Here is a 55,720-nt window from a genome sequence, read left to right as displayed (position 1 = left end):
TCGGGCAGACCACCAGGGTGGGCCCGGCGGCGGCCGGGTCGGTCTGCCGGTGCAGGTGCAGGGCGATCAGCGTGATGGTCTTGCCGAGGCCCATGTCGTCGGCGAGGCAGCAGCCGAGGCCCAGTGACGTCATGCGGACCAGCCAGTTGAGCCCTCGCCGCTGGTAGTCGCGCAGTGTGGCGTCGAGCGCGGCGGGCTGCGGGACCGCCTCCTGCGCCTCGGGGTCGGCCAGCCGGTCCCGCAGCGTTGCCAGCCAGCCCGTGGGGCGCACCTCCACGCGGTGTCCGTCGACGTCCGTCGAGCCGGTGAGAACGGCCGCGAGCGCGTCCACCGGTGCGACCTTGTGGTCCTGCCGGGCGCGGGCGCGGTGGACCTCCCCGGGGTCGACCAGCACCCATTGGTCGCGCAGGCGCACGAGGGGCCGGCCTGCCTCGGCGAGCAGGTCCAGCTCCTCGCGCGTGAGGCTCTTGTCGCCCAGGGCGAACGTCCAGTTGAAGGCGAGCAGCGCGTCGGCGGACAGCAGTGAAGGGCCCCCCTCTGCGGCAGCCGCGAGGGGCGCCCGCGCGTCGTCCGGCGGTCCGACCTCCGCGCGTGCGGTCAGATCGCGGGCCAGCTCCTTCGGCCAGTGCACGTCGACCCCCGCGCCCGCGAGTGCCCGGGACCCCGTGCCCAGCAGCTCGGTCACGTCCGCGTCCGCGAGCTCGACGGCGTCCGGCACGGCCGGCGACAGCAGCGGAGTGAGCGCCGGCCAGGCCCGTGCCGCGCGGCGCAGCGCGAGCAGGGCGTCCATACGCGCGCGCGTGCCGAACGCCTCGCCCACGGTGCCGGCCCACACCTCGGCGGCGTCGGCGACGAGCGTGGGGTCGCTGACGCTGTGCACCTGGAGCACCGCCCGGAACGCCGGCTTCTCCTCGGGGGGAGCGTCGGCCGACAGGCCCCGCACCTCGACGCGCAAGGACAGCCGCACACCCGCGTCGTGTCCGGCGGCGACGTCGGCGGCCCACTCGCGCAGCTCGGGCATCCGCCGCGGTTCCCGTGAGGCGTAGGCGGGCCCGGCCGTCACCAGGGCGGCGGCGGGAGAACGGGGCAGTGTGTCCGCCACGGCGTCCAGGAAGGCGCGTACCAGCCGTTCCGGGTCGTGAAGCCGCGGCGGATCGGTGTCGTCGACCGGGACCGCGTGCGCCTCAGGCGGCATGGCGGCGGCGAGATGGCGGACCCGCTCGGTCTCCTCCGCGCCCAGCGGGCCGGCCCGCCAGGCATCGTGGTCGGTCGTGGACAGGCCGGGCAGCAGCAGCCCGCGCGCGACCAGGTGCAGGGCCTCGACGGCGACGGCGCCCCAGAACAGCGACGACCGGTGGGCGTGCGCGGAGGTACGCGCGCGCGTGAGGACCGGCAGGGCCGCCCGCAGCGGCAGCACCACCGCGGAAACGCTCACCCGTCCCACACCGTCGCCGTCGGGCAGGACGACGGTCAGGTCCTCGGCGGTCGGGTTCTCCCGGCCGCCCGGGGTGCTCACGGGTGTGGCGCCGTCGGGTCGCCAGAAGGCCACGGCGCCGGTGCGGCCGGGTTCACCGGGCAGGAAGACAGCGCAGCAGCCGACGAGCGCGGAGGTCTCGGAAGGGGTTTCCGGGAGAGCGATCTGCACGGTGATGATGTATTCCTCAAATTTGACTAGCCAGTATGCGGCGGCCGACTGTACACCACTCCTGAGGTCCCGGGGTGTGGATGATCTGTGGCATGGGTCACTATTCAAGTAGAGAGGTGTTCTCTCCCGGGATGGACGGATGGACGGATGGATGCGCCGACGAGCGGGCGGCTACGCCGACGGGTCCCTCAGGGGTGTCGGGGTCCGGACTCAGGGACGTCTCAGGGGCGCGGTACGGAACCGCCGGGAGCGCGGGCCCGTTTTCAGGACAGAGAGCGGCAGTGGCCGCGAAGGAGGCGACACCATGTCGAAGAACGCCAAGGTCGCAGCAGGTGGTGTGGCGGTCGGGCTCATCCTGCTGATCTGGCTGCCCTGGTGGGCCGCCCTGCTGATAGTTCTGGGAGTCCCGGCCGCCGCTTACCTCACCCTGGACCCTTCCCAGCGGCGCAGGCTGCGCAGGACCACGCGCAGGGAGATAGGGCGTTGACGCGCCGGCGCCGCTGCGTGCCCGGCTAGCGCAAGGGGCAGGAGTCGATCACGTCGCCGTCCGCGGACTCGCCGACCGTGTGGTCCGCGGGCGGCGGCGTGCCCCGCTCCACCCATGCGGTCAGGGCGTCGAAGGCCGAGCGGTAGCAGGGCAGGATCGGCCGCAGCCGGTCGGGATACGTGTCGTACAGCCCGTCGACATGGGTCCCGCCCCGGATCGTGTAGTAGCGGTGCAGCACGCCTCGCCCGCCCGCGTCGATCATGCGTGCGTACACGTCGGAGTCGGCGGCCTTGGGCAGCAGTGCGTCCAGATCGCCGTGCAGCGTGATCAAGGGCTTTCCGATGCGTCCGGTCAGTGCCACTCGGGCCACCGCGCGATGGACGGCGGCAGGCCGTGCGGCGTAGTCATAGGCCGCGTCGGAGGCGCACGGCGAGAGGATCTCCTCCAAGGAGGATCCTGCCGAGCTGCCCGGGCAGCGTGGGTCGTACGACGGATCGAACTCGGCCCGGTAGATCTTCTGCGTCACGCCCCAGTAGGCGTTCTCGTGGTACGGCCACAGAAACTCGGAGCCACGGGCGAACCCGGCGGCGTACAGGTCCTCGTCCCGGGCCGACCCGAGCGTCCGGGCGACCGCGGTCGGCAGCGAAGTGAGCAGGCTGGGTCCGTCCGCCGTCCACAGGGCTCCCTCCCAGTCCACGCCACCGTCGTAGAGCCCGGGGTGGTTCTCCAACTGCCAGCGGGTGAGATAGCCGCCGTTGGAGATGCCGGTGATGTACGTGCGGCGTGGCGCGTGGCCGTAGCGCTGGGCCGCCACCCGCCGGGCGGCCCGGGTCAGCTGGGTGGTGCGCGCGTTCCACTCAGCGACCGCGTCTCCGGGACGGACACCGTCCCGGTAGAAGTCGGTTCCGCTGTTCCCCTTGTCGGTGGCGGCGTACGCGTACCCCTGCGCGAGGACCCGGTCGGAGATCGCCTTGTCCGTGGCGTACTGCTTGCGGTTCCCGGGCGCTCCCGTCACGACCAGGCCACCGTTCCAGTGGTCCGGCAGCCGGATCACGAACTGCGCGTCGTGCCGCCAGCCGTGCGTTGTGTTGAAGCGGGAGGAGTCCGGGAAGTACCCGTCGAACTGGATGCCGGGAACGCCGGACGGCGTCCTGGTGTCGGCCGCCGTCAGTCCGGCCTGGTCGGCCAGGTCGGTGTACCGGGTGCCCGCCAGCCCGGTGGTGGTCAGATCGTCCAGGCAGGCGCCGCGTTGCAGGGCCGCGCCCGGCACCCGCACGCGCTCCAGCCGGGCACAGTGTCCGCCCGTCTCCGCCGCGGCGGTGGCAGCGGGAGCCGGCCCGGTGAGCGTGACGGCCGTCAGGACGGCGGCGAGGAACGGGACACCACGGGACAGACGCATCAGGGCCTCCGGACGCGACGGGGGAGTGAGGTCGAGGGCTGCCCCATGGTGCGGGCCCGCCACGACCCCTTCCATGGGCTGGAGCCACATGGAGAGGAGGCCGGTCATGGAGGTTGAAGACAGTCGGGACCTCTGCGCCCCTGGTCAGATCGGACGGACGGCCATCTTGTCGAGGGCCTCCAGGAGGCCGGGCAGCGACGGCCCCCGGCCCACCGGCAGGACCTCACCGGGTTCCTCGTCGAGCAGGATGAAGGCGATGTCGTCGGTCCGGGCGACGAGCGACCAGCCGGGGCCGTCGGCCCGCAGCGTCCGCGCGTCGCCCGGCGCGAACGACGACCGGACCCGGCCGAGCGGCGGGGGAGTGTCGACGTAGGAGCGGGCCTCCGCGAGCACCCGCCGGACCCCGCCGTGCCCCGAGGACGCCGCGTCGCCCTCGCCGTCCGCGACGCCGGTCGAGACTGCCGCTTCGTCGCGCGGGCCCTCTCCGGTACTCGCGTCGGCCTCCACGTCGCCGGAAGGCGTGTCGGACGAGGCACCGGCACCACCCGCCGCCGGGAACTCCGCGTCGTCGATCTGCTCCCGCCACTGCGCCCACTGCAGGGCGATCTCGTCGGCCCCCAGACGCCGCTGGGCGGGCCCCCACACCGTGGTGTCCGGCGGACACAGCGCGGGCTGGTCGGCGGACTCGGGCCCGGGGTCGTGCGGCGCGGGTACACCGGGTGCCGCCACGGCGACCGCCAGGGGCCAGCCGGGCAGCGCCGCGACGACCGTGCGCTCGTCCGGCGACAGGTCGTACTCCATGCCGCAGTCCCAGGAGGCCACGGCCACGGCCACCAGCGACACGTCGTCGACGACGACGGTCCACCGGGCACCGTCACCGTCCTGGCCGAGCACCAGTCCGTAGCCGTCGGCCAGTGGCGGGAGACCGAGCGCGGCGCACGCCTCCGGGTAGTCGTCGCCCAGCACACTCGGAAACTTCGCCGGCGTCAGCAGCACCGCCGTGAGCACATAGAGCGCGTCGTCCGCGGCGGCGACGGCGTCCTCATCCGTCCCGGCCATCCCAGCCTCCCCATCGGTTCGTCCAATGGCGCGCACCCTAGTGCGCCCGGGAATGCCTTGTCACGACTCCCAGACGCACCCGAGCTGCAGTTTTCCGGCTGGACGGGGGCGAATCGACCACGCGCCGCGGGGATCCGACGGTCAGGTCGCGGGCAGCCCCAGGAGTGCGCGGGCGACGTCCCGCGGCGACTGGTCGCGCTCCCGCGCGAGCGCGACCACGGCGCGGCACGCCAACTCGTTCACCCCGAACGACAGGGCCTCCGGCGACACCCATCCCGCCGCCTCGTCGATCCGGTCCTGATCGTCGTCCGCGCACGCGGCGACGTACGCGGCCGCGGCCTCGAACAGATTGTGCGACCTCGGTTCCCCTCCCGCCTTGCCCTCCGTGCGCCGGGCGGCGCGAGATCTGTCCCAAGCCTCGAGGATCCTGCTGAACAAGCGGACCACCCTCCCCTGCCGATCACCATGGCCGATCGTGCATCTCCTGCTACACAACGTAGAGTTGAAGCCTCGGCGGCAGAAGGGTATGGCCACGGTGAAGCGCTTCCAACGGCTGGCGGAGATCCGGCGTATGGACCCCCACGAGGACGCCGCCGAGATCTACCGGCTGTCCTCGGCCTACGAGTTCCCCTGGGACTTCAGCCGTGCCTTGGAGCTGGCCCTCTTCCGCACCTACGCCGTGCCGAGCATCGGCCGGCTGCTGGCCGAGACGGCGGAGTTCACCGACCGGGCGCAGAAGCGGTACGACGACACGGCACTGCTGCTCGACGCCGTCGTCGAGCACGGTTTCGGCAGCGAGCAGGGCCGCACCGCCATCCGTCGCATCAACCGGATGCACCGCAGCTACGACATCGCCAACGACGACATGCGGTATGTCCTGTGCACGTTCGTCGTGATCCCGAAACGCTGGATCGACGCCTACGCATGGCGCAGGATGTCGCGGCACGAGACCGTCGCCTCCGCCGTCCACTACCGCACGCTGGGACGGCACATGGGGATCCAGGACATCCCCGGGTCCTACGAGGAGTTCGAAGACTGCCTCGACGCCTACGAGGCAGCCCACTTCGCCTGGGACGAGCGCGCCCAAAGGGTCTCCGACGCCACCCTCGACCTCATGGCCTCCTGGTACCCGCGTCCCCTCGCGCCCCTCCTGCGCGCCGGGACACTCTCCCTGCTCGACGAGTCCCTGCTGCGCGCCTTCCGGTACACCCCGCCGAGCCCCACCACGCGTGCGATCGTGCGCCGCGCGGTGCGGCTGCGCGGGCGCGCCGTCCGGCTGATGCCCCCGAGGCGCGCCCCGCACCACGCCCGGCAGAACAGGGAGATCAAGGGCTACCCGAAGGGCTACCGGCTGACCGAGCTGGGCACCCGCCCGGTCCCCGGCGTGCGGGGCTGCCCGGTCCGCCACATCGACACGTCGTCAGCCGAGTGAGCCGATCGTCTGGCGCAGCGAGCCGAGGCCGGGCCGGGAGGCTCCGGAAGCCGCGGGCGTGCGCGGTCTCCGTCAGCTCTCGCGCACGGCCAGGGCCAGGAAGCGGTCGTCCTCGTCGACGTACGACGTCATGCGCCACCCCGAACCGGCCAGCAGCGGTTGCAGGTTGGCCTGCGCGCGCAGGTCGTCCGGTGTGATCCGCCGCCCCTGCCGTGCCGCGAGCGCCGCCCGGCCGATCGGATGGAAGAGGGCCAGCACACCGCCGGGCCGCACGACGCGCGCCAGTTCCCGCAGGTTCCCGCCGGGCTCGGGGAGGTGCGCGATGAGGCCCGCCGCGAACACGGCGTCGAGCGACCGCGCGCGCAACGGCAGCGCGGCGACATCGGTCAGCAGCAACCGTCCGTCACGGCCCCTCCCGGCCCGTACGGCGGCCTGGAGCATGGCCGGTGTCAGATCGGCCCCGAGAACCAGCCCCGACGGCCCCACGGCCGCCCGCAGCGGCGGCAGGGCACGTCCGGTGCCGCAACCCGCGTCGAGCACCCGGTCCCCGTCCCGCAACCCCAGCTCGGCCACCGCGGCCGAGTAGGCGGGCCCGTCGTCGGGGAAGCGGCTGTCCCAGTCGGCCGCGCGGGCGCCGAAGAACTCCTGGACGTGCGTGTGGTTGTCGCTCATGGTCCGCATGATTCCCCAAACGCGCGGGGGACGCCGAGGTGCACACGTTCGAGCGTGACGCGATCGTTCCAGCGCTTCTCTGTGTCAGATAGCAACACCTTTCGAAATGCGCCCCCGTTGTGCGCCCTGCCCGGTACTAGCGTCCCGGTGTCATGGGACACCTGGACCACGCCGCCCTCGGCTGGCTGACCCCGGTGCTGTCGTACGCGATGGCCTGCACCGGCGCGGCCCTCGGACTGCGCTGCACCGTGCGCGCCCTCGCCACCACCGGGCGCTCGCGCCGCAACTGGCTGCTGACCGCGGCCTCGGCCATCGGCACGGGCATCTGGACGATGCACTTCGTCGCCATGCTCGGCTTCCGGGTCAGCGGCACCGACATCCGCTACGACGTGCCGCTCACGCTTGCCAGCCTGCTCGTCGCGATGCTCGTCGTCTGCGCCGGCGTCTTCGCGGTCGGTTACGGCCGCGACCGCGCGCGGGCGCTCCTGCTCGGCGGACTCACCACGGGGATCGGCGTCGCGAGCATGCACTATCTGGGCATGGCGGCCGTGCGCCTGCACGGAGCCGTGAGCTACGACACGGTACGCGTCGCACTCTCCGTCCTCATCGCCGTCGCCGCGGCCACCGCGGCACTGTGGGCCGCGCTCAACATCAGGTCGCCCCTCGCGGTCACCGTCGCCTCACTGATCATGGGAGCGGCGGTGAGCAGCATGCACTACACAGGCATGTTCGCGGTGAGCGTGCGGGTCACACCCTCCGGCGAGACGCTCCCCGGGGCCACGGCGATGCAGTTCATCTTCCCCCTCGCCGTCGGCCTCGGGTCCTACCTCTTTCTGACCTCGGCCTTCGTCGCACTGTCACCGACGGCGGGGGAACGCGACGCGTCCGCCGCGGCCCGCCGCCCCGTCGGCAGCACCGCCCGGTGACGGCGGACCCGCGCCAACGGCCCGGCGACCACGCCCCGACCCCCGTCCCAAGCGAGGAGGCCATGCGTACACCCCGTACGACCCCCGCAAACGGCGCCGACACGCCGTCCCGGCGACCCGCGCGCGGACGTCGCGCGCACGCCGGACCACCTGCCGACGAGGGCCAGGCCGAGCCCACGGGCGAGGCACCCGAATCGGCCGCCACGCGTGCGTGGCGCGGGCGCGTCCAGCCCCGCACCGTGCGCGCCAGGATCGTCTGCCTGCTGATGGTGCCCGTCGTCTCCCTGCTGGCCCTGTGGGCGTACGCCACCGTCACCACCGCCCAGGACATCTCCCGGCTGCGGCAGGTGCAGCGCGTGGACGCCGGCGTCCGGGCCCCCGTCGGCGCGGCCGTGGCCGCCCTGCAGACCGAGCGTCTCGCGGCCGTGCGCCATGCCACCGACCCGTCGGCGGTGCCGGACGCCGACTACCGGGAACTGTCCGAGCGCACCGACCGCGCCGTGGCGAAGCTGCGGCTCGGCGACCGCCACACGGTCGCCGACGGCGAGGAACTGCCCGCCGGAGTGGCACGGCGGCTCGACGCGTTCGTGACCGGCGCCGAACGGCTGGGACCGCTGCGCACCGCCGTCCTGGACCGCCGCGCCGACTGGGAGAACACCTACCGCCGGTACACGACGGCCATCTCGGCCGCCTTCCGGGTGGGCGGCGCGCTGAGCGGAATCCAGGACGCGGATCTGGGCTCCGACGCGCGCGTGCTGGTCGAGTTCGCCCGCGCGGGCGAGGCCCTGGCCCAGGAGAACACCCTGCTCGCCGCCGCCCGCCTCGCCGGCCGCCTCGACGGCGAGCGGCTGACGCTGTTCACCGGCGCCGTCGAGACGCGACGGAGCCTCACCGAGTCCGCCGTCACCGACCTGCGCGGCTCCGAACGCGCGGCCTGGCAGGACCTCGCCCGCGACGCCGCCTACACGACCGTGGGAAAGGCCGAGGACGGCCTGCTGGACCCCTCGGTACAGGACCGCCCGGTCGAGGCGGCGGCACCCCTCGCCGCCTGGGACGGGGCCCACGCGCGCGTGCGGGACGGCATGCGGACGATCGAGCGGGACGCCGCGCGCGGAGTGGCCGACCGGGCCGATCCGTTCACCCGCGGTGCGCTCACCCCGGCCGGGGCCGCGGTCCTCCTCGGACTTCTCGCCGTCATCGCCTCGCTCGCCATCTCCGTCCGCATCGGCCGTGGCCTGGTGGTCGAGCTGGTGAGTCTGCGCAACAGCGCCCTGGAGATCGCCCGGCACAAGCTCCCGGAAGCCATGCGCAGACTGCGTGCGGGGGAGGAGATCGACGTCCGGTCCGAGGCGCCACCCGAACCTGCTGCCGAGGACGAGGCCGGTCAGGTCGCCGAAGCCCTGGGCACCGTGCACCGGGCGGCGCTGCGGGCCGCGGTGGAACGTGCCGAACTCGCCAGCGGCATCTCCGGCGTCTTCGTGAACCTCGCCCGCCGCAGCCAGGTCCTGGTCCACCGGCAACTGAGCCTCCTGGACAGCATGGAACGCCGCTCCGACGACCCGAACGAACTGAGCGACCTCTTCCGCCTCGACCACCTCACCACCCGCATGCGGCGCCACGCCGAGAGCCTGATCATCCTCTCCGGCGCGGCGCCCGGACGGGCCTGGCGCATGCCGGTCTCACTCACCGACGTGGTCCGTGCGGCGGTCTCCGAAGTGGAGGACTACGCGCGGGTGGAGGTAAGACAGCTCCCCGAGGCGTCCGTCGTCGGCGCGGCCGTCGCCGACCTCACGCACCTCTTGGCCGAGATCATCGAGAACGCCGCGCAGTTCTCCCCACCCCACACGCGCGTGCGTGTCACCGGAGAGCCCGTCGGCAACGGCTACGCGATCGAGGTCGAGGACCGCGGCCTCGGCATGGGCAAGGACAGTCTCGCCGAGGCCAACCACCGCATCACCCGCTCCGAGGCACTCGACCTGTTCGACAGCGACCGGCTCGGCCTGTTCGTCGTCAGCCGCCTGGCCGCCCGGCAGGACATCAAGGTCCACCTCAAGACCTCTCCCTACGGCGGTACCACCGCCGTCGTCCTGCTGCCCACCTCGCTCCTGCACAGCGGAACCGCGGAACGCTCCCCAGGGGCGGCACACGAGGCGGCTCCACCACCGGAGCGCCTGTACGCGCGCGTGCCGCACGCCGCCGCGCACCGGGAGACCGTGCCCGCACCGACCGGCCGCCCGGCACTGGCGTCCGCCGCACCAGCGACTGTGGAGACGACGGCGCCGGACCGGCCCCCAGGAGCCCCCGCCTTGCGACTGCACCGGTCCCCCGACGTCCCGGACGACCCCGCCGACTCCACCGACGGCGACGGAGACGGCACACCGGGCCCGGCCGAGGAGTCCGACAACCTGCCCCGGCGGGTACGCCAGGCCAGCCTCGCACCCCAACTGCGGGACGGGCGCCCCGCGGAACCCGCTCGGCCGCCCCAGGCGCGCGGCGACGAAGAGCGCACGCCCGAAGTGGTGCGGGACCGCATGACCGCCTACCGCGACGGCTGGACGCGCGGCGGTGGACGCCGGCCCGGCCACGCGGAGCAGTCGGCCCCGCAGGCCGGCCACAGCAGCGAAGGAGACCTCGCATGATCCACGACCCCGGCACGGGGACCGCCCGGCGGACCCGCGAAGTCGACTGGCTGCTGGACGACCTCGTCGGCTGCGTACACGAGGTACGGCATGCCGTCGTGCTGTCGAACGACGGGCTCGCCGTGGGCGCGTCGGCCGGCCTCGGGCGGGAGGACGCCGAACACCTGGCCGCGGTCGCCTCCGGTTTCCACAGCCTGGCCAAGGGCGCGGGCCGGCACTCCGGCGCCGGGGGCGTGCGCCAGACGATGGTCGAGATGGACGACGGCTTCCTGTTCGTGGCCGCCGCGGGCGACGGCTCCTGCCTGGCCGTCCTCACCGCCGTGAGCGCCGACATCGGCCTCGTGGCCTACGAGATGGCGCGGCTGGTCAGACGCGTCGGCGAGCACCTCCACACCGCGCCGCGCGCCGCCGCACGGCCACCCTTCGGCGGATGACCCGGAAGGGCCGTACGGATGACCGACCAGAGCACGGACGGCGGCCGGGAACGGCCGGGCAGCCAGTGGTACGACAACGAGGCGGGGCCCCTGGTCCGCCCCTACGCGATGACCGGCGGGCGCACCCGGCCCGGACCCACGGGCGTGCGGTTCGACCTCATCGCCCTCGTGACGCGGGTCCCTGGCGCGCCGGGCAGCGACGTCACCGTGCTCGGACCGGAACACCGAACGCTGATCGAGCTGTGCCGCACCGAGACCCAGTCGGTCGCCGAACTCGCGGCTGACGCCGATCTCCCGGTGGGAGTCGTCAGGGTGCTCCTGGGAGACCTGGTGGAACTGGGCTGCGTGACCGTCAGCCGTCCTGTGCCGCCCGCCCAGTTGCCCGACGAGCGGATTCTGCGCGAAGTGATCGACGGACTGCGCGCACTGTAGAGAAGGCCGAAGACCATGACCGGCACGCACGCGTACGACCACCCGGACCGAGAGAAGTGATCAATGGTCTCCGAACACGCCGAACACGCCGAACAGGCCGGACACACCGCACACTCCGATGCCACGGAGGGCGAGTCGGCCGCGCTGGCGCTGAAGATCCTCGTCGCCGGAGGGTTCGGCGTGGGCAAGACCACCCTGGTGGGCGCGGTCAGCGAGATCAGGCCGCTGCGCACGGAGGAACTGCTCAGCGAGGCCGGTCGGTTGGTGGACGACACCGGCGGCATCGACCGCAAGGTCACCACCACCGTCGCGATGGACTTCGGGCGGATCACCATCCGCTCCGGCCTCTCTCTCTACCTCTTCGGCACACCGGGGCAGGACCGCTTCTGGTTCCTCTGGGACGAGTTGTCGCAGGGCGCGCTCGGGGCCGTCGTCCTCGCGGACACCCGGAGGCTGGCGGACTGCTTCCCGGCGGTCGACTACTTCGAGCATCGGCACATCCCGTTCGTGGTGGCCGTGAACTGCTTCACCGGAGCACGCCGACACGAGGCCCAGGACGTGCTGCGCGCCCTCGACCTGGACTCCGGAACACCTGTGGTGCTGTGCGACGCCCGGGACCGCGACTCGGGCAAGGAGGTCCTGATCCGGCTCGTCGAGTACGCCGGGCGGATGTACACCGCCCGGCTGCTCGACTCCGTGCTCTGACGTGCCTCAGTCCGCGACGGACTTCTGGGCGAGGACCTTTTCCACGGCGACACGGACGAGGAGTTCGCCCGGGACGCCGTTGCGCGCCCCGAACTCCTCGGCGCGTTCCTCACCCATGTACCGTGCCCCGATGCGCCCGGCCCAGTGCCGGAGTTCGTCGAGATCCTCCGAGAGCCGGGCACGTCCCTGCAGCACCACGAAGTGGAACGGCGGCCGGTCGTCGTCCACGCACAGGGCGATCCGGCCGTCGCGGGCCAGATTGCGCCCCTTCACCGTGTCCTTGCCGGTGTTGAACACGATGTCGTCCCCGTCCAGCAGGAACCAGATCGGCGCCACGTGCGGACTGCCGTCCGCCCGGACGGTCGAGAGCTTTCCGGTGCGGGTGCCGTCCGAGACGAACGCCCGCCATTCCTCATCGGTCATCTTCTGTGCCATGCACCCCATCCTCCTTGCCCGGAGCACGGGCGTGGGGAAGGCTGGCGGACAGATCCCCCGGCCAGGGGGAGGCAAGGCATACGGGGACGACACGGGGAGTTCGGATCAATGGTGCAGAACCAGGGACTCGGCTGGCTGCTGGACGACCTGACCGCGCGCGTCGAGCACGTCCGGCACGCGCTGGTCCTGTCCAACGACGGCCTGGTGACCGGAGCCAGTACGGGACTGCGACGCGAGGACGCCGAACACCTCGCGGCCATCTCGTCCGGGCTGCACAGCCTGGCCAAGGGCTCGGGCCGGCACTTCGGTGCCGGCCAGGTGCGGCAGACGATGGTCGAGTTCGACGACGCCGTGCTGTTCGTGACGGCGGCGGGCTCGGGCAGCTGCCTGTGCGTGCTCAGCGGGGCCGAGGTCGACATCGGGCAGATCGCGTACGAGATGACGTTGCTCGTGAACCGGGTCGGCGAGCACCTCGACGTCGACGCACGGCAGCCGGGACGAATATCGCCCACAGACCTCTGACCTGCACATTCAGCCGTCGTGGGATGGGCGGCGGAGTTTTCCACAGGCCGGACGCGGATGCCGTCGCAGCGGCTACGGTTTTTCGTGTCAGGCGGGCACGCACGGTGCCGGCCGCACACTCCACGGGGGAGACGAGCATGTCCGGCAACACCGTCACGCGCGAATTCTCAGCGGCCACCGAGCAGACCGGCAGTACCCGGGACGCCCCTCTCGCGCCGGGGCGCGCAGCACGAGTACTGGGCCTCAAACGCAGCGAGTTCGACCTCGCCGTCCATCTCGGCCGCATCCGCACCGTGCCCGACGGTGCAGGAGGTGGGGGGCGCGTCGCCCGCGACGAGATCCAGCGGATCCGGGCGGCGGACGGTTTCCCCGAGACACTGAGGGCGGGCGTCCGGACCGTGGGGACCACGGAGGGCGCGGCCCTCATGGTCGTGACCAAGGTCCGGTTCACCCGCCTCGCACGGCTGGGGCTGCTGGTCCCTGTCAAGTTCTACGTCAACCGGTATCGAGCCGTTGTCTGGCTGTACCTCGCCGACGAACTGCGGCAGTTCGCCGCCGACGAGCGCAACGCCTCACTGCTCAAGGGCCGCACGCCCGAGGGACTGCGGGGCCAGCTGGGGGAGGGGCTGGACCTGCGCCCCCGCAACTGGAGGGGGCGGCACCTGGGATTCCTGCTGCGCCAGGCCGACGACCCCTGGGCCCGCGCGGCGGCCGTGGCGTCGCTGCTCGACGCGGTCGAGGTCGCCGAGGTCGTCAGGGATCCCTACGAGCGTTCGTACCTGCGCCGGTTCCACCCCTTGCGGCCGGCCCACGGCTCGCCCGGTTCCGCCGCCGCACAGCTCGCCGAGGAGATCATGACGGCGGCGGACCCGGACGAGATCGACTGGTTGCGCGCGGACCTGGCGGACGCGGTGGCAGCCGCCCGCGAGCAGCGCCCCGCGCCCGGACCGGCCCTTCGCGCCGCTCCTGTCCCGCCGGGACCGGAGTCCACGCCTGACGACGCCGAGGAGCCAAGGAGGCCTCGCGGTCTCCTGGGCAGGCTGTGGCGCAGAGACGCCTGACCCCAGGGGCGGCCACGATGACCTAAAGGGCCCGGAAGAGCCCCTCCTGGACGACGGACACCAGCATGCGTCCCTCGGTGTCGTAGATCCGCCCGCGCGCCAGGCCCCGTCCGCCGGTCGCGATCGGCGACTCCTGGTCGTACAGGAACCACTCGTCCGCGCGGAACGGCCGGTGGAACCACATGGCGTGGTCCAGCGACGCCATGTCGAAGCCCCTGGGACCCCACAGCGGTTCCACCGGGATGCGTACGGCGTCCAACAGGGTCATGTCGCTGGCGTAGGTCAGTGCGCAGGTGTGCACGAGCGGGTCGTCGCCGAGCGGCCCGACCGCCCGCATCCACACCGCGCTGCGCGGCTCGGCGCCCTTGACCTCGTCGGCGCTCCAGCGCAGCCGGTCGACGTAGCGGATGTCGAAGGGCTGACGACGGGCCATCCGCTCCAACTGCTCGGGCAGCTCGCCCAGGTGCTCCCGCACCTCGTCGGCCACCGTCGGCAGCGACTCCGGGTGCGGGACCTCGCGGGCCGGCGGCAGCTGGTGCTCGAAACTCCCCTGTTCAGGCTTGTGAAAGGAGGCGGTGAGCGTGAAGATCGTGCGGCCCTGCTGTACGGCGGTGACCCGCCGGGTCGTGAAGGACCGTCCGTCCCTGTCCCGTTCGACCTGGTACACGATCGGCACGCCCGGACGTCCGGGACGCAGGAAGTACGCGTGCAGCGAGTGCACCGGGCGGTCGCCGTCGGTGGTACGGCCGGCGGCGACCAGCGCCTGGCCGGCCACCTGCCCGCCGAAGACCCGTTGCAGTGATTCCTCGGGGCTGCGGCCACGGAAGATGTTGACCTCGATCTGCTCCAGGTCGAGCAGGGCGACGAGGCTCTCGGCCGGATTCGTCATGGGTGGGGTTCTCCTGTGCTCACAGCTGGCCGACATCGGTGACGCGGACGACAGCCCGGCCCTCCGCGTCGGAGGCCGTGAGGTCGACCTGAGCGCTGATGCCCCAGTCGTGGTCGTCATTCGGGTCGTCGAAGATCTGCCGCACGCGCCACAGACCGTTCTGCGGCTCCTCCTCGATCACCAGCAGCTTCGGGCCGCGGGCGTCGGGACCGGTGCCGAGGTCGTCGTACTCGTCCCAGTACTTGTCCATCGCCTCGCCCCACGCGTCCGCGTCCCAGCCCGCCTCCGCGTCCATCTCGCCCAGCTCGTCGACATGGTCGAGGGCGGCGAGTTCGACCCGGCGGAACATGGCGTTGCGGACCAGGACCCGGAAGGCCCGCGCGTTGGCGGTGACCGGCCGCACCTGATCGGCCTTCTCCTGTGCCTCCTCGGCGGTCATCTCCTCCGGGTTGGCGAGTTGTTCCCACTCGTCCAGCAGGCTGGAGTCGACCTGGCGCACCATCTCGCCGAGCCACTCGATCAAGTCCTGAAGGTCCTCGGACTTCAGGTCGTCCGGAACGGTGTGGTCGAGGGCCTTGTAGGCGCTCGCCAGGTAGCGCAGCACGATGCCCTCGGTGCGGGCCAGTTCGTAGTGGGAGACCAGCTCCGTGAACGTCAGCGCCCGTTCGTACATGTCACGGATGACCGACTTGGGCGACAGAGGATGGTCACCTACCCAGGGGTGGCTCCTGCGGTACGTGTCGTAGGCGTGGAAGAGCAGCTCCTCCAGCGGCTTCGGGTACGTGATGTCCTGGAGGCGCTCCATGCGCTCCTCGTACTCGACACCGTCGGCCTTCATCGCGGCCACGGCCTCACCGCGCGCCTTGTTCTGCTGGGCGGCGAGGATCTGCCGCGGGTCGTCCAACGTGGACTCCACGACGGACACCATGTCCAGCGCGTACGACGGCGATTCCGGGTCCAGCAGCTCGAAGGCCGCCAGGGCGAACGTGGACAGCGGCTGGTTCAGCGCGAAGTCCTGCTGGAGGTCCACGGTCAGGCGCACGTCGCGCCCCTCGGCGTCCGGCCGGTCGAGCTTCTCGACGATGCCGCCGTCCAGCAGCGAGCGGTAGATGGCGATGGCCCGCCGGATGTGTCTCAGCTGCTGCTTGCGCGGCTCGTGGTTGTCCTCCAGCAGGTGCCGCATCGCGGCGAAGGCGTCGCCCGGGCGGGCGATCACCGACAGCAGCATGGTGTGCGTGACCCGGAACCGGGACATCAGCGGCTCCGGATCGGAGCCGATGAGCTTGTCGAACGTGCTCTCCGACCAGGCCACGAATCCCTCGGGAGCCTTCTTGCGGACGACCTTCCGCCGCTTCTTCGGGTCCTCACCGGCCTTGGCGAGCGCCTTCTCGTTCTCGACGACGTGCTCCGGCGCCTGGGCGACGACGAAACCCTCCGTGTCGAACCCGGCACGGCCCGCCCGGCCCGCGATCTGGTGGAACTCCCGGGCCCGCAGCGTGCGCACCCGAGTGCCGTCGTACTTGGTCAGCGCCGTGAACAGCACCGTCCGGATGGGGACGTTGACGCCCACGCCCAGGGTGTCCGTCCCGCAGATCACCTTGAGCAGACCGGCCTGCGCGAGCTTCTCCACCAGCCGCCGGTACTTGGGCAGCATGCCGGCGTGGTGGACGCCGATGCCGTGCCGGACGTAGCGGGAGAGATTGCGGCCGAACTTGGTGGTGAAGCGGAAGTTGCCGATCAGGTCGGCGATCCGCTCCTTCTCCTCACGCGTGCACATGTTGATGCTCATCAGCGCCTGCGCCCGCTCCACGGCCTGCGCCTGCGTGAAGTGCACGATGTAGACGGGCGCCTGCCGGGCGGCCAGCAGATCGGTGAGCGTCTCGGTCAGCGGCGTGTAGCGGTACTCGTAGGAGAGCGGCACCGGGCGGGTGGCCGAGCGGACCACCGCGGTGGGCCGGCCGGTGCGGCGGGCCAGGTCCTTCTCGAAGAAGGAGACGTCGCCGAGGGTCGCCGACATCAGGACGAACTGGGCCTGCGGCAGTTCCAGCAGCGGAATCTGCCAGGCCCAGCCGCGGTCCGGCTCCGCGTAGAAGTGGAACTCGTCCATGACGACCTGGCCGATGTCCGCGTGCTTCCCGTCACGCAGCGCGATCGACGCCAGGACCTCGGCGGTGCAGCAGATGACGGGTGCGTCCGCGTTCACGGACGCGTCGCCGGTCAGCATGCCGACGTTCTCGGTACCGAAGATCTTGCACAGCTCGAAGAACTTCTCCGACACCAGCGCCTTGATCGGAGCTGTGTAGAAGGTGACCTCGTCCCGCGCCAGGGCCGCGAAGTGGGCGCCCGCCGCGATCATGCTCTTGCCGGAGCCGGTGGGCGTCGACACGATCACGTTCGCCCCGGAGACCACCTCGATCAGCGCCTCCTCCTGATGGGGGTAGAGCGTGAGACCGCGCTCCTGGGCCCACGCCTCGAAGGCTTCGTACAGGGCATCGGGGTCGGCGGTCCGCGGCAGCTGATCGATGAGGGTCACGCCCCCATCTTGCCTGCCCCGCGTCGCGATGGGGGAATCGGCTGTCCGCATGAAGATCACGAACGCTACGCTGGGTCGCCGACGAGGCATCAGTGGACCCGGACAACTGCACAGCGGCACACGAGGAATGGGGCGGGCAACGGCGATGATGGGACCAGCACACTCACTCTCGGGCGCCGCGGCATGGCTCGGCGTCGGGGCGGCGGCCGCCGCCGTGGGACACCCGATGCCGTGGCCGGTGCTGCTCGCGGGGGCCCTGATCTGTGCGGGCGCGGCGCTGGCCCCGGACCTCGACCACAAGGCGGCCACCATCTCCCGCGCCTTCGGGCCGCTCTCCCGGGGGCTGTGCGAGATCGTGGACAAGCTGTCGTACGCCGTCTACAAGGCCACGAAGAAGCCGGCCGACCCGCGACGCTCGGGCGGGCACCGCACCCTCACGCACACCTGGCTGTGGGCCGTCCTGATCGGCGCGGGCACGTCGGTGCTGGCCATCACGGGTGGCCGCTGGGCGGTCCTGGCGATCCTCTTCGTGCACATGGTGCTGGCCATCGAGGGCCTGCTGTGGCGGGCCACCCGGGGCTCCAGCAGCGACGTGCTGGTCTGGCTGCTGGCCGGGACGAGCGCGTGGATCATCGCCGGGATACTGGACAAGCCGGACGGCGGCGCGGACTGGCTGTTCACCGCGCCTGGCCAGGAGTACCTGTGGCTGGGGCTGCCGGTCGTCCTCGGCGCGCTGGTGCACGACATCGGGGACGCGCTGACCGTCTCGGGCTGCCCCATACTCTGGCCGATACCGGTGGGCCGGAAGCGCTGGTATCCGATCGGGCCGCCGAAGCCGATGCGGTTCCGGGCGGGGAGCTGGGTGGAGCTGAAGGTGCTCATGCCGGCGTTCATGTTGCTAGGGGGAGCGGGCGGCGCGTCGGCGCTCAACTTCATCTGAGGGAAGCGGGCACCGTCACCTCAGCCGGAGGCGCCGGCGTCCTGCCCCGCGTCGCCGCCCTCACCGCCGTAGCGCCGCTCGAAGCGGGCCACCCGTCCCTCCGAGTCCACGGTTCGCGCCTTGCCCGTGTAGAAGGGGTGGCTCTCCGAGGAGATCTCCACCTCCACCACCGGGTAGGTCTCCCCGTCGTCCCACGCGATGGTCTGGTCGCTGGTCGCGGTGGACCGGGTGAGGAAGGCGTAGCCGGCACTGCGGTCGCGGAAGACCACGGGCCGGTACTCGGGATGCTTGTCCTGCTGCATGGCTGCTCCTCGTGCCGCGCGGATCTTGGAGCGGACGACGTGGATGTGCCGCCCCTGGGGGTGTCAGCCGGGCAGCGCGTCCTCGTCGACGACGTGCATCGCGGCCTCCTCGGCGGAGGCGGCCGCGCCGTCGATGCCCACGTCCAGGGCCACCAGCGCCGGCTCCTCGTCCTCGTGCGCCCCCTCGTCGGGTGCCACGAGCCTTCCGGAACGGTCGGCGCCCACCTCGCCGTCCAGCAGTTCTCCGTCGGTGCCGTCGGCGTCCCCCAGCCCGTCGCCCTCGGGAGCGAGCTCGTCGGGCCGCTCCTCGGCGAGCCGCTGGTCGAGGGTCTCGCCCTCGTGACGTTCGGCTGCCGTCACGCCGGTGTGTTCCACCGCCCAGGGGCGCTCCGGCGGGGACCAGCCGCGATCGAGGGGATCGCCCACACCGTCGTTCTCGAGCGTGTCCTCGCTGTCGAGCAGCCCGGTGTCCTCCCGCTGCTCCGATCCGTCCGGTTGGTAGACGTCGTCTCCCCATCCGTCGGCGCTGTTCACGGGTACCTCCAGGGGGTGGGGACCGGCCCCTTCTCGCCGCGCACCGCGGCGGACCGCCGCTGCACGGGGCACAGGCTTCGCCCGTCGCGGAACCGCACGGTCCCCGGGCTCACCTCGAGCCGGTGCCTACCCCCAGCCTTCCACTCCGGTTCGGGACCGCGCAACGGCACGGACCCCGCCCGGGTGGCCGCCGTCCCTGTCCACCCCGCTCCTCGCCACATCGCCGCTCCGTCCGGCACCCTCGCTTCGGTCCGGCCCGCGGCCGCCTGGTCCGGCACGGGTGAGCTGCGGTCTCGGGCCGGTGAGCGGCGGTCCACGGCCGATGGGCTGCCGTCCGGCACCGATGGGGGCCGACCGGGCCGGACCGATGCCGGTGCCCGGTCGCACCCGAACCCGATCCCGAATCCGCCCCCGCCGCCGGAGGGCGCCGCGGGTTCACCCGTGCCAGGACCGCCACAGTGCCGCGTAGGCGCCGTCCGCCGTCACCAGCTCGTCGTGGCTGCCCAGCTCGCTGATCCTGCCGTTCTCGACCACGGCGATGACGTCCGCGTCGTGGGCGGTGTGCAGCCGGTGGGCGATCGCGATCACCGTGCGACCGTCCAGGACCCGGGCCAGGGACCGTTCGAGATGACGTGCGGCCCGCGGGTCGAGCAGCGACGTCGCCTCGTCCAGCACCAGGGTGTGCGGGTCGGCCAGCACCAGCCGGGCCAGGGCGATCTGCTGGGCCTGCGCGGGAGTGAGGGCGAAGCCTCCCGAGCCGACCTCGGTGTCCAGACCGTCCTCGAGTGCGCGGGACCAGTCGTCCGCGTCGACCGCGCCCAGCGCCGCCCACAGCTCGGCGTCGGTGGCGTCCGTCCTGGCCAGCCGGAGGTTGTCGCGCAGGGAGCCCACGAAGACGTGGTGCTCCTGGTTGACGAGGGCGACGTGGGAGCGGACCCGCTCCGCGGACATCCGGGACAGTTCGGCGCCACCCAGGGTGATCCGGCCGTCACGGGGACCGTAGATTCCGGCGAGCAGCCTGCCCAGCGTGGACTTGCCGGCGCCCGAGGGCCCGACCAGGGCGAGCCTCGTGCCGGGGGCGACCTCCAGCGACACCTGGCGCAGGACGTCCACGCCCTCGACGTAGCCGAAGTGCACGCGGTCGGCGTGGACGTCCCGTCCCTCGGGGGACAGGGCGCCGTCACCGGCGTCCGGTTCGATGTCCCGCACGCCCACGAGCCGGGCCAGGGAGACCTGGGCCACCTGGAGCTCGTCGTACCAGCGCAGGATGAGGCCGACCGGGTCGACCAGCATCTGCGCGATCAGGGCGGCCGTAGTCATCTGCCCGACCCCGATCCAGCCCTGCAGGACGAACACACCGCCGATCAGCAGGACGGAGGCGAGCACGGTCACATGGGTGACGTTGATGACCGGGAAGAGCACCGACCGCAGCCAGAGCGTGTAGCGCTCCCAGGCCGTCCACTCCCTGATCCGCTGCTCCGACAGCTCGATGCGCCGGGCGTCCAGACGGTGCGACTCGACGGTGCGTCCGGCGTCCACCGTCTCGGCGAGCGCGGCGGCCACCGCGGCGTACCCGGCGGCCTCGGACCGGTAGGCGGAGGGCGCCCGTCGGAAGTACCAGCGGCAGCCGATCACCAGAAGCGGCACCGCGATCAGCACCACCGGTGCCAGCGGCGGAGCGGTGACCACCAGTCCGCCGAGCAACAGCACCACCCACACGGCACCGATCGCCAGCTGGGGTACCGCCTCGCGCATGGCGTTGGCGAGCCGGTCGATGTCCGTGGTGATCCGGGACAGCAGATCCCCGGTACCGGCCCGTTCCAGCACGCCGGGCGGCAGTCCGACCGACCGCACGAGGAAGTCCTCGCGCAGATCGGCCAGCATCCGTTCGCCGAGCATGGCCCCGCGCAGCCGCACCTCGCGGACGAAGAGCGCCTGCACGGCGAGGGCGAGCACGAAGAACGTGGCCGTGAGGCCGAGATGCAGCTCGCGGGCGCCGTCCGAGACCCGTTCCACGAGCCCGCCCAGCAGGTAGGGGCCTGCCATCGAGGCGATCACGGCCACGGTGTTGACGGTGACGAGGAGCAGGAACGCCCGGCGGTGGCGGCGCAGCAGTTCGCCCGTGTAGGCGCGGACGGTCGCGGGAGCGCCGACGGGGAGGGTGTTCGCCGTCGTGGGGGCCGCCGGGTCGTACGACGGTGGTGCGACGCCGATCATGCCTTCTCCTCGATCTCTTCCAGTCGGTGCAGTACGTCGCCGTCGTGGCGCAGTACGTCGTCCTCGCCCAGTACGTCGTCCGGGGTTTTCGCCGGGCGGCCGCCGACCGCGGTCACGTCCGTGCGGGCTGTCGTCTCCTCTTCGGTCTCGCGGGTCACCACCGCCCGGTACCGAGGCTCGGTGTGCAGCAGATCCCGGTGCGTGCCGGTCGCGGCGACCTCGCCCTCGTGCAGGAAAACGGTCCGGTCCGCGCGGTCCAGCAGCAGTGGCGACGAGGTGAACACCACCGTGGTGCGCCCCGCGCGCAGCTCCCGTACGCCTTCCGCGATCCGTGCCTCGGTGTGCGAGTCGACGGCTGAGGTCGGTTCGTCCAGGACGAGCGCCTCAGGGTCCGTGATCAGGGACCGGGCCAGGGCGAGTCGCTGGCGCTGGCCGCCCGAGAGCGAGCGGCCCCGCTCGGTGATGCGAGCGTCCATGGGGTCTTCCGCATCGAGCGAGCCCTGCGCGAGGGCGGCCAGCACGTCGCCGCACTGGGCGGCGGCCAGCACGTCGCCGCACTGGGCGGCGGCCAGCGCGTCCCCCGCGCGCACTGCGCCGGAGGCGGGTACGTCGAGCAGTTCGCGGAGGGTGCCGGAGAGCAGCACCGGGTCCTTGTCCTGCACCAGGACGGCCGTGCGGGCGGATCCGAGGGGCAGCTCGTCGAGTGGCACCCCGCCCAGCAGGGCCGACGTGCCCTCCTCCGAGGGGTGTCCGCCGAGCCGTTCCGCCAGACGTCCGGCCGTGTCCGGGTCGCCGCACACCACGGCGGTGAACCGGCCCGACGGGGCGAGGAGACCGGTGGCCGGGTCGTACAGATCGCCGGTCGGGATCTCGGCGGTGCGCGTCCCCGCGGTGTCCGTGGCCCGTTCCAGCGCCAGCACCCGGGCGGCACGCTTGGCCGAGGGCTTGGAGAAGGAGTACGCCATGGCGATCTCCTCGAAGTGCCGCAGCGGGTAGGTGAGGAGCATGACGGAGCTGTAGACGGTGACGAGTTCGCCGATGCCGATGCGTCCCTCCCGGGCCAGGTGGACGCCGTGCCAGACCACCGCGATCAGCAGCAGGCCCGGCAGCAGCACCTGGATCGCGGAGATCAGGGACCACATGCGCGCGCTGCGCACGGCCGCGTGGCGCACCTCCTGGGAGGCGCTCCGGTAGCGGTCGAGGAAGAGCGCCTCGCCGCCGATGCCGCGCAGCACACGCAGGCCGGCGACGGTGTCGGAGGCGAGTTCGGTGGCCCGGCCGGCCTTCTCACGCTGGACGTCGGCCCGCCGGGTGGCCCGGGGGAGGAGGGGCAGTACCGCGAGGGCCAGCACCGGCAGGCCCACGATCACGACGACGCCGAGGGCCGGCTGGTAGACGACCAGCGCGACGCAGACGAGCACGATGGTGAGCGCGGCCGCGGTGAAGCGGGAGACGGCCTCCACGAACCAGCCGATCTTCTCGACGTCGCCGGTGGACACGGCCACGACCTCGCCGGCCGCGACGCGCCGGGTCAGTGCCGAACCGAGCAGCGCGGCCTTGCGGGCGAGCAGTTGCTGTACTCGGGCCGCGGAGGTGATCCAGTTGGTGACGGCGGCGCGGTGCAGGAAGGTGTCGCCGAGCGCGTTGCCGGCGCAGCAAAGCGCCATGAGACCGCCCGCGAGGGCGAGCCGGGTGCCGGAGCGGTCGACGACGGCCTGGATGGCGAGCCCGACGCAGAAGGGCAGGGCGGAGACGGAGGCGAAGTGCAGCAGGCCCCAGGCCAGTGACTTGAGTTGGCCGCCCAGCTGGTTGCGGAACAGCCACCACAGGAAGCGGGAGCCCGAGCGTGCGTCCGGCACACCCGGGTCGGGATACGGAAGGTCTTGGATCTGCATGACGTCCCAGTGGCTCGTGTCAGGAGGTGCCGTTGCCACACGGCATCGAGAGGCTGCAAACCGTGAAAGGTTCGCGTCGAGGCATGCCCAAAATCAAGCGGTTTTCCGCGGTGGGGCACGGATCAGGCTGCTTCCGCCGTACCCGCGCCGGGCGTTGGGGACGCGGTTGTGGACGCTGGTGCGACCATGGACCGATGGGAAGTGGTGGCACACGGCGTACGGCGGTCGCGATGGCGGCCCTGGGATCCCTGACGGTGGCGGCGCTGGCCGGCTGCGGCGGCCCCTCCGGGGGCGGTACGGAGGACCGGGGGAGCGGACCGGCCGACGGGGCCGGGCACGCGAGTGCCACGGCCGACCCGACGCGGATCCCCGGCGTCGGCGACCGGTACCAGCGGCTGGTGCCGGCCGGTTCCCGGCAGGTCGTGGCGGTGTACGGCGACGGCCCGGACTCCGCCGACGCCACCGTGGTGCTCTACACGAAGCAGGGCTCCGCCTGGCACCGCGCCCGCGGTTGGGCCGCGCACAACGGCACGAAGGGGTGGACCACCGACCACCGCGAGAACGACAAGCGCAGCCCCGTAGGCGTCTTCACGCTGAGCGATGCCGGCGGCGTGCTCCCGGACCCGGATCCCGCCCCGGGCTGCCGTACACCCGTTCCGCGTCCTTCGCGGCGCCGAGGTGGTGGGCGAAGTCGTACTGGCACGACTTCGACTACGTCATCGCCATCGACTACAACCGCGTCAAGGGCACCTCACCGAACGATCCGACCCGTCCCCAGGGCGCGTCCAAGGGTGGCGGGATCTGGCTGCACATGGACCACGGGAGCGGCACGTCGGCCTGTGTCAGCCTGCCCAAGCCGACGATGGAGTACCTGCTGCGCACGCTGGATCCGGACGCACGTCCCGTGGTGGTGATGGGGGACAAGGGGCGGCTGAAGGCCTGACAGCGCCCTGGAACGCCTCAGCTCCGGGCGGCGCCGCGGTCCGGTCCGCAGCCGGGGCCGTCGACCAGCGTGTCCAGGAGACCGCCGAGCACCGCGCGTTGCTCGTCCGACAGTGGCGCCAGGATCTCCTCCGCGGCCGAGCGGCGGGCGCCGCGCAGTTCACTCAGGGCCGTGCGTCCGTCGTCGGTGAGCTCGATCCGGATGACCCTGCGATTGGCCGGATCCGGGGCACGTCGCACCTTCCCTGCCGCCTCCAGCCCGTCGACCAGCGTCGTCACCGCCCGGGGAACCACCTCGAGGCGCTCGGCCAGGTCGGCCATGCGCGGCGGCGAGCCGTAGTGCGCCAGGGTGCGCAGCAGCCGGGACTGGGCCGGAGTGATGCCGAGGGCGCGGTGCTCCAGGTGGCGCTTCTGGATGCGGTGCACCCTGCGGGTGAGCCGCAGCAACTGCTCGGCGAGCAGGCCGTCGGGATCGGGGGCGGTCATGCGGGAACAATATCAGGACGATATTCATTGTGAGTATAGGTAACAATGACCTATGCTCCGCAAGGCCGGCGATCCGAGGGATCCGCCGGCCCTCCACTGCCGACACCCCCGTAGGAGCCCATGCAACCCGACCGCGCGTCCACCTGGACCGCACCCGCCGACGCCGAGGAACAGCCCCGGCAGGTGCGACGCATCCTGAAGCTGTTCCGCCCGTACCGGGGCCGCCTCGCGGTCGTCGGACTGCTGGTCGGCGCCGCCTCGCTCGTCTCGGTCGCCACGCCCTTCCTCCTGAAGGAGATCCTGGATGTCGCGATCCCCGAGGGGCGCACCGGCCTGCTGAGCCTGCTCGCCCTCGGCATGATCCTCGGCGCCGTCCTCACCAGCGTCTTCGGCGTGCTGCAGACGTTGATCTCCACGACCGTGGGCCAGCGCGTCATGCACGACCTGCGCACCGCCGTCTACGGCCGGCTCCAGCAGATGTCCCTCGCCTTCTTCACCCGCACCCGCACGGGCGAGGTCCAGTCCCGCATCGCCAACGACATCGGCGGCATGCAGGCGACCGTCACCTCCACGGCGACCTCCCTGGTCTCCAACCTCACCAGCGTGGTCGCCACCGTCGTCGCCATGCTCGTCCTCGACTGGCGCCTGACCGTCGTCTCGCTGCTCCTGCTCCCGGTGTTCGTGTGGATCAGCCGCCGCGTCGGCAAGGAGCGCCGGAAGATCACCACCCGGCGCCAGAAGCAGATGGCCGCGATGGCCGCCACGGTCACCGAGTCGCTCTCCGTCAGCGGCATCCTGCTCGGCCGCACCATGGGCCGCTCGGACTCGCTCACCCGCGCCTTCGCGGACGAGTCCGAGGGGCTGGTCGACCTCGAGGTGCGGTCGAACATGGCGGGCCGCTGGCGGATGGCCGTCATCACGATCGTCATGGCCGCCATGCCGGCCGTCATCTACTGGACCGCCGGCATCGCCCTCCAGTTGGGCGGGCCGGAGGTCTCCCTCGGCACGATCGTCGCCTTCGTCTCGCTCCAGCAGGGCCTGTTCCGTCCGGCCGTGAGCCTCCTGTCGACCGGTGTCCAGATCCAGGCGTCGCTCGCGCTCTTCCAGCGCATCTTCGAGTACCTCGACCTGCCGATCGACATCACCGAACGCGACGAGCCGGTCCACCTCGACCACATCAAGGGCGAGGTCCGCTTCGAGAACGTCGGGTTCCGCTACGACGGCAAGGGCTCCGCGGTCCTCGACGGCATCGACATCACCGTCCCGGCGGGCAGCAGCCTCGCCGTCGTCGGCCCGACCGGCGCCGGCAAGTCCACCCTCGGCCACCTGGTGCCGCGCCTGTACGACGCGACGGACGGCCGGGTCACCCTCGACGGGGTCGACGTGCGCGACCTGGACTTCGACACCCTCGCCCGGGGAATCGGCGTGGTCTCGCAGGAGACGTACCTCTTCCACGCCTCGGTCGCCGAGAACCTGCGGTTCGCCAAGCCGGACGCCACCGACGCCGAACTGGAGGCGGCCGCGCGGGCGGCCCAGATCCACGAACACATCGCCGCCCTGCCCGACGGCTACGACACGGTGGTCGGCGAGCGCGGCCACCGCTTCTCCGGCGGGGAGAAGCAGCGTCTGGCCATCGCGCGCACCATCCTGCGCGACCCGCCCGTCCTGGTCCTCGACGAGGCGACCAGCGCGCTGGACACCCGTACCGAGGCCGCCGTGCAGGACGCCATCGACGCGCTGTCCGCCAACCGGACCACGGTCACCATCGCCCACCGCCTGTCCACCGTCCGGGACGCCGACCGCATCGTCGTCCTCGACGCCGGGCGCCTGGCCGAACAGGGCACGCACGAGGAACTCCTGGAGCGGGACGGACGCTACGCGGCACTGGTCCGCAGAGACGCCCGACTGGAGCCGACAAGATGACGATATGCCGGGTTTGTGTGCAAATCGGGGTTACCGTGCCCGCATGCAGACGAACACTCCGCGACGAAGCGCGAGGCGCGCGAGGAGCGCCGGCAGCACCAGGAGCCCGAGGAGCCTGAGGAGCCCGAGGCGGACGATTCGGCTGACACGCCGGGGCCGCGTCGCCCTGATCGCGGCCGGCGCCGTCGTGGCCGCCACCGCCGTGGCGGTGCCCCTGCTGACGACGGACGAGGAGGGCGAGCCCCGCCCCACCTCGCTCGTGATCCCCGAGGGCTGGCGGGCGACGCAGGTCTACGCGGCCGTCGACAAGACGCTCGAGCTGCCCGCGGGCACCACCAAGAAGTCCCTGACCAAGGCCGACCTCAAGCTGCCGAACGACGCCGAGGGAAACCCCGAGGGCTATCTCTTCCCGGCGACCTATCCGCTCGGTGAGTCCCCGACGCCGGAGAAGCTGCTGGAGGCCATGGTCGACGCGGCGAACAAGAAGTTCACCGGCGCGCCGGTCGCCGCGGGCGCCCAGCGCAACGCGCTGAACGTCTATCAGGCCGTCACCATCGCCAGCATCGTGCAGGCGGAGGCCGCCGCCAAGGAGGACATGGGCAAGGTGGCCCGGGTGGTCTTCAACCGGCTGGAGCGCGGGATGCCGCTCCAGATGGACTCCACCATCAACTACGCCCTGGGCCGCTCCACGCTGGACACCACCACCAAGGACACCCGGGTCGACAGCCCCTACAACTCGTACCAGCGCATGGGCCTGCCGCCCACGCCCATCGCCAACCCGGGCGACGTCGCGATGACCGCCGCGATCAATCCGACCCCCGGGGACTGGCTGTACTTCGTCACCGTCAAGCCGGGCGACACCCGCTTCACCGCCGACTACGCCGAACACCAGCGCAACGTCGCCGAGTTCAACCGGGCCCGGAAGAGCGCCTCGAAGGCGGCCGGGGCCGCGTGACCGGGCGGGGCGTCATGCGGCCACCGGTGCCTCCTCGGCCAGCAGCCGCCTGATGTCCCGCACGGCCGAGCGCCCCGCCCGGTTGGCGCCGATGGTGCTGGCAGACGGACCGTAGCCGACGAGGTGGACCCGCGGATCGGCGACCGCGCGCGTCCCCTCGACCCGGATGCCACCGCCCGCCTCCCGCAGCCGCAGCGGCCGCAGATGATCGATGGCGGGCCGGAACCCGGTCGCCCACAGGATGACGTCCACGGCCACGCGCCGCCCGTCGCCCCACTCGATCCCCTCGGGCGTGATCCGGTCGAACATGGGCTGCCGGTCCAGCACGCCCGACTCCAGCCCCGCCCGGATCGCGTCGTTGAGCGGCAGCCCCGTCACCGACACCACGCTCTTCGGCGGCAGCCCTTGCCGCACCCGTTCCTCCACGAGCGCCACCGCCGCCCGGCCCGCGTCCTCGTCGAAGGGCCCCTCGCGGAAGACCGGGGGCCGCCTGGTCACCCAAGTGGTGGAAGCGGCGAACGAGGCGATCTCCAGCAGATGCTGCGTCCCCGAGGCACCGCCGCCGACCACGACCACGCGCTGCCCGGCGAACTCCTCGGGCCCCGCGTACTGGGCGGTGTGCAGTTGCCGGCCCCGGAAGGACTCCTGCCCGGGGTAGCGCGGCCAGAAGGGCCGGTCCCAGGTGCCGGTCGCGTTGATCAGGGCGCGCGCGGACCAGGACCCGGCCGTAGTCTCCACGAGCAGCCGCCCGCCCGTCCCCTCGCGCACCGCGCGCACGTCGACGGGCCGACGCACCCGCAGGCCGAAGGTCCGCTCGTAGTCGGCGAAGTACCCGCCCACCACCTCGGCGGACGGCCGCGCCGGATCCGCGCCGGTCAGCTCCATGCCCGGCAGCGAATGCATGCCGTGCACCTTGCCGTACGTCAGTGACGGCCAGCGGAACTGCCAGGCGCCCCCGGGACCGGGCGCGTGGTCCAGCACCACGAAGTCGCGTTCCGGCTCGAAGCCGGTGCGCCGCAGGTGATAGGCGGCGGCGAGTCCCGCCTGACCGGCCCCGATGACGACGACCTCGACCTCGTGTGTGTAGTTCACGCTTCTACCAACGGCGCCGAGGGTCTGGATCTTCCCGCGGTGTCAGGATGGTCCCATGCCAGATGCCTTCACCACCCGCGTCCTGAACCTCACCACCGGCTCGGCGGAGCGCGTCGCCGACATCACCGGTGACTGCGAGTCCTTCCTGCGCGAGGCGGCGGCCGGCCGCGACGGCCTACTCAACGTCTTCGTGCCGCACGCCACCGCCGGGATCGCGATCATCGAGACCGGCGCCGGCAGCGACGACGACCTGCTGGCCGCACTGCACACCCTGCTCCCGGCCGACGACCGCTGGCAGCACCGCCACGGCAGCCCGGGCCACGGCCGCGACCACGTCCTGCCCGCCCTCGTACCCCCGCACGCGACCCTGCCGGTGATCGGCGGCCGCCTGGAGCTGGGAACCTGGCAGTCGGTGTGCCTGGTGGACACCAACAAGGACAATGTCGACCGTCAGGTTCGACTGAGCTTCCTGGGCTGAGCAGGATCGTCCTGGATGTGGCCGATTCTGCGCACCTTGCGTGCTCGGCATGGATAGGTCTTGTGTGTGCCGGACCTGCGCATGATCGAACGCCCCTACGACGGATGCGGGAAGCGTCTACTCGGTGTGTGACGGCTGTCGCGGATGAAGCTCGCCACGTCGTCTCCGGAACGGCAGCGCGAGAACGTGCTGACCGTTGCCGCGACTGTCGGAGGCCACATCATCGGCTGGGCCGACGACTGGGAGGTCTCGGGCGCCACCGACCTGATGACCCGGCCGAAGCTGGGACCCGGGCGTCGCGATGAGAGGGGCCCGTACGACGGGTTGGTGGCTGCAGCCGTGGGCCATGACCGACGGTAAGCCTTCGACCTATTCGAAGGTCAAGCCGAGCCCCCGGCGTCTGTGCGCCCGCGTAGGGACCAGCAGGCTCTACTCGGGTTCCGCCCCGGGGCTACGGACGGTGACCACGGCGCGTCGGACGTCCTCTGCCGCGATCGGTCTGCTGCCGGGCTGCTCGTGTTTCCCACCGGCCGGCTTCCGGCAGTGCGTATTCTGGGTTGGGTCGGCGACCCTGTGGTTGCCGCGCGGCGGTGGGGCCCGCCGTACCCGAACCGCGGCGCGAGCCGCCAACGGTCCCTACTTGCGGTAACGAGGCGCCCTGAGCCAGGGGCGCTCGGCGAGTAGGAGAGGTGTACCCGATGAAGCTCCCGCATTCCCCGGCCGTGGGCGAGGCGACCGAGCCGGACGCCGACCGCGACATCACCGCTCCGCGAACCGGCGCGTGGCGCGATCGGGCGCCCGTCTTGGGAGTAGTGGCACTGGGCGGTGCGATAGGCGCCTCTGCCCGTTACGGCGCATTCCTGTGGTGGCCGAACGCGGCCGGCGGCTTCCCGTGGACCGCGCTGGTCGTGAACGCGGCCGGCTGCGCCGTGCTCGGTGTGTTCATGGTCGTCCTCAGCGACGTGTGGGCCGCCGCCCACCGGCTGGTGCGGCCGTTCCTGGGCACCGGGGTGCTGGGCGGGTTCACGACGTTCTCGACCTACGCGGTCGACACCCGGCAACTCATCGACAGCGACAGCGCCCGTACGGGACTGGCCTACCTGGGGCTGACGCCGCTCGCGGCGCTGACAGCGGTGGGGAGCGCGGCGTGGATGACACGTCGGATTGTGACGTGGAGGCAGACATGACGAAACTGACCGGACGCGCACTGCGCGCGACGATTCTCGTCGGAGAGAGCGACGTCTGGCATCACAAGTCGCTCTACACCGAGATCGTGCACCGCGCCCACCAGGCCGGGCTCGCCGGGGCCTCGGTGTTCCGCGGGATCGAGGGCTTCGGAGCCTCCTCATTGATCCACACCACCCGGCTGCTCTCGCTGAGCGACGACCTACCCGTCGCCATCGTGATCGTCGACGACGAGCAGCCCCTGCGCGCGTTCCTGTCACAGCTCGACGGACTGGTCACCGAAGGGCTCGTGATCGTCGACGAATGCGAGATCATCCGGTATACCGGCCACGACAAGGAGCCGAAGAAGTGAACTGGGCACTGGTCATCGCCGGAGCCGCCCTCGGCGCGCCCCTGCGGTATCTGACCGACCTGTCGGTGCAGAAGCGGCACGACACCGTCTTTCCCTGGGGCACCTTTGCCGTGAACGTGGCAGGTTGCCTGATCCTGGGCCTGCTCGCCGGCGCCGTCACCTACGGCGCAGCCTCCGACTCGACCCAACTCCTGGTGGGCACTGGGTTCTGCGGGGCGCTGACCACCTATTCGACGTTCTCCTACGAGACGATGCGGCTGGCCGAGTCAGGCGCGAAGTTCTTCGCGGCCGCCAACGTCGTGTCCAGCATCGTGGCAGGTCTCGGAGCGGCCTTCATCGGTGTCACCGTGGCCCGGGCGATGTGGTCCTGAGGGGATTCGTGCACGAGGGCGGCTTCCTTGATCCCCGCCCCGTAGCCTCGGCTTCCGGCCGTCGTGGCGGCTCACCTCCTGCCAAGGCCCTCCCGGGGGAGCCCCGAAGAGCGTCCGGGCCCGGCCCCTGACCGTCGCCCTGGCCCCTGTGACTCCTTCCCTCCGTCACTTGGATTTCCATACCGCCGTGTCGGTCGCGGCGGTCCCCCCTACGACCGCGACGGAACAGTGCGCGTGCTGGAGCACAGCCTGGCTCACCGAGCCCAGCAGCAGGCCGGCGAAGCCTCCGCGGCCCCTCGACCCGACGACCATGAGCCGGGCGTCGCGGCTCGCCTCGATCAACGCCTGCCGCGTCGGTCCGTGGATGTTCCGGCGCTCGACCTTCACGTCGGGATACCGGGTCCGCATCCCGGCAAGGGCCTCGGCGAGGAGCCGTTCCTCCTCGGAGGCCAACACGCCGGGTGCGCAGGCGTAGGCCTCGGACGGGTCCTGAGGAGGGGGCAGGGGGGCGTTCCAGGTCGTCCAGGCGTGCAGGGCGATCACTCGGGCGCCCTGTACAGACGCCTGGTCGAAGGCGAAACGGACGGCTGCCGCTCCGGCGGGCGAACCGTCCACGCCCAGGACGACGGGCCCTGCCGACGCCTCGGCCCGCCGCACGACGACCACGGGGCACGCGGCACGGGCGACGATCCCGAGGGCCGTGCCGCCCGAAAGAGGCCGGGCGAATGGAGTCGGGCCGCCGTGTCCGACGACGACGGCTTCGGCTGTGCGGGACTGGGCCGATAGCACGCCGACCGGTTCGCCGGGAAGAACCAGCGTCGAGATCTCGATGCCGGGCGCCTCGTCCCGCGCCCGGTCGGCGGCCTCCTGCACCACCGCGTCCGCCGCCTCCCGGACATATTCTCTGACAGTCCTGGGGAGGGCGGCGTCCAGCGGCAGCCCCAGGGGCCGGGCGAGTACGTGCACCACTCGTAGCGCGAGGCTGCGCGCCTCGGCATCCCTGGCGGCCCACACGACGGCGTCCAGGGAAGAGGCGGAACCGTCCGCGCCCACCGTCACGTTCGCCCTCATCACTTCCTCCCTCCGCCGCACCGACCTGCGGACGCCCTGGGAGCCGGTGCTCTCGAAGCGGTGATGGATGTGGGCGTCCGCGAGGGGCGGATCAGCTGGCAGCGCGGCCCCACTGGGACCCGATCTCCCGCCACTCGTCCTCCCACGCCGCGCGCCGCCGGCGGTCGAGAACCAACTTGAACCCGTAGTAGCCGGCCGCCGCCGCTGTAACGACGGCGAAGGTCGAGGCGGCGCCCATGAAAACAGCGTCCACGCCTGCCTGACTGGCGGTGGGGGGCGCGGTCGTCAGGCGGTCCTGCCGGTCCGTCCAGACCGTGACCCGGGAACCCGCCTTCGTGTTCTCGTCGACCGTGGCCTTGCCCGAGTGCCGCGTACCGTCGGGTGCCGTCCAGCGCACGGACGCGTCGACGCGGCCCCCCGTGGCTCCGTCGGCCAGGGCATTGCGGGAGGTGTCCGACAGCAGGACTGCTGTGACGGGATGGTGATCCGCGCGTCGCTGTGCCGAGCCGTGAGCTGAGGCCTGCGCCCCCAGTATTCCGGCCACGGGGGCCGCGACAGCGACCAGCAGCCAGACGAGTAGCAGGATCCAGCCCTCCAGCACGTCTTCGCGGCGGCGCAGCGGATTGCGGCGCCAGCGCCACAGAGACCGGCGAACGGTTCTGGTCCTGCGCATTGTGACCACCTCCGGCTGTCGACTTCAGCCTCACGCCCCGCGACGATGCGCGGTATGGGCCGTTCGGGCACCGCTCGCGCTCTGCCCGGGTCGTCCGGCCCCGATGGGCAGCGGTCCTTCGGAGAGATGCGGCACCACCGCCACGGGCATGGCGGACTCAGCTGATGCTCTCCTCCACCGACTCCCCGGAACGGCTGACGATCTCGGTGTCGACGGACACCACGCCGTCGACACCCAGGCAGAGGCGCTCGATGACGGGGACCAGCTCCGCGCTGTCCACGCGGCCCTTCAGCGTGACGCGGCCATCGGTGACGTCCACCGTCAGGCTGGTCGGCGCAAGGCCCAGAGTCCGGACGAGCAGGTCACGGCTGATCTCCTCGCGCAGGGCTTCGTCCCGACGCAGGAACACCCGGAGGAGATCGCCGCGGCTGACGATGCCCACCAGTTGTCCCACCTCGTCCACCACGGGCAGACGCTTGACTCCTCCGGACTCCATCGCCCGCGCGGCCTCCACGACGGTCCACTCCGGTCGTGCGCACTCCGCCGGCGCCGTCATCAGCGCTTCCGCCGTGACGTCGTCGCCCGCAGTGTCGTCCGTCCGGGGCGAGGCCGCGTAGACAACCGGCCCGGCCGGGTCGGGGCGTTCGGCGATCCTGACCACCAGATCGGCCTCCGACACGACGCCGAGGGGGTGTCGGAGATCGTCGACCACGGGTAGGGCGGTGACGTCGTTGTCGGCCAGCAAACGCGCGATCGTCTTGAACGACGCGTCCTTGTGGACCTGGACGACACCTCGGGTCATGAGGTCTCCCACCGTTCGGTGCTGCATGACTCCTCCTTGGGGATGATCACTGCGGGCCGGCCGCCGGGGCCATCCGCACCGGTCACTCCCACTGTGCTCACGCGGGCCGTCAGGAGCTTGGGGCCCTTCGTGCAACGCGGCCAGGGCCGTTCGGCACCCGCCGCCGGGACCCTCGGCCGTCTGGTGGGCACGGCCTCGGGGCGTGACGCTGGAAGCAGAGCCTCATCGAGGGAGAGGGCACCGTCATGTACGCGCACGTTGGCGACCGGCTGGTCGTCGAGAGTCCCTCCACCGGCGTCGTCCGGCGGGATGGGGAGATCGTCGGCCTGCACCACGACGACGGGACTCCGCCCTACGACGTCCGCTGGTCCGACACCGGAGACGTCACCTTGGTCTTTCCCGGTCCCGACGCGCATGTGGACCGTCCCGGGGAGCCCCAGGACCAGGTGCCGGAGGCGAGGCGGACAACTCGCCCGGCCCACCGAGCGCCGAAGCCTGCCACCGGCGCAGGGGACATCGGGCGACGCCTGCTCGCCGCCCGCCGGCGCAAGGGCCTGGGGCTCGAGGAGGTGGCCCGGAGAGCGGGTATGGCACCCCAGTACGTGGCCTACTTGGAGAATCACACCGCGGACCCGGGCTTCGGCTCCCTGCTGCGGCTGGCAGATGCCCTTGGGACCACGTACGCCGAACTGCAGGGGGGCGGCACGGACCGCCCGCCCGGGCAGGGAGTGGCCCTCGCCACCCCGCGTCTGAGCGACCTCGACGGGGACGAATGCCGGGCACTGCTGTCCACGCACGGAGTGGGGCGCCTGGCGTTCACCTCGGAGCACGGTCCCTGCGTGCTTCCCGTCAACTACGACTACGACGCGGCGGAAGGGGAGGTCGTCTTCCGCACCGCTCCGGGCTCGGCGGCGGCCGCGGCCGCGGACCATGAGGTCGCCTTCGAGGTCGACCACGTGGACGACGCGATGAGCCAGGGGTGGAGTGTCCTTGTCGTGGGCCGGTGCCGGGCCGTCACGGATCCGGAAGAGGCACGCCGGCTGGACGAGGCCGCCCACACCGTGCCCTGGGCGGGCGGGGCGCGTACGTTCTGGTTCGCCGTGTCGACCGGGCGTCTGACGGGGCGACGGATCACGTCGGCGGCCGGCTCATGAGCGCGCGCCCGCGCGCCGTGACGTGAGACGGGAGATGCCCGGCCGACGAAGAGGAGCCGGACGGTCGAAACTTCGCGGGAGACACGATGAAACTGCACACACGCTGTGGCCGCACGATCAACGTCACCCGGTTCGCCCCGGAAGGTCTGCCCGGGCGGATGGGCCGGGTCGTCCTGGACACCTCGTTCTCCACCCACGACGAGGACGAGCTGTGGGCGTCGCTCACGGCCGAGGAGGCAAGACGCCTGGCCGGGCTGCTGCTGTACCAGGCCGCCGCCGTGGATCCGGAGCCCCGTCCCGACCCCGGAGCGGTCGAGGTGGTGCCGTTAGTCGGGGACGCCTACGAGATACGCGTCCGTGGACACGTCCTGACCGTCGATCAGCCGCTCACCGACGGAGGCAAGGACACCGCTCCCACCCCGGTGGAACTGTGCGTCGCGGCGGTGGCCTCGTGCGCGGCGCACTACGCCGGGCGGTTCCTGGACCGGCACGGTGTGGGCCGTGACGGTCTGTCCGTCCGCGCGCGATTCCGGATGGCGGACGACCGGCCGGCCCGGGTGGCTTCGCTGTCCCTCACAGTCGTGGCTCCGGAGCTGCCACCGGAGAAGCTGGGAGCACTGCGTGCGGTGGTGGCCCACTGCACGGTCACGAACTCCCTCACCAGGCCGCCGGAGACAGAGCTACGGGTCATCAACGGCGCCCCGGAGGACGCCCCGGGTCCGCTCGAAACCTGACGGGCGCGACCTGGTCGGCGAGATCCCCGGGTGCGGCCGTACTAATAGGGCATCGGCCGCCCCGAGGGCGTAAGCAGGTCCGGCGGGTCCGGCCGGCGTGGCGGCCGGGGGTGACTTGTCACAGGGATCCGTTGCATGACGATCGCCTCGCCTCACTCCGCCCCCGCTGTTCACCAGCGTCACGCACGGGCGGCCACAGGACGAGGGGCGTTCGGCCCCTGCAGAAGAGCCCGGACGGCACGTCATCCTGCCGGAGGGCCGAAGGTCCCCTGTCGGGACCCGCCCGTCCCTGTCATGTCTGTCCGGGCAGTGCGACCGTGAAGACGGCAAGCCATGCGGCACGAGGGGGGACGCGGAGGAGAAGGCGGTGGAGATGATGGCACTTCCCCTGGTGGTCGGAGTCGACGGGTCGGACGGCAGCCTGCAGGCCATCGACTGGGCGGTGGACGAGGCGCTGCTGCGCCGACTCCCGTTGCGCCTCGTCTACGCCTCGCTGTGGGAGCGGTACGAGGGTGTCCGACCGGCCGTGGGCCGGGAGCGCCCCTCCGAACAGGTGATGGCGGACAACATCGTCGGCACGGCCGCCGAACGTGTTCGCCGGTACGGCCCCGACCTGGAGATCGACACCGAGGTGGTGCCCGCGGAGGCGGTGTCCGCGCTGCTGGCCGAAGGCATGCACGCCACGGCGGTGATCACGGGATCACGCGGCCGTGGAGAGCTCAAAGGGGCGCTGCTCGGCTCGGTGAGCCTGGCCGTCGCCGCGCGGGCCGACTGCCCCGTGATCGTGGTCCGGGGCGACAAGCCCGCGCTGTCCGGCTCCCACCAGCGTGTCCTGCTGGGTGCGGGCGACCCCGACACGAGCGGTGAGGCGCTGCGGTTCGCATTCGACGAGGCCGAGATACGAGATTGCGAACTGGACGTGGTACGGGCCTGGCGCTGCCCGGAGTACGAGATCATGGGGGCCGCGGCGCTGGCCGATGCCGGGCATCAGCACCAGGAGCGGGCGTCCGCCCTGATCGACACGTTGACAGCGGAGGCAGTGACGGCGCATCCCAGTGTCCAGATGCGCAGGACGACGATCGAGGGGCCCGCCCGCAAGGTGCTGGTGGCACGGTCGGCCGCCGCCGATCTCGTCGTCGTGGGCGCCAGGCACAGGTCCGGCCACTTCGGCCTCCAGCTCGGGCGAGTCACCCACACCCTGCTCCAGCACGCGGCCTGCCCGGTGGCGGTCGTGCCCCAGGCGGCGTGACACCCGGCCCCCCGTGGCCGCGAGCCGTCCGTCGCCCGGAGCCGCGGAGCACGGCCGAGAGTGGGCCGACCGGCCCTGGCCCATGGCCCCGGCACGGGGGAAGACTGAGGCTGGAGCAGGGACGCGTCCTCGAGGAGTGGTCGATGATGGGCAGCGAGCGGGCCGACGGGGTGACCGAGATCAAGGTCTTCCTTCTGGACGATCACGAGGTCGTCCGGCGGGGGGTGCACGACCTGCTGGACGACGAGCCCGACATCACCGTGGTCGGCGAGGGGGCGAGTGTCGCACAGGCCCTGGCCCGGGTCCCGGCGCTGCGGCCGGACGTGGCCGTACTGGATGTGCGCCTGCCGGACGGCGACGGGGTGACCGTGTGCCGGGAACTGCGTTCGAGCATGCCCGACCTGGCCTGTCTGATGCTGACCTCGTTCGACGACGAGGAGGCGCTGCTCGACTCGATCATGGCGGGTGCGGCCGGTTACGTGCTGAAACAGATCGAGGGCTCGGATCTCGTCTCCGCGGTGCGTACCGTGGCCCGTGGACAGTCCCTCCTGGACCCGAGCGCCACCACGAAAGTGATGGCACGGCTGCGCGGCGGGCAGGAGCCCGAGGAGCCGGACGCGCTGCCCGGCCTGACCCAGCGGGAGCGGGACATCCTGGCGCTGATCGGAGAGGGGCTCACCAATCGGCAGATCGGCCAGCGGCTGTATCTGGCGGAGAAGACGGTCAAGAACCACATCTCCCGCCTGCTCGCCAAGCTTGGGGTGGAGCGGCGCATCCAGGCCGCCGTGATCGCGACCCACGCCCAGGACCGCATGCGGACCGAAGGACACTGACCCGCCGCCGGGGTCCCGTCCCCGGGCGTGGTGCGGAGCCGACCGACTCCCATGTCGCGGTCCCCTGGGAGCCGCTACCGTGGAGACGTGCGGTGTGAGAGCCGTACTGTCCATGGGCGCACGGAGGCCGGTGGTGGGAGAACCCGAGGGGGCGCGGGAGGTGCGGCTGCCACAGCTGCGGCTGGACGAGCTGCTGGGCGAGTTGCAGGCCCGACTCGACGCTGCCCGCGGCACTCATGACCGGGTGCACAGCCTGCTGGAGGCGGCGCTCTCGGTGGGCCGGGAGCTGGAGCTGGAGCAGGCGCTGCGCGGCATCGTGGAGGCCGCGGCGACGCTCGTGGACGCCGAATACGGTGCGCTGGGCGTGATCAGCCCGGACGGCCGGCGGCTGTCCGCCTTCCACACCGTGGGGGTCGGCGAAGAGGAGATCGCCCGCATCGGTCCGTTCCCGGAGGGGCACGGCATCCTGGGGGAGCTGATCAGACACCCCGAGCCGCTGCGCCTGGCCAAGCTCTCCGACCACCCCGCCTCCTACGGGTTCCCGTCGCACCATCCGCCCATGAACACCTTCCTGGGCGTCCCCATCCGTGTCCGCGATCACGTCTTCGGCAACCTGTACCTGACGGAGAAGCGCGGCGGGCGGGAATTCGACGAGGACGACGAGTCGGTACTGGCCACCTTGGCCGTGGCGGCCGGCGTGGCGATCGACAACGCGAGGATGTACGAGAGATCCAGGCTGCGTGAGCGCTGGCTGGAGGTAAACGCGGAGATCATGCACACCCTGATGTCCGGTGCCGAGCAGAGCGACGCACTCAGGCTGATCGCGGAGCGGGCTCAGGAGATCACGGTGTCCGCTCTCGGGGTTGTGGCCTTGCCCATCCCCGGTACCCAGGATCTGGCGGTGGAGGTGGCGATCGGCCGCGAGGCCGAGACCTGGCGCGGACTGGTGCTGCCCGTGGAGGGCAGCCTCGTCGGCGCGGCGTACGCCGGCAGAGCACCGGTGAGGAGCCCGGACGTGGCGGGCGACGAGCGGATCTCGGTGGGCCCGCCGCGTTTCTCGGGACTGGGGCCCGCCGTGGCCGTACCCGTGGTTGCGGGCGAGCGTCTGCGCGGTGTGGTGCTGCTGGTGCGAGCGGCGTCCGACCCCGGGTTCACTCAGGAGGAGACCGGATCACTGCAGGTGTTCGCGGCCCAGGCCGCGGTCGCCATGGAACTGGCCGAACGCCGCCGGGACGCGGAGCAGATCGCGTTGCTCGAGGACCGTGACCGCATCGCGCGGGATCTGCACGACCTGGCGATCCAGCGTCTGTTCGCCACGGCCATGACTCTGCAGAGCGCGGCGCGCTTCATCCAGCACGCCAAGGCCGCGGAACGGGTCCAGCGGGCCGTGGGGGACCTTGACGAGACGATCAAGATCATCCGATCGACGATCTTCGGGCTGCGAGCCAGAGAGGGCGACGGCACGTCGTCCGCGCTGCGGGCCCGTGCGGTCCGCACCGTCGCGGAGACGGCGCCGGCACTGGGCTTCGCCCCCGGTATCCGGATGGAGGGTCTGCTCGACACGCACGTACCGAGGGACACCGTCGAGCACCTCGTAGCGGTCCTGACGGAGTCCTTGACCAACGTCGCACGCCACGCCCACGCCGGCCGTGCCGATGTCGTCCTGGAGACGGACGGCACCTGGGTCGGGCTCACGGTCTCCGACGACGGGGTCGGCATCCCGCCCGGCGGTCACCGCAGCGGACTGCGCAACATGGCGGAACGCGCGTGCAAGCTCGGCGGAGAGATGCGCCTGGAGAGTCCCGAGGGGGGAGGGACTCGCCTCGTGTGGAGGGTGCCCGTGGCGGGGGAGGCCGCCGGGCCGACCCCCTGACCTCCGCGGGCGGCGATCCGTTCAGTGTGCCGGGTGCGTCACGGGCTCCAGACTCGGTCGGCGCCGTGTCGGGGTGAGAGGGAGCTCCCCGGACCGTAACCGATGCGAATCACCATCTGCGGCCGGGCGCGACGCGCAGCCGTCGAGTCACTGAGCCGGCCGCGCAGTCCGCCCACTCCACGGCCTGGTGCAGCAGGGAGGCCTGCACGCCGGACGCGGTTGCCAGCAGGAGTACACGTTCCAGTGCCTGACCGGCGTGCAGCCAGTCCGTCCGGCGGTCCTGGGCCGTGGCGAGAACCGCGAGCTGTGGTGGTCGCTCCAGAGGGCGGGGCGATAGGACGTCCGTCCGAGCCGCGTCGGCCAGTTCGCCGCGGAGATCGAGGGGCAGCGCCACGCCGGAGAAGGGGAACCGGCTGCTGTGCCGGTACCGGACAGCGTCGTACGACCCGGGTGCAACCGTGGTGCGGGTGGCGTCCGCGAGCCGGACCGTGGCCAGCAGATCGGGGCGGTCGGGGTGAGGTAGCAATCGTGTCATCGGTTCCCAGCCCAGGTGGACCGCGGCCACGCGCAGGTTGAAGGCCGCGCAGCCCGCAGTCAGATGGACGGCGCGCCCCTCGGGTCGGCACGGGGCAGCGCTCGTTCGGCAGCGGCTGTGACCTCCGGCGTGCAGGTGTCCGGTTCGAGGCCGAAGCGCCAGGGCTGGGTGCCGTGAAGGGATGGAGCGGCCGCGGCCGCGGAGATCAGACGTTCCAGGGCCGATGTGGATGGCCGAGTGGCCTCCTGCGCGGCATCTGCCGGACGGTGCTCCCGGCATGTCCACGAACCCGTTCGTGGACTACCACATCGTCTACGCGGCGGTACTCGTCGTCCTGGCCACGGCGTCCGCCGGCGACGCTGTCGGTCTCGGTCGGCCGTGGTCCCGGCTGCCGATCGTCCGCGACCGGATGTGGCTGCGCTGAAGAGGACCGGTGGGGCAGGTTCGGAGACGGGGCCGAGGCCTGCCCCACCGTCCGGCGCGGGACCCTCGGCCGCATCGCGGGGACCAGCGGCCCTCGCCCAGGGGCCGGCCGCGTCACACGCTGAGAACAGGAAGACCTGACCCAGGAGGTGTGCAGCATGACCCGCATGATCACCGTGGGGATCGACGGCTCGCCCGAGAGCCGAGCCGCCGCTGAATGGGCGGCCCGCGAGGCCGAGCTGCGCGACGTGCCGGTACGTCTGCTGCACGTCTGGGAGCCGGTGCCCGAGCCCATGGCCCAAGCCCCGCTCCTCGGCGCCGACACGCACCAGCACTGGACGGAGCGTGTTCCGCGGGAAACGGCCGAGGGACTGGAGCGTCGCCATCCTGGTGTCGGGGTGATGAGTGAGCAGCTGTCCGGCCAGCCGGCGGACGCACTGGTCAAGTCCAGCGAGGGGGCGGAACTGCTCGTCCTCGGATCGCGCGCCCTGAGCGGACTCGGCGGCTTCCTCGTCGGCTCGGTCGGACAGGCCGTGATCGCCCACACCGAGACCCCCGTGGTCCTCGTGCGAGCGGGCGAGCAGGCGACAGACGAGCACGTGATGGATCCCTCCGGAATCCCTTCTGCGGCCACCGCGTTCCGGCCCGTCGTCGTCGGGGTCGACAGCGACAGCCCCGACGACAGCGTCCTGGACTTCGCCTTCGAGGAGGCTCGACGCCGCGGCACCGCACTGCACGTGGTCAGCGGCTGGCAGCTGCCGCCGTACTACCCGTACGTGCTGGCTGCGGGTGCGGCACCCGAGGAAGGGGCGGTCCGCAGGAAGGCGTCCGACCTCACCCGGGTGTTGCTGCCCTGGCGGCAGAAGTACCCGGGCGTCGAGGTCGTCGAGGTGTCCCGCTCTGGCAGTCCCGCCCGCCATCTGGTCGACGTCTCGCACGACGCGTCCCTCCTGGTCGTCGGCCGACGCGTTCGTCACAACCCGTTCGGAGCGCACATCGGCGCCATCACCCACGCGGTGATGCACCACGCCACCGCCCCCGTCGCCGTTGTCGCGCACCTCTGACGTCTACTGCCGTGTGGAGGAGGGATCATGTATCTGCCGTTGGTGGTCGGCGTCGACGGCTCCGAGCCCAGCCTGCGAGCCGTCGACTGGGCGGCCGACGAGGCCTTCCTGCACCGGCTTCCTCTGCTGGTGCTCTTCGCGAGCCGATGGGAGCGGTACGAGGGGGACGCGCTCGCACACGAACTGGGCAAGCCGTCCGAGAGGGTGCTGGCGGACGACATCCTGCGCGTCGCAGCGGGGCGCGCCCGGCTGCGACACCGGGACCTGGCGGTCACCTCCGAGACGGTGCCTGACGAAGCCGAGCACGCCCTGGTGTGCGCGGGACGCAACGCGTCCATGATCGTCTTGGGCAGCCGCGGTCGGAGCGGTTTCGCGGACAGGCTGCTGGGTTCCGTCTGCCGGGCCGTGGCCGCGGGCAGCGACTGCCCCGTCGTGGTGCTGCGCGGCGACCACGACAACAGGGCGGTCGGCGGACGGCGCGACGGTCTCGTCGTCGGTGTCGGAGAAGCGTCAGCCTCCGTCCTGCGATTCGCCTTCACGGAGGCGCGCTTGCGCCGTGTGCCTCTCACCGCCGTACGGGCGTGGCGCTGCCCCGCCCCCGAGACGATCGATCACCCGCTGCTGACCGGGGAACCGGCCCGCCTGTACGAGGAGCGGGCGGCCAAGGAACTGGAAGCCGCGCTGGAGGACACGCCGGCCGACATCACGGTGCGCAGGCACACCGCCGAGGGGCCGGCCCGCAGAGTACTGCCCGCCGCTTCGGCCGAAGCCGATCTGCTGGCGGTCGGCCGTCACACCCATGCGAAGCTCGGCCGTGTCACCCACACGGTGCTGCACCGTTCGTCGTGCCCCGTCGTCATCGTGCCCGAGCGGCCGCGAGAGCGCTGACCGGCGCCTCCGCGAACGTGGTCGGGCCGGCCGGTCGGCCGAGGAGCGGCGGTCGGTCCCGTTTCCGAGGACATCCGAGCGCTGCAGGACGCCGGCTGGGACCCGGCAGGGTCACCTATGGCTCGGGAGTGCCTGGCTCCGGGTCATTGGCCGCCGCCGGAAGCCGTAGCGGCCGCACCGACCTTCCATCGTCGGCCCGTCCTTAGTTGGCAGTGGCGGAGCCCTCACCGAACGGGTCGTCGGGCCCGGTTCGGGGGCCGACGAGCGGCGTGCGGGGGCCGTCCGGCCCAAGCGTGACCCACGCCCCCGCGACATTCTGGAGGCATGGGGCAGCCCCCGTCGTAACGACGGTCGCGGGCCCGTTGGCGAATCCGGCCGGCCGGGCCCAGGACGCTCCCGAGCACAGAGAGGGTGAGCATCGCGATGAAGGGCTACGTGTTCCACGGGCCGGGTCGGTCCGCGTGGGAGAACCTGCCCGATCCGGACCTCAAGGACCCCACCGACGCCGTGGTGCGGGTGGACGCAGTCACCATCTGCGGAACGGACCTGCACATCCTGAAGGGGGACGTCCCCGAGGTGCGCCCCGGAACCGTCCTCGGCCACGAGGCCGTCGGTGAGGTCGTCGAGGTCGGCACGGACGTGCGCACCGTGCGGCCCGGAGACCGCGTGCTGGTCTCCTGCATCACCGCCTGCGGACGGTGCCGCTACTGCCGTGAGGGCGTCTACGGTCAGTGCCTCGGAGGAGGCGGCTGGATCCTGGGCCACCTGATCGACGGCACACAGGCGGAGTACGTCCGGGTTCCGTTCGCCGACCTCTCGGTGTACCCCCTGCCGGGTGCCGTCAGCGACGAGGACGCCGTGCTGCTGGCCGACATCTTCCCGACGGCCTACGAGGTCGGCGTGCTCAACGGACGCGTCCGCCCCGGGGACACCGTCGTCGTCGTGGGCGCCGGACCCATAGGGCTGGCGGCCGTCGCCACGGCCCGGCTGTTCGCGCCCGAACGGATCGTCGCCGTGGACCTGGCCGCCGCCCGGCTGGAGGCTGCCCGCAAACTCGGTGCCGAGGCCGTGGCCGACGCACGGGAGACCCCGGAGCAGCTGGTGGCCGACCTCACCGGGGGCCTGGGCGCCGATGTCGTCATCGAGGCGGTCGGCGTACCGGAGACGTTCGAGATGTGCACCCGCATGGTGCGTCCCGGCGGACATGTCGCCAACATCGGCGTGCACGGAAAACCGGCGAGTCTGCATCTCGAGGACCTCTGGATCAAGAACGTCACGATCACCACCGGTCTGGTGGACACCCACTCCACGCCCACCCTGCTGCGTATGGCCGCGTCCGGCCGGCTCCCCACGTCCCAGCTGGTGACCCACACCTTCCCGCTGGAGCGTATGGAGGAGGCGTACGAGGTGTTCGCGGGTGCCGCCGACACCGGCGCCCTGAAGGTGGTCCTCGGAGGCCCGCGGCACGATGTCGTCGCCGCCGACGCCATCTGACACGACCTTCGCCGGATGCGTCCGGTGGCGCCGGGCGCGTCCGAACCACTGGTGAGAACGGTTCACGAACGAGAGACGGCGGGCCGATGTACCGCAACGACGGTTTCCTGGAACTGGGCAGGCAGGAGAGCCTGCGGAGGCTGTCGATGGCGGATGTGGGCCGTGTCGTCTTTACTCGCGACGCGCTGCCGGCGGTGCTGCCGGTCCACTTCTCGCTGGACGGGGGCGGTGCCGTTCTGCTGCGGACCTCGGCGGCGTCCGAGATGGCCCGCGCCGTCGACGGAGCGGTGATCGCCTTCGAGGCGGACGAGGTCGACGCGGCGGCGCACTCGGGGTGGAGTGTCGTCGTCACCGGTCCGGCCTCCGTGGTGACCGATCCCGTCGACCGGCAACGCCTGATCAGAGCCGGCCCCCGTTCGTGGGCCGCCCGGCCGGGCGACCTTTTCGTGCGGATCGAGCCGGAACTGGTAACCGGACGCGAACTCCGCGGCAGGCAGGACTTGTACGGAGTGCCCTGGCCGCCTTGAGTCAGACCCGCGGGAGGACTTGACCGTCCTGTCGGGTGCGGGTACCCACAACGCCGTGCGCGGCCGGACACCACCGGCCGCGCACGGTCGTGCCACGCCGGTCAGGGGTTGTTGCTTCCCACGGCCTCACGAGGCTCGTCACGCTCGACCCTGCACTCGACGTCGACCACGCCCTCCACCGCGCGGACCAGTCGGGCGGCGACCGGGACGAGGGACGTGTCCCGGAAGGGGCCCGTGAGCGTGACCACGCCGTCGGCGACGGCCACGCGGACAGGGCGGGCCGCGCCCGGGAAGACGATCGGCACGATGTCGTGCTCGACTTCGTCGGCGATCTCCTCGTCCGCGCGCAGGAAGACTCGCAGCAGGTCTCCCCGGCTCACCACACCCTCCAGCAGTCCCTCAGAGCTGACCACCGGCAGTCGCTTGACGCTCCGCCGGGCCATGATGCGGGCCGCCTCCGCCAGCGTGGCGTCGGGGTGGACGGTGACGGCGGGCGCGGACATCACGTCTGCCGCGCTCAGCCCTCCCGCCTTGGCCAGGTCGGCCAGACGGCGCATCTGGGTGAACCGGTCCGGGTCGCTGTCGCGGAACTCCTCCTTGGGGAGCAGGTCGGCCTCGGAGACGACGCCGATGACCCGGCCCTCGCCCTCCAGCACGGGCAGGGCACTGACCTTCCACTGCTGCATGAGCGTGACGATGTCCTTGAACGGGGCGTCGCGGCCCACGGCCACGACGGTGTGCGTCATGACGTCGCTCACGACGCGCGGACCGGCGTACAGCATGGTGTTTCCTTCTCGCGGAGTGGACGACGTCCGGGTCATGGGAGGCTTCCGCTCCCGTGCGGGCCGTACAGGTCGAGCAGCCTGATGCGCGCCGCGTGCAGCCTCTGGGCGACCACGTTGCCGACCCAGACGGCGACCGCACGGCCGAACGCCGGGTCCTGGGCGCACAGGCCACGCACGGCCTCGGCGTCGAACTCCCAGGCCCGAACCGGGGTCATCGCCTCAGCGCCCAGATGCCACCGGTAGGGCGGGAAGTGCCAGGACCAGCCGAGGAGTTCCCCGTGGCCGAGCGACTCGATGGCGGCCGGCCGGCGGCCGGGCACACGCAGGTCGAGGGTGACGCTGCCGGTGCGGACGATCCAGAACCGGTCGGCACGCTCGCCCTCTTCGAACAGGCGCGCGCCCGCCGCGAAGGACACCTCGCGAGCGGCTCGCAGGAGCCGTTCACGGTGCTCCGTCGGGAGGCCCGCGGCCAGTGTGGTGATGGAGGTCATCGCTCCGCTCCCTGCTTCTCGGGGGCGCGCGGTCGGGTGGCGTCCAGCGGTACCTCGCCTCCGCACGCAGGCCGGGCGGCGCGCCCTTCGCTGATTCCAGGCTGTTCCCGGGCGCGGCACGACGCCAGGGGCTGCCCGGGCCGGATTTCCGGCCGTTCGGCCCTCGCCCTGCCGTCAAGTCGAGCGGCGGACTGGTTCGGTCATGACCGATGGGGGGAGCTCGCCGAGGTGGGCACGGTGCGTAGCGACGCGCTGGTCGCCGTACCTTCGCACGGCGACCGCAATCCGGTCATCGCCCGCACGGCCAGGGAGACATGGGGAGGACCGGGTCCCGACAGGGCCGGGTGGACACCGCCGTGCGTCAGTCCGGCTCCATGTAGGGTCGCCGGAATACTTTCGCCTGGTCCGAGCCCCACGGCCGGACGGCCGCCATAGCCTGGGCGACCGCCGATTCCAGAGAACCGCTGGTGTCGACGCTGATTGCCTCGGGCCAGGGCTCTTCCTTGGCCGCCATGGCGTCGGCCACGCGGAGATCGGCATCGGATGCGCCGGGGGTACGGGTGGTCAGGCGGGCCGCCGCCATGTCGCCGGGCACATGGCAGTGCAGGGCCACGAGATCGGCGTCGGCGTGTTCTGCGGTGCGCCGCGCCGCCTCGCGCTGGGCCGAGTCGATCCACGTGGCATCCAGGACCACGGACTCGCCCCTGGCCAGGAGAGCCGCTGCGCGGTCCAGCAGCGCGACATAGGTTCTGGCCGTCCACTGAGGGGTGTACAAGCCCTCGCCGTACTCGGCCGTTGCGGTCTCTTGAGGGGAGAGTCCCGCCATCTCCTTGCGCAGACGGTCGCTGCTGAGCAGCACTGCTCCCAGACGGTCGGCCAGTGCCCCGGAAAGCGTGGACTTCCCGGTGCCGGGAAGTCCGGCCACGAGCGTCAGACCTACGGCCGAAGTCCGCAGATGGCGCAGCGCCATGACGACGAGCTGTCGTGCCGTCGCCTGCGCGCCGGGCGCGCCCTGCCGGGCCTGGATCATGGAGACCTTGGCCCGGACGAAGGCGCGATAGGCGACGTAGTGGTGCCACAAGGACCGCGGTGCGTGGTCACCGGAGTACTCGCTGTACTGGGCCAGGAAGAATGCCGCGGACTCGGACGCTCCCAGCAGTTCGAGGTCCATGGCCAGGAACGCGGCGTCGTCAAGCCCGTCGACGTACCGGAGAAGGTCGTCGAACTCCAGGCAGTCCAGGATCCGTGGCCCGTCGTCGAGGCAGAAGATGTCGTCGGCGAGAAGGTCACCATGCCCGTCGAGCACCCGCCCCTGCTCGATGCGAAGGTCGAACAAGGGCTTGCGGCCCGCGAGATAGCGACGGAACAGCCGCTCGATCCCAGTCAGCTCGTCCCTCGTCGCGCCCTCGGCGGCCATGGCATCGACCTGCGCCAAACTGGCGTCCCAGCGCGCTGCCAGGGCGTCCCGCGTGCCCTGTGCCGCGATGCCGGGTCCTCGGGGCGCGGCGACGTGCCATGCGGCGAGTTGCCTGGCGACGGCCCGTAGGGCTTCGTCGACGGGGGCTCCGGCCCGGACAAGATGCGACAGACGGCGGTCACCAGGCATGCGGCGCATCACTACAAGCGGCTCAGCCTCCTGCTCACCCGGGGCGCGCAGCTCTCCCAGACCCGTGTACACGTCTGGCGAGAACCGTCGGTTGAGTTCGATCTCGCGCTCACACACGGCGCGACGCGACGACAGCGCGGTGTAGTCCAAGAACCCCAGATTCACCGGCTTCTTGCGCTTGTAAGCGCGATCTCCCATGAAGAAGACCACTGCGGTGTGCGTCTCAGAGACGTCCGCGCGCTGTTCCGGCGCAGAATCCCCGTGGTGCCCCGGATCAGACACAGCGGGCCTCCCGGGTCTCCAGACCCGCGATGACAGCTGGTGACATAACAGGTGGCCTCCGCGGTCTCAGCAACGTGCGCACTCCCTTGAACAAGTACCTCACGGCCCCCTTTGTGCTGCATCCGGACTTGGCCGCTCTGGTACACCGGCCGCGGGCGGATGCTGCGTAACGCCGCCGATGACGCCGGCGCCGCGGTCTTGGACATGCGCAGGCGTCGCCTCCAGTGCCGTGGCCCTCACCTGATGTCGGGTGGCGCTTCTCCCTTCAGCGCGGCCCGTCCGGCTTCCAGCCGGGCCACCGGGACCCGGAACGGTGAGCAGGACACGTAGTCGAGGCCGGCGGCGTGGAAGAAGTGCACCGACTCGGGGTCTCCACCGTGTTCGCCGCACACGCCCGTCTCCAGGGAGGGCCGAACGGAGCGGCCCTCGGCGACGGCGATCTCCACGAGCCGTCCGACGCCCTCGCGGTCGATCGTCTCGAAAGGTGAGGCGGTGAAGACCCCCTTGTCGAGGTAGGCGGAGAAGAAGGCCGCCTCGACGTCGTCGCGGGAGAAGCCCCAGGTTGTCTGGGTGAGGTCGTTGGTGCCGAAGGAGAAGAACTCCGCTTCCTCGGCGATCCGGCCGGCGGTGAGTGCGGCCCGCGGCAATTCGATCATGGTGCCGACCGGGCAGTCCACCGGGACGCCGGACGTGGCGGACACGTCGGCCAGGACGCGGTCCACCTCTTCGCGTACCAGCCGGAACTCGGTGACGTCGCCGACGAGCGGGACCATGATCTCCGCCTGCGGGCTGCCGCCCGCCCGGACACGCTCCACGACTGCCTCGGCCACCGCCCGGACCTGCATGGCGACCAGCCCGGGAACCACCAGGCCGAGACGGACGCCGCGCAGCCCGAGCATCGGATTCTCCTCGTGCATGCGGCTCACGGCGTCCAACAACTCGGCGTCGTGCCCGTCCGGGGTCTCGCCACGGGCCTCGGCGGCGGCGAGGCGGGTGGCGAGCCCGAGGCGGTCGGGGAGGAACTCGTGCAGGGGCGGGTCGAGGAGGCGGATGGTGACCGGCAGCCCGTCCATCGCCGCGAGGATGCCCGTGAAGTCCTGGCGTTGCAGCGGCAGGAGGGCCTCGAGCGCCCGGTCGCGGTCCGTATCACCGTCGGCCAGGATCATCCGCTCGACCAGCCTGCGCCGCTCGCCCAGGAACATGTGCTCGGTGCGGCACAGGCCGATGCCCTGGGCGCCGAACCGACGGGCGCGCGCGGCGTCCTCGGGGGTGTCGGCATTGGCCCTGACCTCCAGCCGCCGTACTTCGTCCGCGTGGTCCAGGGCACGCGTGACGGCGCCGACCAGCGCGTCCGGGATCCCGTCGGCGTCACCGGTTTCCAGCCGGTGCATCACCGCCGAGTCGACGAGCGGCACCGCGCCGGTGTACACCGTGCCCGCGGAGCCGTCCACGGAGAGCACGGTGCCCTCCTCGACGACGGTGCCGTCCCCTGTGGTGAGCCGCCGGGCCGCGGTGTCCACGACGATGTCCTCCGCACCGCAGACGCAGACCTTGCCCATGCCGCGTGCGACCACGGCCGCGTGCGACGTCTTGCCGCCCCGGCTGGTCAGCACCGCCCGGGCGGCGACCATGCCGGGGAGGTCGTCCGGATTGGTCTCCTGGCGCACCAGGACCACCGGCTCACCCGCGGCGTGGCGCCGTACCGCTTCCGCGGAGTCGAAGACGGCGGCGCCGACCGCGGCACCCGGCGAGGCCGGCAGGCCGCGTGTGAGCGGTTCGCCCGTCGTGGAGGCGTCGAAGCGGGGGAACATCAACCGCGCCAGTCCCTCCCCGCTCACCCGCGCCAGGGCCTCGTCCGCGCCGATGAGGCCCTCGTCCGTCAGGGCTGCGGCGATGGCGAAGGCCGCCTCGGCGGTGCGCTTGCCCACCCGGGTCTGCAGCATCCACAGCTTTCCGCGCTCGATGGTGAACTCGATGTCGCACAGGTCGCGGTAATGCCGTTCCAGTGTCCGCATGTGCTCCCGGAGCTGCCTGTAGGAGTGCGGGTCCAGGCGCTCGAGCCCGGCGAGAGGAACGGTGTTACGGATACCGGCGACGACGTCCTCGCCCTGCGCGTCGGGCAGGTAGTCGCCGTACAGACCGGGCCGTCCAGTGGCCGGATCGCGGGTGAAGGCGACGCCGCTGCCGGAGTCGGCCCCGAGATTGCCGAAGACCATGCGCTGCACGTTGACGGCGGTCCCCAGGTCGTCCGGGATGTGCTCGCGGCGCCGGTACAGCCGAGCCCGTTCACCGTTCCACGACATGAACACGGCGAGGACAGCTCGCCGGAGCTGGTCTGCCGGGGACTGCGGGAACTCCTCGCCGGTCTCGCTTCGGATGAGCTCCTTGTACGACTCCACGAGCCCGGCAAGGTCGCCGGCCTCGAGGTGCACGTCGTCCGGAACTCCTCGCAGCACCTTCAGCCGGTCCAGCGCCGCCTCGAACCTGGGGGCCTCGACGCCCATCACGGTACTGCCGAACATCTGTACGAGGCGACGGTAGGAGTCCCAGGCGAAGCGCTCACTCCCGGACGCCTTCGCCAGCCCGCCCACCGAGTCGTCGTTCAGCCCGACGTCGAGGATGGTCTCCATCATGCCGGGCATGGAGAACCGGGCGCCCGAGCGGACGGACACCAGCAGCGGATCGTCCCGCTGCCCCAGGCGCCGTCCGGCCGCCTCCTCCAGCCCGCCCAGGTGTGAGGACAGCTCGCGTGCGAGGCCCGCGGGCTCCGTGCCGGTGGCGAGGAAGTCCCGGCACGCCTCCGTGGTGAGGGTGAAGCCCGGTGGGACCGGCAGACCGAGCCGGGTCATCTCGGCCAGGTTGGCGCCCTTGCCGCCGAGCAGGCCGGCCCTCTCGCGCCCGCCGTCGGTGAAGTCGTACACGTACCGGACCATGACGCCCGCTCCTCGGCTCGGAGGGTGTGTGCCGTTCCCAGCGTCTCCCCACCGGTCGGCGCGGTGCGAGGGCCGCCGGTCCCGTGAAGGGGGCCGGTCGGTCCTCCCGGCCTCCGGACCGGCCCGGCGGCGACGGTGACCAGCACTCTGCCGTAACCCCCACCGGACCGCCTCGGCGTCCGCATCCCGACCCGGCATGTCCTCGTACCCGGCTGGACCGAGGACCTGGAGGCGGTGTCTGCCTCCCCCCGCCTCGGGGCGACGAGCCGCAGCACGGCGGGAACACCGGCCCCGTGGGAGGGCCCGTTCGGCCCAAGCCACCACGGCCTCGAAGGCTCACCCTGGCCATGTGGGGAGTCCCACCCCCATGCGCGGGAGGAAACGATGTACGGCTCCGACTACACCGTGAGTGACGTGATGACCCGCTCCGTCGTGGCGCTCACCGCCGGGGCGCCTTTCAAGGACATCGTGCGCACCGTGCGGACCCGGCGGATCAGCGCCCTCCCCGTGGTCGACGTGGGGAACCGCGTGGTCGGGGTCGTGTCCGAGGCTGACCTGCTGCGCAAGGAGGAGTTCCGCGACAGCGATCAGCACATGCAGCGCAAGACCGGGTCCGTCTCGGCCCACGACAAGGCCCGAGGGGTGACGGCGGCGGACCTGATGACGTCTCCCGCCGTCACGGTGCACGCCGACGAGACCCTGGCCGGAGCCGCCCGCGTCATGGCACGCCGTGGCATCAAACGCATGCCCGTGGTGGACGACGACGGCGTACTGCGGGGGATCGTCAGCCGTGGTGATCTGTTGAGAGTCTTCCTGAGGCCAGACCAAGAGATCGCCGAGGAAGTCCTGCGCGAGGTCCTCGACGGCCGTCTCCCCGACAGCGCGGGTGCGCTTCGGGTCGAGGTCCACGAAGGTGTGGTCACGCTCGCCGGCGAGGTCGGCGACACCGCTGTCGTCCCGCTGGTCGAAGGACTGACGCGCTCGGTCGAGGGGGTGGTCGACGTTCGTTGTGAGCTGACCGGTCCCCGCCACCGACAGGCGGACGCGCCGGCGTCGGAGAGCGACTTTTCAGGCGGCGACAAGGAAGCCGCTCTCCGGCGAGCGGACGAGGAGACACCTGTGAACGACCGAGCACCATCCGACGAACAGGTGATCAGTCTGGTCGGCGACGCCGTAGCGGCCCCGTCGATGCACAACGCGCAACCCTGGCGCTTCCGCTACGTTCGGCACACCCGTACGTTCGAGCTCCATGCGGACTACGACCGCGCCATGCCTTATTCGGATCCACGGACCCGAGGTCTCCACATCGGCTGCGGTGCCGCCTTGCTGAATCTGAGGGCAGCCCTGGCCGACGAAGGCTGGCAGGCGGAGACCTGGCTACTGCCCCACCCAGAGCAACCGTCGCTCGTCGCGACCGTCCGGGTTTCCGGGCGCGGTGCTGGTGACCGCGATCTGGCCGCGCTGCACAAGGCCGTCGCCGAACGGCACAGCAGCCGCTTTCCCTTCGAGGAGAAGCGGATTCCCGACGGCCTGCGCGACGCGCTGGCGGAAGCAGCCCGCCGCGAGGGAGCCAGGTTGGTCTACCCGGCATCGTGGCACCTACAACATGTGCTGGAGCTCGTGCGCGAGGCCGACGCCCGTGGTCTCACCGACAGCGAGTCCGACCGGGAACTGGCGGAATGGACGCGCACCGATGCGCCTTCGGTGAAGTGCGCGGCCGATGGAGTACCGGCGTATGCCTTCGGCCCGGTCCGGAGCGGGGGCAAGGCGCCAATGAGGGACTTCGCGGGCCCGCGTCGGGTGAGCGGGCGCAACAGCGCGGTCTTCGAAACCGCCCCCCAGATCGCCTGCATCAGCACGACGCACGACCGCCCGGAAGACTGGGTGAAAGCAGGCCAGGCCCTGGAGCGCGTCCTGCTGCTGGCGACGGCCGAGGGCCTCGTCTGCTCCCTCGCCACACAACCTCTCGAACGGCCCGACCTGCGGTGGCTGCTTCGCGATCCGAAGACCGGCGCGGGACACCCGCAGATGCTGCTGAGGCTGGGATACGGCCCCGTGGGGCCCCGTACACCCCGACGCCCCGTGGCCGATGTGCTCGAAATCCAACATTGAGACAACCAGGGGCGGTCGGAAGCTCCACGGCCGAGGCGCATGAGGAGCGGCCCCACCTCGGGACCCGGGAGCACCCCTGGATCTGTACGTGGCTCGTCCTTTTCGGCGCCGTGATCTTGCAGGCTTCGTTGCGAGGAGGAGTAGGGCGCGGAGGGCACCGCAGTGACTGTTCCTGGCAGGGTGACTCAGACCCGCGGCTGACGGCGATTGTGCTGCGCTGGCGGACTGCACAGGTCTCTGGTCCCCTGAAAGAAGGCTGACTAAGCGGGGTGGACCATCGTGCCAGGGGATCGAGAGCGCTCGGAAGCAGGCACCGACGCGTCCTCCGGAGAGGAGCGTGTGGCCGATCGAATAGCTGTGCTCCGGGAGCGGCTGGGCATGTCCAGAAACGAGCTGGCCCTGCGAGCCGGCATGTCCCTGGTGTACCTGCGCGAGGTGGAGAATCGGGCGGGGGACTTCGACCCCGATGCGCTCGCGCGGCTCGCTGGAGTGCTGGAAGTGTCGCTCGAGGAACTTACGGCGGGACGGCCCGATGCGCCGCCCGGCAGGGGATCGGGGGTCTCCCGCCCGGTCCTGCAGCGTCTGTCCACGCAGGAATGCTGGCAGCGGCTGGGAACGCACGGAATTGGCCGCATCGGCTACTCGGCTGGTTCGGCCACCGGCGCGCCAGTAGTGGTTCCGGTCAACTTCTTCGTCGACGGACGAAGCGTGGTCTACCGCACGGATCCGGCAGGCGCGGCCGGGGTCCCTGCCGACGTCCAAGTCGCCTTCGAGGTCGATCACATCGACGAGGCCACCGGCGTGGGCTGGAGTGTCCTGATCACAGGTACCGTCGAGCACCCGGCAGACCATGATGCCCTCGAGGCCGTCGCCCGCCATCTCGGGGCGGGGCCCTGGGCGGGGGGCAGGCGCGACTTGTGGGTTCGTGTCCGGCCGCGCGAGGTCAGCGGCCGTGTCATCCGGCAGATGCTTGCGCAAGAGCCCCCTCTACGGGGCCCCTCAGCCCCGTAGAGGGCCAGACCGCCGCGATCACGAGCGGTGCGAGGGGCCGTCTCCGATGCGCCGGATCCGCCCTGGCCCCCGAAACTCGTGTTGCGCCGCGCCACGGCAGCGGGGACCGCAGAGCCGCTGCGACGGCACGGAGTGAACAGACTGACTCAACGGTGCCGCCGCCACCGTGACGCGGAGTACCCGCGGTCCGCGTCACACTGGAATCAGAACACCGGTGCAAGGGCGCTTCCGAGGGAGATGGCCGTGTTGCGGGGCGTGGCGACGAACGAACCGGCGGCGGAGGAACCGCTGACCGGGGTGTTCGTCTACAAAGTGGAAGAGGACGCCTGGTGGTGGTCCGACGACATGTACCGACTCCTCGGTTACGTTCCCGACGAAGTCGTTCCGACCAGCGAGCGGTTGCGTGAACACCAGGATCCTGAGGATCGGGACAGAGTCACCGTCGCGATGGACAGCGTACGAGCCGACGGCAAACCCTTCGGCTGTTACCACAGGCTGAGGGACGTCGCCGGTGACGACCACGCTGTCGTCTTGGCGGCAGACGGCAGGACTGACGAGCAGGGCAAGGTGGTTACGGTGCGGGGCTTCGTCGTCGACGTCACCCAGTCGGTTGTCACGCATGCCAAGGACCTTGCCGAGAGCGATGTCACCAGGGCTCGGGCCAGCCAGGAGGACATTGATCTGGCGCGCGGCATGTTGATGGCTCAGTACGGTGTCGATGCCGCGGTCGCCATGCGTCTGCTGCGTCGGCTTTCCCAGCAGACGAATCGCAAGCTGCGAGACCTGGCACGGGAACTGCTGGCAGCGGCACCCACTCCGACGGCGGAGGCTCGGCAGGACCTCTCGCGGCGCGTCGGCTCGGTTCTCTATCCCGGAAGCGCCGACTGAGTGAAGGCCGGCTCCATGGGACATGGGCCGTGGTGGCCATTCGAGGCCCGGTGGAGCGCCTGATGGTCGCTCGGCGCTGATCTCGCCTCGTCGATCACCGACGGGAAGATTTTCGCGGTGGCGAAGGTGACGCACGGCGAGGAAAGTGGGAGAGGGGAATCAGGCAGAGCCAGGCAGGTGCGTAATGAATGACGTGGCAGCGCCCCCTCCTCGTATCGTCGTGGGTGTGGACGGTTCAGAGTCCTCGAAGACCGCGCTCCAGTGGGCCGTGGATCAGGCGCGGATGACCGGCGCGGCAGTGGACGTGGTGCTCGCGTGGGAGGATCCGGTCCACTGGCACGGGTTGGTCCCGCCCACGGACAAGGAAACTGGTGACTTCGAGGTTCGCGCACGCGAAGCCTTGAACGGCACCATCGACGACGTCCTGGGTCCCGGACCGGCGCGACCGGTGGCCATGCGGCTCGAGGTGACTGCCGGGCACCCAGCTGCCGTCCTGCTGCACGCTGCTGTGGGTGCTGACCTTCTGGTGGTAGGCAATCGAGGACGTGGAGCCTTCCGCGAGGCGTTGGTGGGCTCGGTGGGCATGCACTGTGTTCAGCATGCCCCCTGCCCCGTCGTCGTGGTTCGGCATGCCCCCGGCGTCACCGGCGGCCCGTGAGGTCCGGTGAGCGACCTCGGCCCCATGCGCTGCGGGCAGTTCCCGGTCCTGTTGGCGCGGCCGGACGTCGAGGCAGGTTCTCCAGGCCGGTCTGACAGTCGACCATCGTGTGTTCCGTCAGGCCCTCGCTGGGCGAGGTCATCCGGCCCAGCGCCCCTTCGAGGGGGTCGGGGGAGGGTGCGTGCCTTCGTGCATGCGCGGGGCGTGGTCCGGATCTGGGCGCCGTGGGTCGGGTGACGTCCCTGGTGGGGTGAGGGGGGCGTGCTGGAGAGGGCGGCATTCTTCGACCAAGGCCCCGGAGTCAGCGGAAGGAGTCAGCGGAAGGTGCTCTCCCTGCCGAGGTCGTTGTCGCCGGCGACGTCCAGAAGTTCGGCGGGCCAGAGCCCTCGGTGTGGCGCGACGCCCTCCAGTAGTCGGTTCCAGGCCCGTCACAGAGATGAACGGCTTGCCCGCGCGTGGCTGCTTCGGGCGGCCCTTCGCTCTCTGGACCCGGTGACGGCGCGGTGTCGTCCGAGGCGACGAAACCGGCCGTGGGAGCCGGACCCCGCGGAGCAGCCCGGGACACCTCCCACAGTCGGATGATCTGCCTCCCGGGCTTCGTCCCCCGACCAAGGTGCGCGCCTTGGAGGCCTTCCCGTTCAGCCTGTCGCCGGCACGGCGTTCAGTCCTCGGAGCCCGTGAGGGAGGCGAGG

52 protein-coding genes and 2 pseudogenes (2 of these 54 only partly in view) are annotated in these 55,720 nt (G+C 71.7%); 31 read left to right on the top strand and 23 right to left on the bottom strand.

What is annotated here, in order from left to right:
• On the bottom strand, positions 1-1,651 hold the 5' portion of the coding sequence (locus OIE75_RS05110) for a DEAD/DEAH box helicase (RefSeq protein WP_443078442.1). 1,229 nt of this gene lie to the left of the window's left edge; only the first 1,651 of its 2,880 coding nucleotides appear in the window; the start codon lies at positions 1,649-1,651; its stop codon lies off the left edge, out of view.
• 298 nt (positions 1,652-1,949) lie between these two features.
• Between OIE75_RS05110 and OIE75_RS05105 the strand changes: the two genes are divergently transcribed.
• Entirely contained in the window at positions 1,950-2,132 is a 183-nt protein-coding gene (locus tag OIE75_RS05105) for a hypothetical protein (protein ID WP_122620855.1), read from the top strand.
• Positions 2,133-2,157: 25 nt separating this feature from the next.
• On the opposite strand, the gene OIE75_RS05100 is transcribed toward OIE75_RS05105, so the two are convergent.
• The 3 genes from OIE75_RS05100 to OIE75_RS05090 all read right to left on the bottom strand — a co-directional run bounded on the left by OIE75_RS05100 (position 2,158) and on the right by OIE75_RS05090 (position 5,028).
• Complete coding sequence (locus OIE75_RS05100) at positions 2,158-3,531, bottom strand: tannase/feruloyl esterase family alpha/beta hydrolase (protein ID WP_307010033.1); 1,374 nt, start codon at positions 3,529-3,531, stop codon at positions 2,158-2,160.
• A gap of 144 nt (positions 3,532-3,675) precedes the next feature.
• Positions 3,676-4,590 (bottom strand): hypothetical protein, encoded by a 915-nt coding sequence (locus OIE75_RS05095; RefSeq protein ID WP_307010031.1) that lies wholly within the window; start codon positions 4,588-4,590, stop codon positions 3,676-3,678.
• A gap of 141 nt (positions 4,591-4,731) precedes the next feature.
• Positions 4,732-5,028, bottom strand: coding sequence for a hypothetical protein (locus tag OIE75_RS05090; protein ID WP_307010030.1), 297 nt, complete (start codon positions 5,026-5,028; stop codon positions 4,732-4,734).
• A gap of 88 nt (positions 5,029-5,116) precedes the next feature.
• Here OIE75_RS05090 and OIE75_RS05085 point away from each other — a divergent pair, with 88 nt between their 5' ends.
• Complete coding sequence (locus OIE75_RS05085) at positions 5,117-6,022, top strand: oxygenase MpaB family protein (protein WP_329469726.1); 906 nt, start codon at positions 5,117-5,119, stop codon at positions 6,020-6,022.
• Between the two features lie 72 nt (positions 6,023-6,094).
• On the opposite strand, the gene OIE75_RS05080 is transcribed toward OIE75_RS05085, so the two are convergent.
• Positions 6,095-6,694: a class I SAM-dependent methyltransferase gene (locus tag OIE75_RS05080; RefSeq protein WP_307010027.1), complete on the bottom strand. Its 600-nt coding sequence runs from the start codon at positions 6,692-6,694 to the stop codon at positions 6,095-6,097.
• A gap of 152 nt (positions 6,695-6,846) precedes the next feature.
• Here OIE75_RS05080 and OIE75_RS05075 point away from each other — a divergent pair, with 152 nt between their 5' ends.
• The 5 genes from OIE75_RS05075 to OIE75_RS05055 all read left to right on the top strand — a co-directional run bounded on the left by OIE75_RS05075 (position 6,847) and on the right by OIE75_RS05055 (position 11,830).
• Entirely contained in the window at positions 6,847-7,620 is a 774-nt protein-coding gene (locus OIE75_RS05075) for an MHYT domain-containing protein (RefSeq protein WP_307010025.1), read from the top strand.
• 62 nt (positions 7,621-7,682) lie between these two features.
• Positions 7,683-10,259 carry a sensor histidine kinase gene (locus tag OIE75_RS05070; RefSeq protein ID WP_329469724.1) on the top strand — a complete coding sequence of 859 codons (2,577 nt, stop codon included), beginning with the start codon at positions 7,683-7,685 and terminating at the stop codon, positions 10,257-10,259.
• Positions 10,256-10,693, top strand: coding sequence for a roadblock/LC7 domain-containing protein (locus OIE75_RS05065; RefSeq protein WP_329469723.1), 438 nt, complete (start codon positions 10,256-10,258; stop codon positions 10,691-10,693). Before OIE75_RS05070 ends, OIE75_RS05065 begins: the two co-directional genes overlap by 4 nt.
• Positions 10,694-10,711: 18 nt before the next feature.
• Positions 10,712-11,125 (top strand): DUF742 domain-containing protein, encoded by a 414-nt coding sequence (locus OIE75_RS05060; RefSeq protein ID WP_329469722.1) that lies wholly within the window; start codon positions 10,712-10,714, stop codon positions 11,123-11,125.
• 63 nt (positions 11,126-11,188) lie between these two features.
• Positions 11,189-11,830, top strand: a complete 642-nt coding sequence (locus tag OIE75_RS05055) for a GTP-binding protein (RefSeq protein WP_329469721.1) — start codon at positions 11,189-11,191, stop codon at positions 11,828-11,830.
• A 6-nt stretch (positions 11,831-11,836) separates the two neighbouring features.
• Here OIE75_RS05055 and OIE75_RS05050 read toward each other — a convergent pair whose 3' ends face one another.
• Entirely contained in the window at positions 11,837-12,265 is a 429-nt protein-coding gene (locus OIE75_RS05050; protein WP_329469720.1) for a PPOX class F420-dependent oxidoreductase, read from the bottom strand.
• A 108-nt stretch (positions 12,266-12,373) separates the two neighbouring features.
• Here OIE75_RS05050 and OIE75_RS05045 point away from each other — a divergent pair, with 108 nt between their 5' ends.
• Both OIE75_RS05045 and OIE75_RS05040 read left to right on the top strand, forming a co-directional pair.
• Complete coding sequence (locus OIE75_RS05045) at positions 12,374-12,787, top strand: roadblock/LC7 domain-containing protein (RefSeq protein ID WP_329469719.1); 414 nt, start codon at positions 12,374-12,376, stop codon at positions 12,785-12,787.
• Positions 12,788-12,924: 137 nt separating this feature from the next.
• Positions 12,925-13,848, top strand: coding sequence for a DUF6397 family protein (locus tag OIE75_RS05040; RefSeq protein WP_329469717.1), 924 nt, complete (start codon positions 12,925-12,927; stop codon positions 13,846-13,848).
• A 22-nt stretch (positions 13,849-13,870) separates the two neighbouring features.
• Here the strand turns inward: OIE75_RS05040 and OIE75_RS05035 are convergent, their stop codons facing one another.
• Positions 13,871-14,737, bottom strand: a complete 867-nt coding sequence (locus OIE75_RS05035; protein WP_307010014.1) for an acyl-CoA thioesterase — start codon at positions 14,735-14,737, stop codon at positions 13,871-13,873.
• A gap of 19 nt (positions 14,738-14,756) precedes the next feature.
• Positions 14,757-17,270, bottom strand: a complete 2,514-nt coding sequence (locus OIE75_RS05030) for a DEAD/DEAH box helicase (RefSeq protein ID WP_307010013.1) — start codon at positions 17,268-17,270, stop codon at positions 14,757-14,759.
• A gap of 145 nt (positions 17,271-17,415) precedes the next feature.
• Between OIE75_RS05030 and OIE75_RS05025 the strand changes: the two genes are divergently transcribed.
• Positions 17,416-18,210, top strand: coding sequence for a metal-dependent hydrolase (locus tag OIE75_RS05025; RefSeq protein ID WP_307010011.1), 795 nt, complete (start codon positions 17,416-17,418; stop codon positions 18,208-18,210).
• Positions 18,211-18,230: 20 nt separating this feature from the next.
• Here OIE75_RS05025 and OIE75_RS05020 read toward each other — a convergent pair whose 3' ends face one another.
• The 4 genes from OIE75_RS05020 to OIE75_RS05005 form a co-directional block, all read right to left on the bottom strand.
• Positions 18,231-18,512 (bottom strand): type B 50S ribosomal protein L31, encoded by a 282-nt coding sequence (locus tag OIE75_RS05020; RefSeq protein WP_307010010.1) that lies wholly within the window; start codon positions 18,510-18,512, stop codon positions 18,231-18,233.
• A 63-nt stretch (positions 18,513-18,575) separates the two neighbouring features.
• Positions 18,576-19,046, bottom strand: a complete 471-nt coding sequence (locus tag OIE75_RS05015; RefSeq protein ID WP_307010009.1) for a DUF5709 domain-containing protein — start codon at positions 19,044-19,046, stop codon at positions 18,576-18,578.
• 435 nt (positions 19,047-19,481) lie between these two features.
• Positions 19,482-21,263, bottom strand: a complete 1,782-nt coding sequence (locus OIE75_RS05010; protein ID WP_307010008.1) for an ABC transporter ATP-binding protein — start codon at positions 21,261-21,263, stop codon at positions 19,482-19,484.
• Complete coding sequence (locus tag OIE75_RS05005) at positions 21,260-23,158, bottom strand: ABC transporter ATP-binding protein (protein ID WP_329469716.1); 1,899 nt, start codon at positions 23,156-23,158, stop codon at positions 21,260-21,262. The genes OIE75_RS05010 and OIE75_RS05005 overlap by 4 nt, the downstream gene beginning before the upstream one ends.
• 194 nt (positions 23,159-23,352) lie before the next feature.
• On the opposite strand from OIE75_RS05005, the pseudogene OIE75_RS05000 reads away from it, so the two are divergent.
• Positions 23,353-24,101 (top strand): annotated as a pseudogene (locus OIE75_RS05000) (hypothetical protein).
• Positions 24,102-24,118: 17 nt separating this feature from the next.
• On the opposite strand, the gene OIE75_RS04995 reads toward OIE75_RS05000, so the two are convergent.
• On the bottom strand, positions 24,119-24,586 hold the full coding sequence (locus OIE75_RS04995) for a MarR family winged helix-turn-helix transcriptional regulator (RefSeq protein WP_307010003.1): 468 nt from the start codon (positions 24,584-24,586) through the stop codon (positions 24,119-24,121).
• Between the two features lie 120 nt (positions 24,587-24,706).
• On the opposite strand from OIE75_RS04995, the gene OIE75_RS04990 reads away from it, so the two are divergent.
• Positions 24,707-26,509, top strand: coding sequence for an ABC transporter ATP-binding protein (locus OIE75_RS04990; RefSeq protein ID WP_329469714.1), 1,803 nt, complete (start codon positions 24,707-24,709; stop codon positions 26,507-26,509).
• Positions 26,510-26,711: 202 nt separating this feature from the next.
• A complete protein-coding gene (mltG, locus tag OIE75_RS04985; protein ID WP_373463065.1) occupies positions 26,712-27,464 on the top strand; it encodes an endolytic transglycosylase MltG in 753 nt (250 codons plus the stop codon).
• A 12-nt stretch (positions 27,465-27,476) separates the two neighbouring features.
• Here the strand turns inward: mltG and OIE75_RS04980 are convergent, their stop codons facing one another.
• Positions 27,477-28,556 (bottom strand): NAD(P)-binding domain-containing protein, encoded by a 1,080-nt coding sequence (locus OIE75_RS04980; RefSeq protein ID WP_307010000.1) that lies wholly within the window; start codon positions 28,554-28,556, stop codon positions 27,477-27,479.
• A 55-nt stretch (positions 28,557-28,611) separates the two neighbouring features.
• Here OIE75_RS04980 and OIE75_RS04975 point away from each other — a divergent pair, with 55 nt between their 5' ends.
• The 4 genes from OIE75_RS04975 to crcB all read left to right on the top strand — a co-directional run bounded on the left by OIE75_RS04975 (position 28,612) and on the right by crcB (position 30,942).
• Positions 28,612-29,034, top strand: a complete 423-nt coding sequence (locus OIE75_RS04975) for a secondary thiamine-phosphate synthase enzyme YjbQ (protein WP_329469713.1) — start codon at positions 28,612-28,614, stop codon at positions 29,032-29,034.
• A 698-nt stretch (positions 29,035-29,732) separates the two neighbouring features.
• Complete coding sequence (locus OIE75_RS04970; RefSeq protein ID WP_329469712.1) at positions 29,733-30,221, top strand: FluC/FEX family fluoride channel; 489 nt, start codon at positions 29,733-29,735, stop codon at positions 30,219-30,221.
• Entirely contained in the window at positions 30,218-30,571 is a 354-nt protein-coding gene (locus tag OIE75_RS04965) for a DUF190 domain-containing protein (protein WP_307009994.1), read from the top strand. Before OIE75_RS04970 ends, OIE75_RS04965 begins: the two co-directional genes overlap by 4 nt.
• A complete protein-coding gene (gene crcB, locus OIE75_RS04960) occupies positions 30,568-30,942 on the top strand; it encodes a fluoride efflux transporter CrcB (RefSeq protein ID WP_307009992.1) in 375 nt (124 codons plus the stop codon). Before OIE75_RS04965 ends, crcB begins: the two co-directional genes overlap by 4 nt.
• 165 nt (positions 30,943-31,107) lie before the next feature.
• Here the strand turns inward: crcB and OIE75_RS04955 are convergent, their stop codons facing one another.
• The 3 genes from OIE75_RS04955 to OIE75_RS04945 all read right to left on the bottom strand — a co-directional run bounded on the left by OIE75_RS04955 (position 31,108) and on the right by OIE75_RS04945 (position 33,515).
• The gene (locus tag OIE75_RS04955; RefSeq protein WP_329469710.1) at positions 31,108-32,013 is read right to left on the bottom strand and encodes a universal stress protein; all 906 of its coding nucleotides are present in this window, start codon (positions 32,011-32,013) and stop codon (positions 31,108-31,110) included.
• Between the two features lie 91 nt (positions 32,014-32,104).
• On the bottom strand, positions 32,105-32,686 hold the full coding sequence (locus OIE75_RS04950; RefSeq protein ID WP_329469709.1) for an Rv1733c family protein: 582 nt from the start codon (positions 32,684-32,686) through the stop codon (positions 32,105-32,107).
• Between the two features lie 157 nt (positions 32,687-32,843).
• Positions 32,844-33,515 carry a CBS domain-containing protein gene (locus tag OIE75_RS04945; protein ID WP_329469707.1) on the bottom strand — a complete coding sequence of 224 codons (672 nt, stop codon included), beginning with the start codon at positions 33,513-33,515 and terminating at the stop codon, positions 32,844-32,846.
• A 218-nt stretch (positions 33,516-33,733) separates the two neighbouring features.
• Between OIE75_RS04945 and OIE75_RS04940 the strand changes: the two genes are divergently transcribed.
• The 5 genes from OIE75_RS04940 to OIE75_RS04920 all read left to right on the top strand — a co-directional run bounded on the left by OIE75_RS04940 (position 33,734) and on the right by OIE75_RS04920 (position 39,331).
• Positions 33,734-34,642: a pyridoxamine 5'-phosphate oxidase family protein gene (locus OIE75_RS04940; RefSeq protein WP_329469706.1), complete on the top strand. Its 909-nt coding sequence runs from the start codon at positions 33,734-33,736 to the stop codon at positions 34,640-34,642.
• Between the two features lie 86 nt (positions 34,643-34,728).
• Entirely contained in the window at positions 34,729-35,376 is a 648-nt protein-coding gene (locus tag OIE75_RS04935) for an OsmC family protein (RefSeq protein ID WP_329469705.1), read from the top strand.
• A gap of 376 nt (positions 35,377-35,752) precedes the next feature.
• Positions 35,753-36,625 carry a universal stress protein gene (locus tag OIE75_RS04930; protein WP_393566949.1) on the top strand — a complete coding sequence of 291 codons (873 nt, stop codon included), beginning with the start codon at positions 35,753-35,755 and terminating at the stop codon, positions 36,623-36,625.
• A gap of 143 nt (positions 36,626-36,768) precedes the next feature.
• Positions 36,769-37,458 (top strand): response regulator transcription factor, encoded by a 690-nt coding sequence (locus OIE75_RS04925; RefSeq protein ID WP_329469703.1) that lies wholly within the window; start codon positions 36,769-36,771, stop codon positions 37,456-37,458.
• Between the two features lie 133 nt (positions 37,459-37,591).
• Positions 37,592-39,331, top strand: coding sequence for a sensor histidine kinase (locus tag OIE75_RS04920; protein WP_443078288.1), 1,740 nt, complete (start codon positions 37,592-37,594; stop codon positions 39,329-39,331).
• A gap of 109 nt (positions 39,332-39,440) precedes the next feature.
• On the opposite strand, the gene OIE75_RS04915 is transcribed toward OIE75_RS04920, so the two are convergent.
• Complete coding sequence (locus tag OIE75_RS04915) at positions 39,441-39,896, bottom strand: hypothetical protein (RefSeq protein WP_329469702.1); 456 nt, start codon at positions 39,894-39,896, stop codon at positions 39,441-39,443.
• A gap of 193 nt (positions 39,897-40,089) precedes the next feature.
• Between OIE75_RS04915 and OIE75_RS04910 the strand changes: the two are divergent.
• The 5 genes and pseudogenes from OIE75_RS04910 to OIE75_RS04890 all read left to right on the top strand — a co-directional run.
• A pseudogene (locus OIE75_RS04910) lies at positions 40,090-40,290 on the top strand (hypothetical protein); the annotation flags it as partial.
• A 157-nt stretch (positions 40,291-40,447) separates the two neighbouring features.
• The gene (locus tag OIE75_RS04905) at positions 40,448-41,353 is read left to right on the top strand and encodes a universal stress protein (RefSeq protein WP_329469701.1); all 906 of its coding nucleotides are present in this window, start codon (positions 40,448-40,450) and stop codon (positions 41,351-41,353) included.
• Positions 41,354-41,380: 27 nt separating this feature from the next.
• Positions 41,381-42,241 carry a universal stress protein gene (locus OIE75_RS04900; protein ID WP_329469700.1) on the top strand — a complete coding sequence of 287 codons (861 nt, stop codon included), beginning with the start codon at positions 41,381-41,383 and terminating at the stop codon, positions 42,239-42,241.
• A 423-nt stretch (positions 42,242-42,664) separates the two neighbouring features.
• Positions 42,665-43,735 carry a zinc-dependent alcohol dehydrogenase family protein gene (locus OIE75_RS04895; RefSeq protein WP_307017752.1) on the top strand — a complete coding sequence of 357 codons (1,071 nt, stop codon included), beginning with the start codon at positions 42,665-42,667 and terminating at the stop codon, positions 43,733-43,735.
• Positions 43,736-43,821: 86 nt separating this feature from the next.
• Positions 43,822-44,262, top strand: coding sequence for a pyridoxamine 5'-phosphate oxidase family protein (locus OIE75_RS04890; protein WP_329469698.1), 441 nt, complete (start codon positions 43,822-43,824; stop codon positions 44,260-44,262).
• A 101-nt stretch (positions 44,263-44,363) separates the two neighbouring features.
• On the opposite strand, the gene OIE75_RS04885 is transcribed toward OIE75_RS04890, so the two are convergent.
• From OIE75_RS04885 to ppdK, 4 genes are all read right to left on the bottom strand, one after another.
• On the bottom strand, positions 44,364-45,041 hold the full coding sequence (locus OIE75_RS04885; protein ID WP_329473934.1) for a CBS domain-containing protein: 678 nt from the start codon (positions 45,039-45,041) through the stop codon (positions 44,364-44,366).
• Between the two features lie 38 nt (positions 45,042-45,079).
• Positions 45,080-45,538 carry a cyclic nucleotide-binding domain-containing protein gene (locus OIE75_RS04880; RefSeq protein WP_329469697.1) on the bottom strand — a complete coding sequence of 153 codons (459 nt, stop codon included), beginning with the start codon at positions 45,536-45,538 and terminating at the stop codon, positions 45,080-45,082.
• Positions 45,539-45,899: 361 nt separating this feature from the next.
• The gene (locus tag OIE75_RS04875) at positions 45,900-47,426 is read right to left on the bottom strand and encodes a bifunctional aminoglycoside phosphotransferase/ATP-binding protein (protein ID WP_329469695.1); all 1,527 of its coding nucleotides are present in this window, start codon (positions 47,424-47,426) and stop codon (positions 45,900-45,902) included.
• A 236-nt stretch (positions 47,427-47,662) separates the two neighbouring features.
• Complete coding sequence (gene ppdK / locus OIE75_RS04870) at positions 47,663-50,359, bottom strand: pyruvate, phosphate dikinase (protein WP_329469694.1); 2,697 nt, start codon at positions 50,357-50,359, stop codon at positions 47,663-47,665.
• 384 nt (positions 50,360-50,743) lie between these two features.
• Between ppdK and OIE75_RS04865 the strand changes: the two genes are divergently transcribed.
• The 4 genes from OIE75_RS04865 (at position 50,744) to OIE75_RS04850 (ending at position 55,028) form a co-directional block, all read left to right on the top strand.
• Positions 50,744-52,471 (top strand): Acg family FMN-binding oxidoreductase, encoded by a 1,728-nt coding sequence (locus tag OIE75_RS04865; protein WP_329469693.1) that lies wholly within the window; start codon positions 50,744-50,746, stop codon positions 52,469-52,471.
• Positions 52,472-52,750: 279 nt separating this feature from the next.
• Positions 52,751-53,482 carry a helix-turn-helix domain-containing protein gene (locus tag OIE75_RS04860; RefSeq protein WP_329469692.1) on the top strand — a complete coding sequence of 244 codons (732 nt, stop codon included), beginning with the start codon at positions 52,751-52,753 and terminating at the stop codon, positions 53,480-53,482.
• 255 nt (positions 53,483-53,737) lie between these two features.
• Positions 53,738-54,370, top strand: coding sequence for a PAS and ANTAR domain-containing protein (locus OIE75_RS04855; protein WP_329469691.1), 633 nt, complete (start codon positions 53,738-53,740; stop codon positions 54,368-54,370).
• 184 nt (positions 54,371-54,554) lie between these two features.
• Positions 54,555-55,028, top strand: coding sequence for a universal stress protein (locus tag OIE75_RS04850; RefSeq protein WP_307009967.1), 474 nt, complete (start codon positions 54,555-54,557; stop codon positions 55,026-55,028).
• 661 nt (positions 55,029-55,689) lie between these two features.
• Here the strand turns inward: OIE75_RS04850 and OIE75_RS04845 are convergent.
• Positions 55,690-55,720, bottom strand: partial view of a DUF302 domain-containing protein gene (locus tag OIE75_RS04845; protein ID WP_307009965.1) — the end only. The gene runs 368 nt beyond the window's last position; the window shows 31 of its 399 coding nt (coding positions 369-399); its start codon lies off the right edge, out of view; the stop codon is at positions 55,690-55,692.

It is taken from the genome of Streptomyces sp. NBC_01723, from assembly GCF_036246005.1.
Classification (GTDB): Bacteria; Actinomycetota; Actinomycetes; order Streptomycetales; family Streptomycetaceae; genus Streptomyces.
The sequence above is the reverse complement of the archived record's forward strand: the minus strand, read 5'-3'. Positions and strand labels throughout refer to the sequence as shown.

What these genes read in the sequence shown, in the direction of transcription:
- OIE75_RS05065 (WP_329469723.1), top strand. Translation starts at nt 10,256, where the DNA reads ATGATCCACGACCCCGGCACGGGGACCGCCCGGCGGACCCGCGAAGTC.
- OIE75_RS05095 (WP_307010031.1), bottom strand. Translation starts at nt 4,590, where the DNA reads ATGGCCGGGACGGATGAGGACGCCGTCGCCGCCGCGGACGACGCGCTC.
- OIE75_RS05070 (WP_329469724.1), top strand. Translation starts at nt 7,683, where the DNA reads ATGCGTACACCCCGTACGACCCCCGCAAACGGCGCCGACACGCCGTCC.
- OIE75_RS04865 (WP_329469693.1), top strand. Translation starts at nt 50,744, where the DNA reads ATGTACGGCTCCGACTACACCGTGAGTGACGTGATGACCCGCTCCGTC.
- OIE75_RS05085 (WP_329469726.1), top strand. Translation starts at nt 5,117, where the DNA reads ATGGCCACGGTGAAGCGCTTCCAACGGCTGGCGGAGATCCGGCGTATG.
- OIE75_RS04945 (WP_329469707.1), bottom strand. Translation starts at nt 33,515, where the DNA reads ATGCAGCACCGAACGGTGGGAGACCTCATGACCCGAGGTGTCGTCCAG.
- OIE75_RS05045 (WP_329469719.1), top strand. Translation starts at nt 12,374, where the DNA reads ATGGTGCAGAACCAGGGACTCGGCTGGCTGCTGGACGACCTGACCGCG.
- OIE75_RS04970 (WP_329469712.1), top strand. Translation starts at nt 29,733, where the DNA reads ATGAAGCTCCCGCATTCCCCGGCCGTGGGCGAGGCGACCGAGCCGGAC.
- OIE75_RS04935 (WP_329469705.1), top strand. Translation starts at nt 34,729, where the DNA reads ATGAAACTGCACACACGCTGTGGCCGCACGATCAACGTCACCCGGTTC.
- OIE75_RS04900 (WP_329469700.1), top strand. Translation starts at nt 41,381, where the DNA reads ATGTATCTGCCGTTGGTGGTCGGCGTCGACGGCTCCGAGCCCAGCCTG.
- OIE75_RS04995 (WP_307010003.1), bottom strand. Translation starts at nt 24,586, where the DNA reads ATGACCGCCCCCGATCCCGACGGCCTGCTCGCCGAGCAGTTGCTGCGG.
- OIE75_RS04905 (WP_329469701.1), top strand. Translation starts at nt 40,448, where the DNA reads ATGACCCGCATGATCACCGTGGGGATCGACGGCTCGCCCGAGAGCCGA.
- OIE75_RS04880 (WP_329469697.1), bottom strand. Translation starts at nt 45,538, where the DNA reads ATGACCTCCATCACCACACTGGCCGCGGGCCTCCCGACGGAGCACCGT.
- OIE75_RS05100 (WP_307010033.1), bottom strand. Translation starts at nt 3,531, where the DNA reads ATGCGTCTGTCCCGTGGTGTCCCGTTCCTCGCCGCCGTCCTGACGGCC.
- OIE75_RS04965 (WP_307009994.1), top strand. Translation starts at nt 30,218, where the DNA reads ATGACGAAACTGACCGGACGCGCACTGCGCGCGACGATTCTCGTCGGA.
- OIE75_RS05060 (WP_329469722.1), top strand. Translation starts at nt 10,712, where the DNA reads ATGACCGACCAGAGCACGGACGGCGGCCGGGAACGGCCGGGCAGCCAG.
- OIE75_RS04975 (WP_329469713.1), top strand. Translation starts at nt 28,612, where the DNA reads ATGCCAGATGCCTTCACCACCCGCGTCCTGAACCTCACCACCGGCTCG.
- ppdK (WP_329469694.1), bottom strand. Translation starts at nt 50,359, where the DNA reads ATGGTCCGGTACGTGTACGACTTCACCGACGGCGGGCGCGAGAGGGCC.
- OIE75_RS05010 (WP_307010008.1), bottom strand. Translation starts at nt 21,263, where the DNA reads ATGATCGGCGTCGCACCACCGTCGTACGACCCGGCGGCCCCCACGACG.
- OIE75_RS05020 (WP_307010010.1), bottom strand. Translation starts at nt 18,512, where the DNA reads ATGCAGCAGGACAAGCATCCCGAGTACCGGCCCGTGGTCTTCCGCGAC.
- OIE75_RS05105 (WP_122620855.1), top strand. Translation starts at nt 1,950, where the DNA reads ATGTCGAAGAACGCCAAGGTCGCAGCAGGTGGTGTGGCGGTCGGGCTC.
- OIE75_RS05055 (WP_329469721.1), top strand. Translation starts at nt 11,189, where the DNA reads ATGGTCTCCGAACACGCCGAACACGCCGAACAGGCCGGACACACCGCA.
- OIE75_RS04925 (WP_329469703.1), top strand. Translation starts at nt 36,769, where the DNA reads ATGATGGGCAGCGAGCGGGCCGACGGGGTGACCGAGATCAAGGTCTTC.
- OIE75_RS05005 (WP_329469716.1), bottom strand. Translation starts at nt 23,158, where the DNA reads ATGCAGATCCAAGACCTTCCGTATCCCGACCCGGGTGTGCCGGACGCA.
- OIE75_RS05080 (WP_307010027.1), bottom strand. Translation starts at nt 6,694, where the DNA reads ATGAGCGACAACCACACGCACGTCCAGGAGTTCTTCGGCGCCCGCGCG.
- OIE75_RS05075 (WP_307010025.1), top strand. Translation starts at nt 6,847, where the DNA reads ATGGGACACCTGGACCACGCCGCCCTCGGCTGGCTGACCCCGGTGCTG.
- OIE75_RS04990 (WP_329469714.1), top strand. Translation starts at nt 24,707, where the DNA reads ATGCAACCCGACCGCGCGTCCACCTGGACCGCACCCGCCGACGCCGAG.
- OIE75_RS05025 (WP_307010011.1), top strand. Translation starts at nt 17,416, where the DNA reads ATGATGGGACCAGCACACTCACTCTCGGGCGCCGCGGCATGGCTCGGC.
- OIE75_RS04955 (WP_329469710.1), bottom strand. Translation starts at nt 32,013, where the DNA reads ATGAGGGCGAACGTGACGGTGGGCGCGGACGGTTCCGCCTCTTCCCTG.
- OIE75_RS04950 (WP_329469709.1), bottom strand. Translation starts at nt 32,686, where the DNA reads ATGCGCAGGACCAGAACCGTTCGCCGGTCTCTGTGGCGCTGGCGCCGC.
- OIE75_RS05035 (WP_307010014.1), bottom strand. Translation starts at nt 14,737, where the DNA reads ATGACGAATCCGGCCGAGAGCCTCGTCGCCCTGCTCGACCTGGAGCAG.
- OIE75_RS05040 (WP_329469717.1), top strand. Translation starts at nt 12,925, where the DNA reads ATGTCCGGCAACACCGTCACGCGCGAATTCTCAGCGGCCACCGAGCAG.
- OIE75_RS04940 (WP_329469706.1), top strand. Translation starts at nt 33,734, where the DNA reads ATGTACGCGCACGTTGGCGACCGGCTGGTCGTCGAGAGTCCCTCCACC.
- OIE75_RS04890 (WP_329469698.1), top strand. Translation starts at nt 43,822, where the DNA reads ATGTACCGCAACGACGGTTTCCTGGAACTGGGCAGGCAGGAGAGCCTG.
- OIE75_RS04850 (WP_307009967.1), top strand. Translation starts at nt 54,555, where the DNA reads ATGAATGACGTGGCAGCGCCCCCTCCTCGTATCGTCGTGGGTGTGGAC.
- OIE75_RS04930 (WP_393566949.1), top strand. Translation starts at nt 35,753, where the DNA reads ATGGCACTTCCCCTGGTGGTCGGAGTCGACGGGTCGGACGGCAGCCTG.
- OIE75_RS05050 (WP_329469720.1), bottom strand. Translation starts at nt 12,265, where the DNA reads ATGGCACAGAAGATGACCGATGAGGAATGGCGGGCGTTCGTCTCGGAC.
- OIE75_RS04895 (WP_307017752.1), top strand. Translation starts at nt 42,665, where the DNA reads ATGAAGGGCTACGTGTTCCACGGGCCGGGTCGGTCCGCGTGGGAGAAC.